Below are 56,264 nucleotides of genomic sequence, written 5' to 3'. Positions count from 1 at the left end.
CCCACCGTTGTGATGCATGCTGACGACGACCGGTCTGTTCGGTCGTCACGTACGCAACGATGAAGCGGCCCGGCCACCTCTTCAGGTGGCCGGGCGGACTCGCATCCGAACCAAATAAGGTCAGGAATCCTTCTTGACCTTGTAGCGGATCACGTCGTTCCGCAGCACGTCCCCTGGGACCTTCACGATCCAAAGTCCTCGACCGTTGTGGTCGGTTCCCTTGACAAGATCCTTGCCCTTGAGGCTGATCGAGGCCAGCTCACCGGGGTCGCGACTCGTGGGTCTCCGTCACGTAGTCGACGCCGGTCCCGACGAACGTGTACGAGAAGGCGTCATCGTTCTTCTCGCTGTAGTGCACGTCGTCCTGGAAGTCGCCCAGCCCACGGCCCGTGCTCGCGCTCCACGAACCGGAGTAGGCGATCTGCGGATCGTCGTTCACCGAAACCGTGCGTAGGCCGGAGGTCACGGACTTCTCGGCAGCCTTGGCGCCGGCTGCCGAGGAGTCCGTGACCTCGACCGTCAACGGCTCATTGACGGCCGCCCACAGGGTCGCCGCTGCGCCGCTCGTCGCGGGTGAGTCCGTCCATCGTGCCGTCGCCGACGTTCAGCGAGTCCAGGTCGTTCTATCCGCCCGGTCTGCCGTGACGCCACCAGTCGGCCACCTTGGGGACAGCCGCGCGACGTTCTGCCAGGTCGTCAGGGCCTCACCGTCTTAGTAGCACTCCACGTCCCAGTCGGTCCGCCAGCCGTTGGCGTACTTCTTCCAGTAGCCGGCGTACTTGATGTCGAGCGCCCAGGAGAACTCGAGCCAGATTCCATTGCTGGAGCAGCCGGTACGCATGCGTGTGTGCCCGAAGGAGCACCAGGCGATCACGGCGGCCATCCGCGAGCACGATCCCGACGCCGCGGAGAAGGCGATGCGTGCACACACCTCGAGGCGTCGCGGACCCGCCTACTTACCGCGTACGACGACTCCTGACGGATCCATCGCCGCAGGTTGGCCGGATCTCGCCTCTTGGACAGTTCGTACTACACCGGACGGTACCGCCGGGCATGATCATCACCCCGGGCTTCTCGCGAGCGGCCGCGGGGTGCTGGCATTCGCGGTGAAGGGGGCCACCGGTGGATGACGTGGTGGAACGGCGCGCCGCACCCGAGGCGGTGCTGGTTCGCGTCCTGGATGGCTTCGTCGTGTCTCGGCACGGGGGTCGCGTGGAGTTGCCCACGCGAGCGGCTCGGCTGGTCGCCTGCCTGGCGGTACGAGGCGGAACGATCGGCCGCGGAATCGTCGCGGGCCATCTGTGGCCGGACGTCACCGAGCGGCAGGCCGCGACGAGCCTGCGCTCGACGCTCCTGGCGATCCGGCGTCCGTGCCCGGAACTGCTCGACACCGGCCCCAACCACGTCGGACTCGCCGCGGGGGTGAAGGTGGACCTGGCCGACCTTGTCGGCTGGTGCCGGCGAGCGATGGATCCAGCGGACGACCCGGTCCCTCCCCCGTTCAGCCGATGTCCCCGGCTGCTCCCGGAGTTTGACGCCGACGACTGGATCACGACTGATCGGGAGAGCCTCCATCAACTCCTGATGCACGCACTGGAGTCGGTGACCGGACGGTTCATCGACAGGGGTCAGTACGCCGACGCGGCGCTCGCGGCGACCTGCGCTGTGGCCACCGACCCGTTGCGCGAGTCGGCCAGGCACGCCCTCATCCGAGTGCACCTGGCCGAAGGAAACCTCGCCGCGGCTCTGCACGAGTACGACCGGTTCCGCCGGCTACTCGACCAGGAGCTCGGGGTGGCTCCCACCCAGTCGCTCAGGAAGCTGCTCGCGGCGGCGACCTCCGCCGGTCAACACTGAGTCTTCCTGGGGCCGGCACCGAGACAGCACGGAGCGGCCCCCTCCTGCCCTCACCGGACCGTGGTGAACCCTGCCCGCGACGGCCCGGCCCGGGCTCGCACTCACGCGGCCATCACGCTCACGTCACGCAGACCATCGCTACTCGGCGTCTCGCGGGCGCGAGCGCGGTCACGCCCGACAAGTTGACTGTCTCCCACAGCTGGGGCCGGCCCCTCTCGAGCCGGCCCGCATCTGAACGGCTGTCCGGGGTGAACGAGCAGAACAGGAGTCAGGAGATGCCCGACGACTTCGACATCAGTGCTCTCGACAAGCTGGGCGGAACCGAACGGGCCCGCGTCGAGGGAGAGCTGAAGAAGACGCTGGACCGCGAGCTGGAGGTCATCAACCGGCCGATCCGGCCGACGCCGAGCCGCCGGAACTTCCAGGCGGTTCTGACCCGCCTGTCGACGGACAAGGACTACCGGGAGCAGGCGGCCACGGACCCGTCGCTGATCACGATGGACTACAAGCTGTCGCTGAAGGAACTGCAGGCGCTGCGCCAGGTCGCGATCCTGTCCGGTGCCGACACCAAGGTGGTCGACCGCCTCCGCGCCGACACGATCATCAACTCCGGGCCCGCGAGCCTGGACAGTGTCGACGTCAGCTGCTGCTCCTGCTGCTGCTGTTGCTGCGGGGACACAGCGGTGACGGTGACGGGCTGACCATCGCATGAAGATCGCCTGGTCCACAGGGGTCGGTCCCGGTCTGGCACCCGAAGACGCCACCGGGTCCGGCGCCCTGGCGTGGCCGGACTTCCACGAGGCGTCGAAACTGCCGGCGGCGGTGGCTCGGGCCCAGTCCACCGCGTACACGACGAGCCCGCAGGAGGCCTTTCTGGTCTCCCGCGCGTTCCGACAGGTTCCCGGACCCGACGGGGTGCCCTTCCGCCTCGACGGGGCGGGTGAGGACACCCTCCACGACGTTCTGGCCCGCCGCCGGTCGGCGACCGACCTCTCCAGCCCGCTGTCACTGGAGGGCCTGTCCGTCGTACTGGCCGACGGACTGGGGCCGACCCAGGTGCTGATCGACGAGCAGACCGGCGCGCCGACGGTGCGCCGGTCGTGGCCGTCCGCCGGTGGCCTTTATCCGCTCGACTTCTACCTGATCGCACGGTCGGTCGACGGTGTGCCGCCCGGCTGCTACAACGTCAACACGATCGCCGGCCGGCTCGAACCGCTGCGTGGTGAGCGGTGCGCCGACGTCGACGAGGTCCTTCGTGCCGGCTGGTTCTGGCAGGAGTTCATGGTCGAGGCGGCGGCCGTGATCGTGCTCGCCGCGGTGTTCGAGCGGACCGTTGCGAAGTACGGCGAACGCGGCTACCGCTTCGCGCTGCTCGACGCCGGCCACGCGGCCCAGAACCTCCTGCTGGTCGCGACCCAGCAGCGGCTGCCCTCCGTACCGGTCGGCGGCTTCGACGACGACGCCCTCGCCGCGGCACTCGGGCTCGACGGACTCCACGAGGCCGTCGTGCACTCGGTCGCCCTCGGAGGGCCCGCTCCCGGGGAGGAAACCCGATGACGACACCGACCTCCCGGCGGTACGAGAGCAAGGACAACGAGTTCATCGCGTGGTATCCCCCGGCACTCGAGCCCGACGACGGTACGCAGGTGTGGCGCAGGCGGCGGGCGGCGTTCTACGTCCACATCCCTTTCTGTACGGCGATCTGCGACTACTGCGGCTTCGCGGTCGAACGCGACCGGAACGCCGACCGCATCTCCTACCTGGACGGGCTGCACCGCGAGATCGACCGCTACGCCGAGGCCGGCCGCCTCGCCGGGTACGAGTTCACGTGCGGCCACTTCGGAGGCGGGACGCCGTCGGTCCTGCCGGCCGCCGACCTGCTGCGGATCCGCGACCACCTGGCCGAGGTGGCCGACGTACGCCGCGGCGGCGAGCTCACGGTCGAGGTCAACCCGATCAGCTTCGACGAGGAGCACGCCGAGGCGTACCTGGAAGGCGGCGTCAACCGGCTCAGCATCGGCATCCAGTCCTTCGACGAGCAGACACTGCGCACGATCGGGCGCCCGCACCGGCGGGCGGACGTGGAGCGCAGCCTGGAGATCAGCCGCCGGTCCGGGTACACCAACGTGTCGCTGGACCTGATTTACGGCGTACCGGGCCAGACCGAACGCTCGCTGCGGGACGACCTCGCCCGGGCACTCGACAGCGGCGCGACCCACCTGTCGTGCTTCCGGCTGGAGATCATCCCGTTCACCGTCCTCAAACTGCGTGAGGCCGCGGGCGACCTGCCCCCGCGACTCGACCAGTCCGAGCTGAACCGGATGGACGACCTGGTCAGCGAGGTGCTCCGCGAGGGTGGCATGCGCGAGTACGGCGTCTTCAACTTCGCCCGCCCGGGGGCGGAGAGCCTGCACAACGAGATCGCGTTCATGGCGCCGCAGTCTGACTACGTGGGCTTCGGCAACGGCGCGTACTCCTGGGCCGGTGGCCACATCTACACCAACCACGCACTGATCCCGAGCTACCTCGAGGCGATCGACGAGGGCCGTGACCCGATCGCCTTCAGCCGCCGCGCCACCGCGCTGGAAGAGATGTCGCGCTACTTCGTGCTCGGCCTGAAGTTCTTCCGGGTCCCGCGTCAGCCGTTCGTCGACAAGTTCGGGTTGACACCCGAGGACGTCTTCGGCCCGGTGCTCGCCAGGCTCGAGGACGACGGGATGGTCCTGCGTGAACGTGACGCGGAAGGCGCGGAGCACTACCAGCTCACCACGACCGGTCGCCACTACGTCAACAACGTGTGCAAGGAGTTCTACGTGGGAGACAACCGCGGACGGGGGCAGTACGTGCAGTTCGTCCCCACCCTCACCCCCGACCGGATCGACAGCTGGGCGCGGCGCGCCGGTCTCGACCTGCCCGATCCCACCATGCCCGATCGCACTCTGCCCGATCCCGCCCTGGGGGCCGAGCAGGTGGGATCGTGACCACCACCGACGCGGCTCTGGTGAGCCTGGTGCCGGGGGCCGTTCTGCTCGACAGCGGGCCCGACGAGACCCACGTGATGCTCCCCAACCACAACGTGACGTTCCTCAACGCGGAGGTGACGCGGGTCGTGCACGCGTACGCCGGCGTACTCCGGCGGCCCATCAGCCGAGCCGACGCCCGGCGAGCGGTCAGTGCCGACACCGGCGCGAGTGAGGAACTCTGCGACTACGTGTGGGACCTGCTCGACGGAAGCGGCTGCCTGGTGCCGGGCGCCGCGGCCTCTGCCGACGAGCCGCTGCTGGAGTTCTGGGCGTCCCAGGGGCGCGACCCCGTCGAGACCCAGGCTCGGCTCGCCACCACCCCGGTCGCGGTCGTCGCCCCCCAACCGGCGCGGGCGGTGCTTCTCCAGGCGCTCGCGGACTGCGGGATCGTGACCGTGCCCGTGGCCACCGAGGGCCCGAACCCCTCGGCGGAGCTGAAGGGCGCGATCGACGACGGTGTCGGACTGCTCGCCTGTTTCGGACTCGCGTACGGCACCTCACTCGGCCGGATCGTCAACGAGACGGGCCTGGAAGCCGGCCTGCCGATGTTGTTCGGCCACGTGTCGGGACTGGTCGCGCGGATCGGGCCGCTCGTGCTCCCCGGTGCGACCGCCTGCCTGGAGTGCGCCGTGCTGCGGATGCTGGCGCACGCAGGCGCCGCCGAGGCCAGGGTGCTCGAGGCGTTGCGGCGCAGCAGTGACGGGGTACCACCGCCCGCCCCGGTGCACCCGGCGTTCCTGCGCGTGGCGGCGTCTCTGTTCTCCCTCGAAGCCTCCACGGTCGCCCTCTCGCTTCCGTCCCAGACCGTGGGTGCGGTCGTCGAGCTCGTGCAGGGAGAGGCGCAGACGCGGCTGCGGTCGGTCCGGCGGGTGCCCACCTGTCCGGCATGCCATCCGGCCCGCCCTCGCCGCTTCGGCTGGGACGCCGCGTTCCGTTCCCGCGTCCTCGCAGGAGATGACGAATGAGCGGTACCGGCACGGCGGCGCTCAGGAGGGAGCTGACGCCGGCGCTGGGCGCGTTCGACGGACTGGTCGACGACGTGTTCGGGATCATCAGTCAGGTGACGCTGGTCCGGCCGGCGCCCGGCGCCCCGGAGGCCTTTGTCGCCCACGCCCTACCCTCCAGCACCCTTCCGCTGGCGGGCGTCGAGGCAGCCAACCAGGGCGCGGCGGCCTCGATGTCCGCCGAACGCGCGGTGGTCCGTGCGTGCGGGGAGTCCGTCGAGCGCTACTGCTCGGCCTTCTTCGACCGCGACGCGATGCCGCTGGTGACCGCGGCCGAGCTGGCCGGCGGGGGCGCGACGGTGCTTCCGGTCGGAACGATGTATCCGTTCGCCGCCGCGCAGTACGACGAGCCCGGCTTCCCGTTCGACCGCCCCGACGGCCGGCCGCAACGCTGGGTTGACGTACGCGACAACACCGGCCGCACGGCGTGGGCACCTGCCGGGTGTGTGTACGTTCCCTATCTGTTCGACAGGGACGAGGAACCCTTTACCCACATGCCGATCTCGACCGGTCTGGCTGCGGGTCCGACCTTCGCGTACGCGGCCGAGAAGGGAATCCTGGAGATCCTCGAACGCGACGCGCTGATGATCCGCTGGCACCATGTCCTGGCCGCGCCCGGCATCGACGTCGACAGCTGCCGAGGGGTCGATCCCCTCCTCGACGCCTCGCTGGAAGCGGCGGAGGGCACCGGGGACACAGGCACCGCGCGCTGGCACCTCAACCTCATCACCGTCGACGTACCCGTCCCGATCGTCACCGCCGCCCTGATCGACGACGAGGGCGCCCCGATGACGTCGATGGGCGTCTCGGCGCATCCCGATCCGGTGCGCGCACTCCTCCTCGCGGTCGAGGAGGCGCTGCTGACCCGTATCCTGCTCGGCCGGGCGAGCGAGCTCACCGAGGAGACCAAGCCCGTGCAGGCACGCACCCTTCGGGCGCACATGCTCGCCCATGCCCGTGATCCCGAGTTGCGCCGGGCGCTGGACGGGCTCATCGCCGGGGAGGAGGTGCTCACCCTGAACGACGTCATCCGGCGGTTCGCGCCGTACCGTACGAGGTCCCTGCATGACCTGCTCGCCGACGCGGGCTTCACCGCATGGTCTCGCGACATCACTACCGACGACATCCGCTGCGCGCGTCTCGCCGTCGTACGCACGCTCGTTCCCGGGTTGCAGCCGCTCGACAACGACCACCGGTTCAGGCATCTGGGCGGGTCCCGGCTCGTCGGCGCGCCGGCGGCTCTCGGGGTCAGGGGACGAGCCCTCGACGACCTCAACCCGCTCCCACATCCCTTCCCCTAGGCACCCTTCCCCTGCCACCGCCATCTCCCCCAGCCACACCATGAGGAGCGCATCGTGAACCTGACCGACCGCACCGTCATCGTCACCGGAGGCGCGAACGGCCTCGGCCGGGAGTACTCCGCGACCCTCGCCGCCCGCGGCGCCAACGTCGTCGTGGCCGACCTGGACGGTGCTGCGGCCGAGGTCGTCGCCGCCAAGCTCAACGCCGAACTCGGCGAAGGCCGATGCGTCGCCTGCCGGGTCGACACCACCAGCGAGGAGGACACGCAGCGGATGGCCGCTACGGCCCTCGACGCGTTCGGGCACATCGACGCGCTGGTCAACAACGTGGGGCTCTACCCCCACACGAACTTCGACGACATCACTCTCGAGCTGTGGCGCCGGGTCATCAGTGTGAACCTGGACAGCCCGTTCCTGTGCGCCAAGGCCGTGGTGCCGGCGATGCGCGAGGCGGGGTACGGGAAGATCATCAACGTCGCCACCAACCTGGTGTTCATGGGCCTTCCCGAGATGACCCACTACGTGGCGGCGAAGGCGGGCGTCGTCGGCTTCACCCGCTCGCTGGCCAGGGCGCTCGGCCCGGACGGCATCAGCGTCAACGCCCTCGCCCCCGGCGCCACCGCGGCCAGCCCGGAAGAGTTGAACGCCGTCGGGCTGAGCCGCCTGGAGGCGATCGTCGGTCACCAGTGCCTGCAGTGGGCCGAGCGACCGGAGGACCTCAGCGGGGTCGTCGCGTTCCTGGTCTCGCGCGACTCGGACTTCATCAGTGGTCAGGTGCTCACCGTCGACGGTGGGCTGACCATGCACTGAATCCATGCCCTGATACCAGGCACCGAAGGTGACGTGATGACTGCCACCCCTGCGAGGACCCTGGGCACCTCCATCGACGAACTCCTCGCGCCGGCAACGCCGGAGCTGTTCGCCGAGCGGTGGGGACGAAAACCGCTTCTGGTGCGGGGATCGCCACATCGGTACGCCCATCTGATCGACGAGGCCCGTTTCCGCGCGGCGCTGGCGACCGGCAGGCCTCGTACCGCGGTACTCGACCCGCCCGATCCCGATGAGCCGCTCACCGCGGGGTCCACACGACCAATCCCCCCTGGCGAGATCGACGGCGAGATCGACGCCGGGCGTACCGTGTGCGTCACCGACCTCTCTGCGGGCGACCACACCCTGGCCGAGCTCACCGTCACCTTCGCACGTGGGCTGGGGATTCCCGGTACGGTCCGTGTCAACGCGTTCTTGTCACCACCGGGGTCAGGGGCGGATCTGCACATCGACGCGCGGGTGACGATCAGCCTCCAGGTCTCCGGCCGCAAGGAGTGGTGGTACGGCACCGAGCCCGCGGTCGCCTGGCCGCGTTCCAACGCCCAGGTGCTACCCGACGGCGATCCGGTTTGGATGTACCCGTGGTGTGGTGCGGAGGACTGGGAGCAGCTCGAACCGGTCCGGCGCACCGATCTGGAGCACACCGTCCTCGAACCCGGCGACCTGCTCTGCCTGCCCGCCGGCACCTGGCACGCTGCCCGCGCCGTCGAGCGCTCGCTCGCGCTGAACGTCTCGATCTCCCCCGCGGATCCGGTGCGTGAACTCACCCACCTGCTCGACCCGCTGCTGTGCGGTGACCCACTGTGGCGAGGAGGGCTGTCGCTCGCGCCAGGTGGCGACGACGAGCAGCGCCGGGCCGAGCTCGACCGGCTCCGTGCCATGGTCGCTGCGGCACTGCAGGAGGGCGCACGATGAGCCTGTCCGCGCCCCGGGCGGCGTCCCGTACGGCCGCGATGGCCCTTCTGCGCGAGGCGGGCGCGGACCGGATACCGCACTCCGGGCGTACGCTGCTCGATCACCTCGTCGGCACCGCCGATCTGCTCACCTCTTGGGGCGCACCTTCGCGGGTGGAACTCGCCGGGCTAGTGCACTCCGTCTACGGAACGGGCTCGTTCGGTGAGGCGCCCCTCGCCTCGGCCGACCGCGACCGCGTCATCGCAGCGGTCGGCGCGGAGGCCGAACACCTTGCCGACCTGTTCTGCCACATGGACCGGCCGTTCCTCGAAGACGCCGTCTCGGGGCTGTCGCCCCTGCTCTCACGTGATGACTGGTCTGCGCTGCCGGCTTCCCCGCAGGACCTGGAGGACCTCACCGTGCTGGTACGGGCCAACCAGCTGGAACAGGAACCGCACCTACCTTCTACCGGCGGGCAGACGTCGCCTTCTCGGCCGTGAGATTCACCCGGATGCTTCCACCTCGTCGAAGGTGAGGGAAACCGAGTCCGGTATGTGCCCGACCAGCCAATCGGTAAGCGGCCAGTACTTTCCCCTGCCCTGCCCACCTCTGCGGGGATCCGGAGCAAGGTCGTCCTCCAGCCTGGTTGCTTCAGCCTGAAGAGTCGCCACCACCTCCGACGGGAGTCCGAAGCCGGAGGCCCGCTCGCCGTCAGCGATTCCCGCACACCCCGGACCACGTTACGAACAGTTAATCACGCTGACACCGGGCTGAGCGGATGTTGCACGACGGTGGTGCCACCACAGGGGCGCAGGGTCGCGCCGTTGGAGGTCCGTACGACAGTTCGCCGCACGCTCGAGGCGGCACATCCGAGAGGAACTTCGATGTCCTCCATCCCGGACCCGGCCGAGGCTGCCGAAGCGGCCGAGGAACTCTCGCCCGAACCGTTGGTACCGGTAGGCGCGCACGTCGGCCGGCAGCGGATCTACGGCAAGACAGCTGCCAACGAGTCGCTCGAGGACTACTCGTTGCGCTACGCCCCGGTGTCGTTCCGCACGTGGTCGCCGTTCGTCGTCGCCACCACCGCCATCGGCGGTATCGCCTACCTCGCCGACTTCGCCATCGGCGCGTCCATCGTGCTCACCAACGGCGCCGCGTCCGGCATCACCGCGATCCTCGCCGCGGCGGCCATCATCTTCGTCACCGGCGTGCCGATCGCACGCGCCTGCGCGAAGTACGGCGTGGACATGGACCTGCTGACCCGGGGAACCGGCTTCGGCTACCTCGGCTCGACGCTGACCTCGCTGATCTACGCGAGCTTCACGTTCATCTTCTTCGCCCTCGAAGGCTCGATCATGGCCCAGGGCTTCAAGTACGCCCTGGGAATTCCGCTTCCCGTCGGCTACCTGATCTCGTCGCTGCTGATCGTGCCGATCGTGGTCTTCGGGATGAAGGCCCTTGCCAAGCTGCACGTGTGGACACAGCCGTTGTGGCTCGCCCTTCTGGTGCTGCCGTTCGTCATCGTGGCGGTGAACCATCCGTCGGCCTTCGCGGAGCTGGGTTCCTTCGCCGGCCTGGACAGCGCGCACGGCGGATTCTCCTGGCACGCCTTCGGTTTGGGCATGGGCGTGGCGCTCAGCCTCATCGCACAGATCGGCGAACAGGCAGACTACCTGCGCTTCATGCCGAAGAAGACGGCGCAGAACCGGCGCGCCTGGAACATCGCCACGACCGTCGCGGGACCGGGCTGGGTCGTCCTCGGGGCGGCCAAGCAGCTCGGCGGGGCGCTGCTCGCGGTGGCGGCACTGAAGCTGGGCTCGAGTGCGGCGGACGCCGTCGAACCGATCCACCAGTACGCAGAGGCGATCAAGCCCTGGCTCGGCGGCGCCACCGTCGCGGTCGCGACCGTGTTCGTCATCATGAGCCAGATCAAGATCAACACCACCAACGCGTACTCGGGATCGCTGTCATGGTCGAACTTCTTCTCCCGCATCACCCACCGGCACCCGGGCCGCGTCTACTACGTCGGGCTCAACGTCGCCATCGCGCTGTTGCTGATGGAGCTGAACATGTTCAGCTTCCTCAACACGATCCTCGGCTTCTACTCCAACGTCGGTATCGCGTGGGTGGGCGCGGTGTGTGCGGACCTGCTGATCAACAAGCCGCTGGGCTGGAGCCCGAAGTACATCGAGTTCAAGCGCGCCTACCTGTACGCGATCAACCCGGTGGGCTTCGGGTCGATGGTCGTCGCCTCGATCATCTCCGTACTCGCGTTCTTCAAGGTCTTCGGCGACGGCTGGACGTACGCGTTCAGCCCGCTGATCGCCCTGGTCACCGCAGTGGTCCTGTCACCACTGCTGGCATGGGCCACCAAGGGCCGCTACTACCTCGCCAGGACCAACCTCGTCGTCGGCCCGGCGGCCGGGGAGGTCGACTCCACCGAGGCGCTCACCTGCGGTACCTGCGGACATGCCTACGAGCGGCCGGACGTGGCGGACTGCTCCTTCAACAGTTCGCTGGTGTGCAGCCTGTGCTGCAGCCTGGAGAAGGAGTGCCACGACGAGTGCAAGCGGTCCGAGAGCCCCTCGGCCGGCCCGGTCCTGCTCGGAACCCCCAAGGTGGGCAGCCCGACCTGACAGCTCTGCCTGCCAGCTCTGCCTGCCAGCTCTGCCTGCCAGCTCTGCCTGCCAGCTCTGCCTGACAGCCCGGCCGGAGCTTCTCACCCGAGAGGACAGTCATGCGTCACGGCGACATCGCCTCCAGTCCCGACACCGTTGGTGTCGGGGTCGCCAACTACAAGATGCCCCGCCTGCACACCACCGACGAGGTCCTCGACAACGCCGGCCGGATTGCCGACATGGTGGTCGGCATGAAGAAGGGCCTGCCCGGCATGGATCTCGTCGTCTTCCCCGAGTACTCGACCCAGGGGATCATGTACGACGAGGCGGAGATGTTCGCGACCGCGAGTGTCGTTCCCGGCCGCGAGACCGACATCTTCGGCGACGCGTGCCGGGCGGCCGGCACCTGGGGAGTCTTCTCGATCACCGGCGAACGGCACGAGGACCACCCCGCGAAGCCGCCGTACAACACGCTGGTCCTCATCGACGACCAGGGCCGGATCAGGCAGAAGTACCGCAAGATCCTGCCCTGGACGCCGATCGAGGGCTGGTACCCCGGCGACACCACCTACGTCACCGAGGGACCGAAGGGCTTGCGTGTCTCGCTCATCATCTGCGACGACGGGAACTACCCGGAGATCTGGCGGGACTGCGCGATGAAGGGCGCCGAGCTCATCGTCCGGCCGCAGGGATACATGTATCCCGCCAAGGAGCAGCAGGTGCTGATGGCCAAGGCGATGGCGTGGGCGAACAACTGCTACGTCGCGGTGGCCAACGCCAGCGGGTTCGACGGCGTGTACTCCTACTTCGGCCACTCGGCCATCATCGGCTTCGACGGCCGGACGCTCGGCGAGTGCGGCGAGGAGGACTACGGCATCCAGTACGCCCAGCTGTCGGTGTCCGCCATCCGTGACGCCCGCCGCAACGACCAGTCCCAGAACCATCTCTTCAAGCTGCTCCACCGCGGCTACACCGGCGTGCACGCGGCGGGTGACGGTGACGGCGGTGTGGCCGACTGTCCGTTCGACTTCTACCGCACCTGGGTCACCGATCCCGAGCTGGCCCGCAAGCAGGCGGAGGCGCTGACGAGGGACACCGTGGGCGTCGCGGACTGCCCGGTCGGCGACCTGCCGACGACGCGGCCGTAGCCGCCGCTGTCCGCGGTGAGAAGGGCCTGCCACACCGCGGACAGCGACACCGTGTGGGCCGCCCCGGCCAGGCCTCGCCACATCCTTCCTCCGTACGCCAGGTCGTACGCCTGCACGTCGGGAGGAGTCGGCACGTCAGCAGTGGCCGACGCGCCGGCCGCATCTATCGGCAGGAGGGCGAGAACCGTGTCGACGACGCGATGCGGTCCGAGTACGCCCACCGTGGCAGCGCCGGGGCCGAGCCGGAGGTCCTCGGCGAGTACCGGTGTGCACCCCCGCCGGACCCGGCAGCTGTTGACCAGGGCGCCGGGCGCCTCGCGGGTCCGTCCGAGCACCAGGGTCTCGCGCTGGACCAGCGTGGCGGTCTCGGCGAGGCGCACGTTGGTGGAGCGGCGTACGTCGGCTCCTTCGGCGACCACGAAGGGCTGTCCCTGCCACAGCAGGGTGCCGCCGGACTCCACCGCGACGTCGACACGCCAGGACGCCGAGCCGCCACGCATCGCGTAGGCGACGGTGCCGGAGGGTTCGACGAGTTCGAGCCGCATGCCCGGGCCCACCACGACCTCGATCTCCACCTCGTCACCGCGCAGCAGCAGGGCTCCGTCCTGGACGAGCGCGACCTGCGCGCCGGCTGTGCCGACGTCGAGGAGCCTCGCGCGTAAGGCGCCACCGCCACCGGACGACCTCGGGGAGAACAGCTCCAGCCGGGGCAAGCCGCCGTTGCGGTCGGCGGACAGCACGATCCGGGTCGGGCTCACGCCGCTCCAGACCGGTACTCGGGGTCGACGACGGACCCGAGGGGGTGAGCGTGAGTGTGGGTGTGCACGGTGAAGCCATGGCTGTGAGGCGCCATCGGGCCGGGATCGCTTGCCACGAAAAGTTCCGTACGAAACCGCGCGAGGGTCAGGCGTACCCACTCGCACAGGGCTCGCACCGAGTCGGGGTCGTGGCGGGACAGCGCCACCACCGGCCGGCCGTGGCGAGAGGCAGCGGCATCGGCCACCATCTGCTCGACGTCGACGCCCACATGCCGACCGAGGTCGGTCTTGTTCACCACCAGCAGGTCCGCGCCGGAGATGCCCGGTCCTCCCTTTCGGGCAACGTCGCCGCCTCCGGCCACGTCGAGGACGAAAATCTGCGCGTCCACCAGGGCGGGCGAGAACGTCGCGGTGAGGTTGTCGCCTCCGGACTCCACGAGTACGGCGTCCAGTGGCGAGAAGTCGTCTTCCAGGTCCTCGATCGCCAGCACGTTCGCGGTGATGTCGTCGCGGATGGCCGTGTGGGGGCACGCGCCGGTCTCCACCGCCCGGATCCGGTCCGGCGCCAGCACTCCCGCCGCGCGCAGGAAGCGGGCGTCCTCGTCGGTGTAGATGTCGTTGGTGACCACGGCCAGCGCGAGCTCACCGGCGAGTTCCCTGCACAACAAGGCGATGATCGAGCTCTTGCCGGTGCCGACGGGTCCGCACACGCCCAGCCGGAACGCGCGTTGGGTGGAAGAGGTGTCAGGCATGGAAGAGCCTCCTTGTCGTACGGGTGTGGTGTTCGGCCCAGGCCTCGATCAGTGGTGCGGAGCAGGCCGGGATGTCGTCGGGTTCGGTGATCGCGGCCACTCGCAGCGCCAGTTCCTCGATCTCCTCGTGCAGGGCGTACACCCACAGCGTTGCCACGGCCGGGTCGGACGGCGCGAGCTTCAGCCCGGCGGCGACGACGGTCTGGGTGTCGTCGTACGCCACCAGCCGTGCCAGCGCGTCGGCAGGGAGGTTCGTGACGGCGGCGATCACGCCCAGGACCGAGGGACGGCTGACGTCACGCCGCCCTGTCAGGTGCGGGTTGACAGCCGGCCACACCTGCTCTGCCAGCCGCCGGTATCCGCGGCCGAGCGCACAGGAGGCGCGGCGCAGAGCCTCGCTCGGTGTCCGCGCGGCCCACGCCAGCTCCGTCGCGTGCACGCCGTTGCCGGCGAGCACCTGGGCCCGCGCCACCACCGCGACGGCCGCCTCGACGAGTGTCACCGTGGCGAGCCTGCTGCGGCAGTAGTCCGGGATCTCGTTCGCGTGCAGGCCGTGCGCGAGCGCGGGCTCGAGACCACCGGACTGGGTGTGGCCGGAGGTGGGCAGCCTGCCGTCCGCCAGCAGCATGAGCAGCAGGTCGACGGATGCCGTTGGCCGGACGGCGGCCACCTCCGGCGGGCTTGCGTACGACCTCGGTGTGGTCATGGTCAGAAGAGGGAGTAGAGCTGACTCAGCGGCAGCCGGTCGGCAGGGGCGGGCTGGATCCGGTCGCCGTCCACGGTGACGTCGAAGGTCTCGGAGTCGATCTCGATGTGTGGCAGCACGTCGTTGTTGACCATGTCGGACTTGCCGATGTGCCGGGTGGGTTTCACCGGTGCCAGCCGTCGGCGCAACCCCAACCTGCCTTCGAGCCCGTCGTCGATGGCCGCGGGTGCCACGAAGCTGAGCGACAGGTCCGCGCCGGCGCGGTCGGCGAACGCGGGACGCATGAGTACCGGCTGCGGCGTCGGGATGGAGGCGTTGGGGTCGCCCAGTGCGCCCCACACGAGCGCACCGCCCTTGATGACCACGGACGGCCGTACCCCGAAGAACCGGGGGTCCCACAGCACCAGGTCGGCCAACTTGCCGGGCTCCACCGAGCCGACCTCGTGGTCGATGCCGTGGGCGATGGCGGGGTTGATCGTGTACTTCGCCACGTAGCGGCGGGCGCGCTCGTTGTCCGCCGGAAGGTCGCCGCCCAGCGCGCCGCGCCGGTGCTTCATCACGTGCGCCACCTGCCACGTGCGGCAGATCACTTCGCCGATTCGGCCCATCGCCTGGGCGTCGGAGGAGGTGACCGACATGGCGCCCAGGTCGTGGAGTACGTCCTCTGCGGCGATCGTGGTCGCCCGGATCCGGGACTCAGCGAAGGCCAGGTCCTCAGGCACCCGCGGGTTCAGGTGGTGGCAGACCATGAGCATGTCGAGGTGCTCGGCGACGGTGTTGACCGTGTGCGGCAGCGTGGGATTGGTCGACCCCGGGATGACGTTCGGCTCCCCGGCCACCTTCATGATGTCCGGCGCGTGCCCTCCGCCGGCGCCCTCGGCGTGGAAGGCGTGGATGGACCTGCCGCCGATCGCCGCAAGGGTCGACTGCAGGTAGCCGGCCTCGTTGAGGCTGTCCGCGTGCAGGGCGACCTGGAGGCCGTACTCCTCGGCAGCTCGAAGTGCGCCATCGATGGCGGCGGGGGTTGCGCCCCAGTCCTCGTGGACCTTGTAGGCCGCCGCGCCGGCGAGCGCCTGTTCCTTGAGCGCCTCGCCGCCGACGGTGTTGCCCTTGCCCATCAGCAGAACGTTCACTGGCAGGTCGTCCAGGCTGCGGTGCATGGTTTCCAGGTGCCATGCGCCGGGCGTGACCGTGGTCGCCTTGCTGCCTTCCGATGGTCCCGTACCGCCGCCGCCGACCGTGGTCGTGCCGGTGGCCAGCGCCTCCTCCAGTTGGGAACGGGACAGGAAGTGCACGTGCAGGTCGATCGCGCCGGCGGTGAGGATCCGGCCCTCGCCCGCGATCACGTCCGTGGACGGGCCGATCACCAACTGGCGATGGACACCGTCCATGACGTCGGGGTTCCCGGACTTGCCCAGCGCCACGATGCGGCCCGCGCGGATGCCCACGTCGGCGCGTACCACTCCCCAGTGGTCGAGCACGACCGCGTTGGTGATGACGGTGTCGACGACGCCGGACCGGCGGGTGCGCGCCGACTGGCCCATGGACTCGCGGATCGACTTGCCACCGCCGAAGACCATCTCGTCCCCGCCGAACGTGCGGTCCTCCTCGACCTCGATCCACAGGTCGGTGTCGCCGAGGCGCACCTGGTCGCCGGTCGTCGGGCCGTACATTGCCGCGTAGGCGGCGCGGGAGATCTCAGCCATCGAGGTCGGCACCGCCGTCCTTGACCTGGATGCCGGGAACCCGCCGGGTGCCCCTCAGCGCCACCACGTGCACCGTCCTGGTGGCGCCGGGCTCGAACCTTGCGGAGGTCCCGGCAGGTATGTCGAGCCGGAAGCCGTGAGCGGCGGCGCGGTCCATTTCCAAGCTGGCGTTGGCCTCCGCGAGGTGCAGGTGGGATCCGATTTGGATCGGGCGGTCGCCGGTGTTGAGGATGACGAGCGTGGCGCGTTCGTCTTCGTGGCGATCGCCGTTGAGGATGTGGTAGCCGGGCGGGGTTCGGATCGCTCCTGGTGCGGCTCCCGCTCCTGGTCCCGATCCCGCGGTCTGGGAGAACATGTCGCCACCTCCGCTCAGATCACCGGATGGTGCAGCGTGACGAGCTTGCGCCCGTCCGGGAAGGTCGCCTCCACCTGGACGTCCGTCAGCATCTCCGCCACCGCCGGCATGACCTGGTCACGGCTCAGCACGCGGCGGCCCTCCTCCATCAACTCCGGAACCGAGCGCCCTTCCCGGGCACGCTCGATGACCCAGGTGCTCAGCAGCGCCACCGTCTCGGGGTAGTTGAGGCGTACGCCCCTGCCGAGCCGGTCGCGGGCGACCATGCCGGCGGTCGCGAGCAGGAGCTTCTCCTGGTCTGACGGAGTCAGGTGCATCGGCGGCCACGCTTTCGCTGGGGTCAGTCTCCTGCCGGGATTCGAGGCGGCAGGCGACCGACGCTAGATACGCCGCGTTTCTCGCAAGATCCGACGGTGTTTCACCCGAGTAACGCGTGGCTGCACGCGCGCCTCCAGGTCGCGAAGGGCCTCCCTGGCGCGCCGGCCATCCGCCGAAGGAGCCCCCTCATGGTTGATCTCGTTGTAAGCCCATGCGCATCCGTGGGAGGACGGAAAAATGATCTTGCTGTCATCCAAGTCCGAACGACAGGCTCGACTGAACGCGCGGCTACGGGGCGCACCTGCTATGGCGAGCGCAGTGGACATCCGTCCTGCCGGACAATCCACAGCCGGCACGAGGCCGATAGCCGCGGCCGCGCATCCCTGAGTGTCAGGGTTGGGTGAGTCCAGTGGTTCAGAGCAAGTAGCCCTCCCGGGGCGAGGATGGATCTTCCTTCGATGACGATTCCCGGCACAGACATGCGTGTCAGGCACGAGGTGGTCATGGCGACGGAAGGACCTCGATCAGACCGGCTACGGCGGCGGTCGTTTCCTCCGGCGGAGAAGCTGCGGCTGGTCGCCGAGTACGAACAAGCCGTGGCCGACGGCGACGGGTATCTGCGCCGTGGCGGCTTGTACTCGTCGCTGATGAGTGAGTGGCGCCGCGCCCGTGACGCCGGGCTGTTGGAGGGGAAGAAGCCCGGTCAGAGCGTCCGGGTACGGTACGACGGTGGTCGACCGCACGTCGCCTGCGCCGATCCTCCCAACGGGCCCTGCGGCGCAATCACGCGGTATGGAAGGGCTTCGGATGCATAGCGCCCGTTTGGTCGTCGACTCGCACCGCAAGGTCGTCCTTCTACCTCTTCACCCTCACAGGACGTGATCTCCTTCGAGTAGACCTCCGCCCTTGAGGTAGATGGCCCGGCCGTCCGATGAACTGCGTCCAGCAAGGCAGGCGAAGCGCCGGGTGAACGGTGCGATCGTCCACGCGACGCTCCGCTGCCCAGGTCGACAGTGACCTCGCATCAGCCGGTCGACTGTGGCCGATAGGTGCCGCGAACGAACTCGTGAAGCCAGTCGTAAAGGACCCTCTGGCGCGGGTCTCTACTGTTCGCCGCCTGAAGAACCGCATCGTTGCCCTGGTAGTAAGCAAGGAACGCGCTCTTCATGTAACCGTAACCCGACTCCACCGTTCAGGTAGGTGATGTAGCGGTCGCGGAACACGTCGTCCGTAAGCATCCGCTCGTCGAACTCGACCTCGACGCCCATCCCGTAGCGCTTGGCGACGGCGGACGCGTCCTCGATGCGCTCGGCGCTCACGTCCTCGAAGAAGTAGTTCGGCTGAAATGCTGCTGCGTCGATGCCCACGTCGGACCACATCTTGTCCAGCAGTGTGTATCCGGCGTGGGGGTCGTCGGCTCGGCCCATATCGGAGATGATCACGTCGACTGGGTTCTGGTGCAGGTGGTCCAAAGCCTCCTCGGTCGATGTCGCGGCATCGAGCCTGATGCCGATGGCCTCGAGCGCCCTTCGTAGCGGTTGTTGTCCGGGCGGTCGTCGACCCATAGTGCTGCTGAGCCCTGCAGCGCACGTTGTGCGGGGCTCCCGGGTAGTGCGTCGGCGAGTTCGGCCGCGGCGCATGATGGGTCCACCAAACCAGCGGCTTGCCCTGGTTTCACAAAGAGGATCAGCGCTGGCCAAACCAGCGCGCCGACCCGAGCCGCGACCGCTGTCAGTAGGTCCGTCAGCGCCTTCATAGGCGTCCTCCCGACGGGGAATCGTAACCGCCAGGATCACCTTAGGTAGGCATTATTGACAGACCTGCTCCACGTCGCTGGCTGTACCTTCAGCGCCACAGGCCCTCACGGCCGTAGCCCGAAGTGTCTGTCCGGATCCAGATCGGCTAACTAGTCAGAGACCCAAGGCGATACACCACTCCACCAGAGTGGGCGAGTACCACTTGGCCCGCATGCCCGGCGCCACAGGCGAGTAAGTCGTTGCACGTCGGCATCACCTACTCCTGGCAGTTCGCGGCGTACGTCGCTGTCGAGCGTCGGTGGACCATCGCTCATCGTGGGATCGTCCCAGTCGATCGTATGGAGGGTGTGTTGCCCCCTGAAAGTAGAACCCGGGTTTGAGTCGTGGCATAACGAATCCTCGGACCCCAGATCCAGAGGTCTCGACTTCTTCAGGCCAAGAGTTCGACTCGCGTGGTTCCTAGTGCCTTCCGCACATTGATGCCGCGCATCATGACGTGCCGAAAGCCTGCCACTGCACCAGGGATCAGGGTCGAGAAGCGCTTCATCACGGCGTCCGGCCGCACGCGAGCTCGGCCCCACCTGCACGGTGCGACGACGGCGGGAGAGCTACGTTGAGGGAGCCGGCGCCTTTGTGACCGACCGGATCCCCCACCGCCGTCAACCCCAACCTGCAGTGGGACCCGGACTCGGAAACTCTGTTCGCGTGCGCACCAGCGCCCGCGCGTCCGATAGTGGAGAGAGCGGACCTTCTGGGAGGAGCGGTGGGCGCGGCGTACGCGAGCTCGCGCGAGGGTATCGGGACGACTGTACGGGAAGCAGAGACCGCGGAACCTACCCAGAAAACGAGGAACCAGCGGAAGTCGAGGACGTGCAGGAAATGGGGGGATCCGTGGGAAATCTCATGGGCAGGGCCGCATCAGTCGCGGCCGAGGTGAGTGACGGTGTGGGGCGGAAGTTCCATTCCATGGCGCGGCGCCGCGGCGTCCACAATGGTCACCAGCTGGGGGTGAGCCGCTGGGAGGTGATCACGATCAACCGGTCGCCGGAGGAGGTCGCTCCAGGAGGTCGGTTGCCCGGGCCGTTGGCGGAGTTCGGAGATGCGGTCGAGGTACGGATCAGCCCGGCTCCCGCGGACCGGGGAACGGAGATCGCGGGCCGGTGGCGCCAGTCGTCCCAGTTCGGAACCGCTGACGGCCCGAACGGGGAGGGCGACGCCCAGCCGTTGCGCTCGGCGCTGCGCGCGACGCGGCAGCTCGTCGAGGTGGGTGAGGTGCTGGTGCTCGAGCCGCAGCCAGCCGGTAAGCGGTCACCGCTGCCGACCACGACGACCTTGGAGGCGGCAGCGCGACGGGTCGGCAGGAAGGGACAACTGTGAAAGCACTGTGTTGGACCGGGGTGAACGAACTGGCCGTCGAGGACGTCAGCGAACCGGCGATCCTCAATAGCCACGACGCTATCGTCAAGGTCAACCTGACGACCACGTGCGGGTCGGACCTGCATCTGTTAGGCGGCTACATTCCGGCGATGCGATCAGGAGATGTGCTCGGCCACGAGTTCCTGGGCGAGGTCGTCGAGGTGGGCTCGTCGGTCAGCAAGCACCGCGTGGGTGACCGGGTGGTGGTCTGCTCGTTCATCAGCTGCGGAGAGTGCTGGTACTGCAAGCACGACATGTGGTCGCTGTGTGACAACGGAAACCCGAAGCCGGAGTTCGGGGAGGCGCTGTGGGGCGCCGGCATCGGCGGGTGCTACGGGTACTCCCATGCCATGGGCGGCTTCGCCGGGAGTCACGCCGAATACGTCCGGGTGCCTTTTGCCGACCGCGGCGCCTTCACGGTCCCGGACGGAGTGCACGACCGGACGGCGTTGTTCGCCTCCGACGCGGTGCCCACCGGGTGGATGGGCGCGGACCTCGGCGGTGTGCGGGCCGGGGACGTCGTTGCGGTCTGGGGTGCCGGCGGAGTGGGCCAGATGGCCGCGCGAGCGGCGATGTTGCTGGGCGCGGAACGTGTGATCGTCATCGATCGGCTCCCAGAACGCCTGCGTCAGGTCGAGTCACACATCGGTGCGGACACGCTCGACTACACCGAGACCGATGTCGAGGCCGAACTCCGCGAGCGTAGCGGTGGTCGTGGACCCGACGTGTGTATCGAGGCGGTCGGGCTCGAGGCGCACAGCCCTGGCGCGGCGTACGTGTACGACCAGATCAAGCAGCAGTTGCGGCTGCAGACCGATCGGCCGATCGCGGTCCGGGAGGCGATCCGCGCCTGCCGCAAGGGCGGGAGCATCTTCATCCTCGGCGTGTTCGCCGGCGTGGTGGACAAGTTTCCGCTCGGTGCCGTGATGAACAAGGGCCTGACGATACGGTCCGCCCAACAGCATGGGCACCGCTACATCCCAATGCTGTTGGAGCGGATGTCCAAAGGCGAACTCGACCCTTCCCACCTCGCCACTCACGTCATGCCGTTGAGTGAGGCGCCGCGGGGATACGAGATGTTCAAGGAGAAGATGGACGGGTGTGTGCGGGCGGTGTTCCAGCCAGGAGCCTGAGCGTAGAGCCCGCACGGCGTTCCGCAAACTACTGCGCCGGCGCGAGCCGGGTGCCGATCGTCTTCTCCATGTCGTCGTAGGGGCGACCGACGTTCGCGCAGTGGTCGGCCAGCACGCACAGCTTGGGTCGGACCGTCCTGCGGCTGTCGGGAATGTCGAAGACGTTGCACGCCTCGGCGTACTGCGCGACAACCGCAAGGTCTTCCGTTCACCCGTGCCGCCGACCAGGATCGGCGGCCGGTTGATCGGACGCGGGCTGTCGACCGGATGCGCGAGCCGGTAGTGCTTGCCATCGAAGAGCTCGCCAGGTCGCTCGCGGCCGCGTTGTTCGACACCGAGGACAACATGGTCCGGATCGACATGAGCGAGTACCAGGAACGCCACACCGTCAGCCGGCAGACATGAGGAGCGTCATGCCGGTGGCGTTGGTGGCCTGCAGCAGCACGAAGGCGGTAGTGATCAGCACGACCTGCGCGGCCGACGAGCGGTTCATCCCGCGTCGGCGGAGTCGCCGGGCCGCTGGCGTTCCAGATCGCGAGCACCCAGCCGACTCAACGGTGGGTGGCGCCGTAGAAGGGTGACCAGGTTCAGCGTCAGGGCGGGGCTGAGGAACGCGACCTGCAGTCCCCAACAGAGCCGATAGCACTAGCAGACGTCTCAGACGGGTCCTTCGGGTCGGCTTGGGCGTCGCTCGTCAGAGGAGTTGAGCGGTCGGCCGGATCAGGATCTCGTTGAGTGTCATCCGGCGGGGGCGGGTGACCGCGAACGCGATCACATCGGCGACGTCCTCGGCGGTAATGGCCAGCTGGGCGTAGAACTGCTCGGTGTTCTGCTTGGTGGAGGGATCGGTGATGTGATCGGTGAGTTCGGTAGCGACCGCGCCGGGCTCGATCACGATGACGCGGATGTCCGGCTGCAGCTCTTGCCGCAGTGCCTCCGACCAGCCGTTCATACCCCACTTGGTGGCGGAGTAGACAGCGTTGCCGGCGCGGGCGGTCCGGCCGGCGACGGAGGAGATGTTCACCAGGTCTCCACCGCCCTGGCGCAGCTGCGGCAGGAACACCTCGGTGGCGGTCATCGCGCCGAGCAGGTTGACCTCGACCATCCGCCGTGCCTCTTCGTGTTGCTCGGACCCGAAGGGGCCGAGCAACATCACGCCCGCGTTGTTGACCAGCATGTCGGCCCCGCCCAGTTCCCGCTGGACACGGTCTGCTGCCGCTAGCAGGGCATCGCGGTCGGTGACGTCGGCGGCGATCGCCAGGCTTCCGCTGCCGAGTTCGGTCGCCAGCCGCTCGAGGCGGTCGACGCGACGGGCCAGCAGCGCCAGCCGGTAGCCCTGAGCGGCGAGGGCACGAGCCGTCGCGGCGCCGATCCCGGAAGACGCACCGGTGATCACGGCGACCTGGCCGGTGCCTGGGCCGGCGGCGTGGTCGTCAACCATGAGAGGTTCCTTTCTGCTTGGAGGTGGCGAGTCCGACGAGCTGATCGGTGCTGCCGGAAGTGACCAGGCTGGCCACCATGACCAGACGGCGGTCCCGCTTCGACAGTTCGGCGCGTTCCCACACGTGGCCGAACAAGATGTCGTCGGTGAGCTCGGCCAGCTTCGGGGCGAAGTCCCCGCCCAGACGTTGGGTGGCTGTCGGGTTGTCGTCAGACACGTTGGTTTCCTTCCCTGGTGACGGCGGATGAGCACACCGGGTGGATCAGCAGTAGCTTTCGTGGCCGCTGCCGCGGGCGCCACTAACGGTCAGGGCCGCGGTCCGCCGGTCGATCTCGTCGATCTCGCCTGAGCTGAGACGAGCGTCGACGGCGGCGAGGTTCTCCTGGATCCGTTCGATCTGCCGGGAACCGGGAATGGGCGTCGCCGCGGTGCAGAACGGGGGCTTTGCAACGACGATTGCTTGGGCAAGTTGGATGTTGCCATCAGTGAAGCTGTCCGCCTCACCGCGAGGACGGAAGCGGTGCCAATGCTGGTGTCGCCGAGCGCCGGCGGCAATACCAGCGTCGCGCGAATCCCCAACTCGAGCGCACGTACGGAGAAGGCCACCCAGGCCGTCGAACCCACCACGCCGTACGAGCTTCGCGACCGCGCCTTCCGCGGTCCCGCCGGCGCACGTGTCTCAGGTTGTTGTCACCCGGTCATCTGCCTACCGTCTAATCCGTTGGACTGCCAGCCAAAACTTAAGGATCAGACACCTGGCGGCCGGAATGTGACGGGCTTCCCCGCGGCCGCATCGACCTCCTCAGGCGTCAACAGGACGACCGTCTTGGTCGTGACAGTGCCACTGGCCGCGACTGCCAGACTCAGGGCTGCGATCGAGGCGTTGTCCGGAGCCTCGATAATGCTGTAAACATCATCTGATCCGAAAGCGAAATACATGGCCTCGAGGGTGCAGCCCAGTTGTCTCGAAATATCCTCGACAGCCAACTTTCGCGCGCTGCCGCCCTTGTCGAGCAAGCCTTTCGCACCAGACTCCGTATAACTACCCTGCACCAGGAATTTCGGCATGGTATACCTCCCACGCTGGCAGCCTACGTCGTTCACTACCGCCGAAACCATGCCCCCAGTCACGTTGTGAGCGGTCGTTGGTCAGTCAGGCCACGATCTCCGCATCGCGGGTGTTGCATTGCGGAGCCTCCCTATCATCAGGGCAGGGCCTCGAACGCCGAATACTGCGACGTTCAACGATCCGCTGGAGCCACTCGGGGGCGCGCCACGACCGTGCCGCGTTGGGGGCATTAGCGAGGCCGCGACATTTCCGAAACCGACTCTACATTCTCCCGCGCATACGCTGATACTACTGACGGCGCAAGAGACGGACGTCCAGTGAGTGGACCGCCCGGGTGCACTCCCATTTGGGGATCGTCTGCCGCTGACGGCCGGGACCCGCACCCGCGGTGCGCGGACGCCATCCGAAGACTGGAAAAGTGAGCACCTCGATGTGGTCGGCGTCGGGTGTTCGACACGGCGTGGCCGGGCCTGAGCTTTCGCACCAACCAGCCCAGTCGCAGAAGGTCGTCGGCGTCCCGTTTTCGGTCGGAGATCCACGATCGTCTTTCGGCCCGTGCGGCGGTCGTGGTGGCCGCCGAGCCGGACGGCTCGGTCACCCGCCATTGTCTCCGTTGATCTCGTCGGGCTGGATGTCGCTACAACCGATCGCCTTCGCGAGGTGACGGGTTTGTTGCCAGACGCTTCAGGGCGGCCGGGCATACCTCGCACCGGCGCCATGCCGGGCAGAGCCGACATATGCGGGCGACTATCGAGGGCTAAGAAAGGTTTTTGAATCAAACGACGGTCAAAGTACCGTCAATAACCTCATGAGCGAACCAGTCGTGATTGGACATACCGGTTTCCGGGGAGTCCTCGTGGGGGCGCTCAAGATTGGTGCAATACGTGGGAGCCGCGATGCCCGGCCGCTTCCCACGGGCTTAGCTGGGGTTCATGGATGCCAATTGACGGTCGCTATCCGACTGCGGAACATCGCGTCCGGGACCTGCCGGTTCAGGATCTGCCGAACTGCATCAGGTTGATGGCCCGGCCGTCTGATGGGAGTGGTTCCCACATGCGAGCCAGAATCGGCTGTTAGGCCACGACGAGACGACCGTGTCGCGGGGCTGTCTACGACGCCGATGAAGACCGCGCCCTCGGCGCGAGCCCCGCCAAGCATGTCCGCATGGACGTTCGGCCGGATCTGAACCTCCGGCACAGTGGCTCGTCCAATCCACACTCCGAGTAGGAACGGGAGGTTGTCATGGATCGCGCGAACCCATTCCGTCACCTCGAAGCACGCTTCGAGAGGTGTATATCCTATGAGGATCTACAAGCTGAAGTGTGTCGCTCCACTCGGGAACTCACCGGTGCCGCAGGCGTATGCTTCGTCCTCAAAGACGAGGACCAATGCCGCCACGTAGCGGTGGACTCGGACATCCCATTGTGGCTTGGCCAGAGTTTCCCGATAGACGGATGCCTTAGCGGCTGGGCAATACTTCATGCGACAACAGCTGTGGCGCCTGACATTCACAAAGACAGCCGGGCCGCGAAGGTGGCGCACCTACCAACGCCGGTCCACAGCATGATGATGTGCCCAATCATCGATGGCGAGCCGGTGGGAGCGCTCGGTGCATACTGGCCGCAGTCGGGTGTTCCAAACGCACATTGCCTCGCGGTCCTGGAGAAGATCGCGTCGCTCAGCGGATCGGCCCTGCGCCGCTTCAACGTCACGCGGTCGGCGCCACACAGGTCCTGACGACACCGACGGTTGGCTGAGTCCCCCAGACGCTCTGGGTGGTACGAGGGTCGGAGAGTCATTGGATCGATGCCCTCATCGAGCGCGGCGCGCTCGACCGGATCAGCCTCGCCGAGGCGCATCCGTCGAGCCCCGGGGCTACGGGAGGAGTACGTGGCCGACGTAGCAGTCAAAGGCGTGGCCCAAAGGGCATCGACATCGACCCGACCTTCCAGGTCGCTGTCGTGATGCGCAGCCATCAGCGGTTGGGCTACGCATCCTGGCTGCGCCGCTCGGGCATGGCGACAGGTGGGAACAGCACCACTCTGCGCCCCGGCGGCAGGAAGCGGTCGACCCATCCATCCGTAGGCACGGACAGTGATGCGCTTCCCGACGACGGCGCGAACTGGCACTGCTCCTCAGACAGGAACGTCCGCCGCCCCTATGCCGAGGCGATCGCACACACCGCGGACGGTATCCCGTACCTGCGTCCGGAGCTGGTCCTTCTGTACAAGGGCATCAATGCTCGCCCCAAGGATGAGGCGGACTTCGCAGCGACGGCACCGCTATCGGCGGCTGAGGCCCGCGGCTGGCTGGCACACGCCCTCGCCGAGACGCGAGGCGAGAGCCACCCGCAGGGTCCTCTGCGATTCATGCGAGCACCGCCCCCACCTCCTCCTCCGTCGACGGATGACACGAGCACGGACATGAGAGTGGCGCACGACAGGAAGACGCTCGTCCTGGGCTGTCCCGGTAGGTGCCTGACGGTGGTGTGTCAGTAGGTGCCTGACGGTTCGCCGTGATGTCGGTGGTTCGGTCAACGATGTTTCGGTCGATGGCGTTCCGCGGGCGTCGTCGGGCGGGATGCTCATGGGGGCAAGGCGCTCCACACGGCGGGCAGGATTCCGCATTGGAGCCCGCTGGGGTTGAGAGGGGCAATACTCATGCGGAAAACCAAACGCAGCACGCGTACGACCAGGGCGCTCGCGCTGGTCGCGAGCTCGCTGATCACGGTGGCGGTGTCGGCCTCGCCGGGCTTCGCCAGCCAACAAGGCGCCGTCCAGGCTCACGACCACTCGCACAGTGTGGACGGACAACTCCGCCTCCTGCGGACGATGATCGCGGCCCGAACCCACGGACAGGAGTGGCGGTCGCAACTGAACGCGTCGAGCTACTCCGGCCATGTGAAGTGCAAGAACCAGGTTCTGGACGGTGTGAATGTCGACAGCATCACGGTGCCGCCAGGCAAGATGTGCATCCTGACCAACTCGGCCGTGGCCGCAAACGTCATCGTCAAGAAGAACGCGATTCTGGGCGCCGCCGACAACAGAATCGGGGGCGACCTGCTCAGTTACGCCCACGCGGTGCTGCAGGCAGAAGACAACCAGATCGGGGGCAGCGTGTGGATGAAGAAGGGCCGCCCTGCACCAGACGCCCTCATCGAGGACGCCCTTTGCGGCAACCGAGTCGGGGGGAACACCTCGCTGCGGCGCAACACCGGCTTCATCGCGATCGGAGACCCCAGTGTCGGGTGCGCGGGAACCGTCGTCGGGGGGAACCTCTCGGTGACCCACAGCTACACCAACGACGGGGACATGCTCGATGTCCTCAACAACCTCGTCGGCGGGAACATCCGGATCCGCGACAACGCCGGCGAAGGCTCCAAGACGGTACAGAACAACGTTGCCGGCGGGAAACTGTCCTGCTTCGGAAACCAGAATCCCTTCGTCGGCGCACCCAATACCGCCGCGAAGGTTCGAGGACAGTGCATGTAGTAACGAAGCTCAGCCTGGTGCACGCAGGCCTCACGTGACCTGACGGCGCCTGGGTGGCGGGGAAAGGATTCATCCCAGCGGTGGGCCCTTCCCCGCCACCGCGTGCCAGAGTTCGTGTTCGCAAAGGTGTTGGCAACTGACGTTCCGTCGCGAACGAATCCCAGGCCGGATGTTCTCCGGCCTGGGCTACTTGTCCCAGGCGCACCCGCTCTGACCGGCGAATGTGTCGCTGGCATCTCGACCGCGTGGGCATCCAGATCATGCCTGCGCGGGAAGCCCCCCTTGACCGGGCCGGCCAGCCCGCAGCCATCGGCCACGGTCGAAGCACAGTCTCTAACCCTGCGCCATCATGCGGCGAAGCGCCGCCGTCGATGCGACGGACTCCACGGCTGGCTGGTATACGAGGCCGAGCGGACCGCTGTAGCCGGACGCCTGGAGGTCGTTGAGCAGCTTCGCCCAGTCCAGCGTCCCTGTTCCGGGCTCGTGATGCCCGGCACGTCAGCGACTTGTACATGCCTGGCCTACCGCGTCGGCGAGCGTTGCCGGCCGCGTCCTGATGTACCTTTCATGCCCGAGGTGCACGACGCCGTGCAACCTCCTCTCCAGGCGTTTCGCGTTGGACTCTGCGAGCGCGGTTCTCGACGCCTCGGTGACTGAGCCCGAATCCACCGACGATCTGTGGTTGATCGTTTCCGGTGTGGGTTGGCGGTGTGGTCGTTGTGGGGCAGGGGCTGGCGCCTTGCGTGGTTGCCAGGGTGTCCACGTCCGAGGTTCCCGGGTTGCGCCGTTGCGGCTGGGTGGTCAGGTCGTTGCCGGGGTTGGCGGCCCGCACGTGTTGGTGAACAGGCGGCTCCATGCGGTTTCCCAGGGCAGGTGGTCGGCAGGTGCAGGGCGATCCGTCGGGCGGAGGATGCCAGGCGTGCGGGGACAGCAATCAGGCTTGCGGCGGATGGTGGCGGTGGTCGCCAGGGCCAACGCTGGTCCCGTGAGCGTGGCCGCGGCGCGGGTCAGGTTGAACGCCATCACGGCCAGGACGAGCCAGGCCGCGTTCACAGCGAACCTGGCTGAGGGATAGGTGCGCGAGTGCTGAGTCCTTCAACAGTTACGGTGTTCATCATGTCGTCGGGCACGGTGGTGAAGAAGGCGTGGAACCGCCAGATGTCGAACAGGCCGTCCTGCCCGGGTGCGGGTGTGGAGTTGATGTCGGGGATGCGGCGGACCACCAGCCGGCCAGGCTCCCGGTCGCCCTTCCTTTTCTTGCCGCTGAAGGCGGGGAACGGTACTTCGGCGACCTGCGCCAGGGAGATCCACTTGCCGGTGGACTCCTCGTAGACGGCATGCGGGTAGGCGATCGTGTGCCAGCCTTTGCGCAGCCGCTGCGCCACGATCACCGGCGCCACCGTCGAGGTCGAGACGGTGGCCAGCAGCGCATTCAGGCCGCGCACTCCCGAGTAGCCGAACCCCGCACCCTGCTTGGCATAACCATGCACCTCGACGATCGTGTCGTCGTTGTCGACGATCGCGTAGTCGTCAATGTCGTTGATCCCGGCCACCAGCGGCGTGACCGCGGCCAGGACGGTCAGCAGCCGGGAGGCGACCGCGTCGAGTTGGCGGACGTGGCCGAAGGATGCGGAAGGAAGGTCCGGACGGTGGCGTCGGATGGCAGACCTGCCTTGGGATCGGCCCCGATCACGAGCAGGCTCGTACGTTTCAGTCGCGCCCCCGACGTCCGTATCACGGACCCGCTGGCGTGCTACTGACCCACGCTCCTAGCGGCCCGCGCTGTCATGATCTGGTCGATTCGCAGACCGAGCTTGGCGAGCTTCTCCGTGAAGGGGACAGCGAAGACTCCCGGCGGGTTGGGCGGCTTGTGCGCGTCGGCGAACCGTAGTCCGAGGTTGGTGAAGACGGCGACGACATACCTTCGCACGGGCGCACTGGGTAGCGACGTCACGATCCCGGCGTCCGCGCCGGCCTGGCTGGTCCGGCCGGTCTTGTGCGCGAACTCGACCTCGGCGCGCCGGTTGCAAGGCCGCACGTCCTGCCCGTACACCCGATAGCCGACCGTGACAGTGCCGTCGACCGGATCGATCCATCGCTTCGGGACGCGCTGCGGTATCCCGCGGGCAGGATAGTCGCGTCCGCACCAGTTGGATGTCGACAAGGCCTGGTTGAGCCCCTGGGCGGCCAGCAGACGGGCGAAGTACGCGCGAGACGACTGCTTCAGCACGCTCGTGGTGACCCCTCTTCCTGACGACGTACGCCACAAAATCCCCGGCCCGCTGGGAGCGTTGCCACTGGCCTCTGCCGCGCCGGTCCTCGGTGCACTGGAACGCAACCCGCCACGTCCCGCGCTGTCGGCGACGATCAGCAGCAGCCGAGCGGTGTCCAGCGCCGTCATGCTCATCCCCACCCATTCGCCACCGGTCGCCGGGTTGGTACCGCGGATCTGCAACGTGTGCAGACCGAGATCCTGGAACGTCGCGTTGAGCCGCTTCACCTCTCCCAAGTCGTGCAGCTTCTTCACCAGCACACAGGTCGCGCGGTTGTCCGAGACCGTGATCATTCGATCCAGCCACGTGTGCAGCTGTGCCTGGCCGGGACCTCCGCACCCACTGGTGCTGTAGGCCGGTCGGTATCTCACCGTCTCGTCCAACTCGAGAACCCCGCGGTCGACCAGGCGGAGAATCCCAAACGCCACCATCAACTTGAGCACCGAGGCCGGATACGGTGACATCGCCTCCATCGAAGCATTCTCGCGACCAGGCACCACGTCGACCGATCCCGGCGAGCCGGCCTCCCACTCCTCTGTGTTCCACCGCCGCCAACGCATCTCGCTCGTCTCGAGGTGGTCGTCCACAGGCACCACGGAACCGCGCGGGTAGTCCTTGCTGAGTACGACATCCGCCACGGCGGTGGGCCGCCCATCCGGACCAAGCTCGATCACCGCCACGTCAACAACCGGCGTACGCCTGTTGCGAACGCCGTGGTCGACCAGACCGACGGCGAACCGCTCCTCCGCGACCGCCTTCCTCAGCGCGGCCGCAAGTCGCACCTTGTCGATACCCTCAGCGCCGGGCGCCTCGTTCCGAGCCGGCTGGGGCGCCGCGCCGGGCTCTCCCGCCACGTCACGGTCAAGCCGCGTCCCGCGGCCTCGCCCGCCCCGCATCGCTGAGAGCTTCACATCCCAAGGGCCCAAGTCACCGAGAAGCCCCAAGTCCCTGTCGCGATCCGCACTCGCGGCGCTCACTCGTACGGAATCAACTCCCCCGGCCGGCGCCGGCGGCCTACCGAGCCCGACCAGCACTGCGAGGAGCCCCGCGGCAAGCAACCACCTCCCGCACCGCCGAGTCACCGTGAACGACCTCCGTAGGACGTGCGGGGCCTCACCCCGGTAGCCGGCGAAACCTGGCGTTGACATGAATGGACAGTCAAGGCCAACCCGTCCAACCGTCTGTAAACGACGTGTTCTCCCATACCCACGCATGCAAACCTGCGGGCATTGAAGACATATGGTGCAGACCTTCGTGTTGGACGAGGCCGCCAGACGCTGTCTCGACACCGCGCAGACCACGGCCGTCACCGTCGAGGAGATCGACTGCGTCGACGGGGCCAACATGTACGCGCTGTGGGTCGGCGAGCGCCGCACCGGCTGGCTGCTGCGCCAGAAATCGCTAACGCAGTGCCCTCGTTCCGTCGCCCGGCGGGGTGCGATACGCCGAACGCCAGTGCTCGCCAACAGGCTGGTGCGGGTGATCGTGGCGGCAACTGCAGGTGAGGCGTTTGGACGTTGCGTGCGATCCTTCTAATCCGGCTCGTCGGAGGTTCGAACCCTCCCGGGCGCACTCCCGACACAGGACGTCGTGCTGATGCATGGCCTCACTGCGTTCGGTCAACCAGGTTCTCGACTACTGGCACCATCGCGTCCGGGGTTATCGGCAGGTCGCGGAAGCGCGTGCCGGTGGCATGGTAGGCGGCGTTGGCGATGGCGGCGGCGGCTCCGACGATGCCGATCTCGCCGATGCCTTTGGAGCCCATCGGGTTGACGTAGGGGTCGTCCTCGTCGATCCAGGTAGCATCGATATCTGCCACGTCGGCGTGGGCGGCGATGTGGTAGCTGGCGAAGTCATGGTTGACCACGTGGCCGAAGCGTGGATCCAACACGCTTGCCTCGTGGAGCGCCATGGACAGGCCCATCGTCATGGCGCCGATGAACTGCGACCGGGCGGTGGCCGGGTTGATGATACGGCCGGCGGCGAAGACCCCGAGCATTCGTGGGACCCGGATCTCGCCGGTGTCGGCGTGCACCCGCACCTCAGCGAACTGCGCACCGAACGCATGCATCGCGAACTTGCTCTCATTCGGGTTGTCCGGCATGTCGGCGCGGGCCTCGGCTCCGGCGGGCGGGTTCGCCCCATTGCGATCCCGGAGAGTGCGGGCAGCCGCGACAACCGCCGAACCCCAGCTGGCCATGCCGCTCGACCCACCCGCCACCGAGGCGGCGGGAAGCGCTGTGTCACCGATGCGCAGGTCGATCGCGTCGACAGGTACCTCGAGCGCGTCCGCGGCGATCTGCGCCAAGGTGGTCCAGGTGCCGGTGCCGATGTCCGCGGCGCCGATCGACACCTCGTACCGGCCTTCGCCACCGGCTCGGATCGAGGCGACGGAGCCCTGCAGCCGTTTGGCGGGGTAGGTGGAGCTGGCGACGCCTGTGCCGACCAGCCAGCCGTCGCGCCGGCGCGCACCTGGTGTGGGATCGCGCGAGTCCCATCCGAAACGTCGGGCGCCCTCACGAAGGCAGGCGACGAGGTTCCTGCTCGACCAGGGCAGACCCGTCTCCGGGTCGCGCTCGGGCTCGTTGCGGATCCGCAGCTCGATGGGGTCGAGGCCGCAGACGACCGCGAGCTCGTCCATCGCAACCTCGAGTGCGAACATCCCGGGCGTCTCGCCCGGCGCCCGCATCCAGGTGGGTACCGGAATGTCGAGGCGCGCTAGCCGGTGGCTGGTCCGCCGGTTCAGCGCCGCGTACATCATCCGGGTCGGGGTGGCGGTCTGCTCTGCGAACTCCTTGAACCTCGCCGTCTGCTCGACCACGTCGTGGGCGAGTGCGGTGAGGCGCCCATCGGCGTCGGCGCCGAGCCGGATGTGCTGGATGGTCGGCGTGCGGTGCCCGGCGGGACCGAACATCTGCTGCCGGGTCAGCGTGAGCTTGACAGGACGGCCGCCGGCCATTCGGGCGGCCAGGCCGGCGAGCACGTTGTGGGCGTGGGGCATGCCCTTGGACCCGAATCCGCCGCCCACGTATGGCGAGATGATCCGGAACGCATCGGCGTCGAGGCCGAACACTGGCAGCAGCGCGGCCTTGGCCGAGTGCACACCCTGGGACGAGTCGTACATGGTCAGCCCGTCGTGGTTCCATATCGCGACGGTCGTGTGCGGCTCCATCGGGTTGTGGTGCTCGGTGGGCGTGGTGTACGTCTGGTCGACCGTGGTCGCGGCGTCGGCAAACGCCGCATCGGCGTCACCGTCCGCGCTGTCCGTGGGATACCCCGGGTTCACATGGTCGGGCGCGTAGATGTCGTCGCGGTCCGCTCGCAGGACGACGTCGTGCGGCTCCACGGCATAGGTCACGTGGACCAGGGTCGCCGCATCGCGAGCGATCTCGAGGCTCTCTGCGACGACCGCGCCTATGAACTGGCCCCGATAGGCAACGTCATCAGACTGGAGCACCCAATACTCCAGGTCGGCGTCGGACGCGAGCGGTGGCGCGTTCTCGTGCGTGAGGACGAAGGCGACACCATCACAGGCCTCAGCGGCCGCCGTGTCGATCGCGGTGATCCGCCCGCGGGCGATCGTCGCCTGGACCGGATACAGGTAGAGCGGGTTGTCCACCTTCTGCTCATACGCATAGGGCGCCGTGCCGGTCACCTTGGCCAGGCCATCGACCCTGGTGAGTGGCCGGCCCATCTCGCGCGGCGGGAGCATGTCGGTCATGGGGCCTCCCTGCGCGGACTGTTGATCGGCGGCCGCCGTCGGGTGCAGGGGTTCATGCTGAGTCCTCACGCGCGAGGTCGCGCAGCGCCGCGACAATCGTGTTGCGGGCCAGCGGAACCTTGAACCCGTTGCCAGTGAGCGGCCGCGCAGCGGAGAGTTCGGCGTCGGCCGCCCGCCGGAAACTGTCCTCGGTGGCTGGGGCGCCCCGCAGCGTCTGCTCCGCTCGAGCCGCACGCCACGGCTTGTGCGCCACACCCCCGAGGGCGATTCGGACGTCGGAAACTGTGCCGTCGGTGATCTCGAGAGCCGCCGCGACAGACACCAGAGCGAAAGCGTACGACGCACGGTCGCGCACCTTGCGGTAGGTCGAACGGGCCGCCATCGGAACATCCGGCAGGTCGATCGCCGTGATCAACTCGCCGTGCGCGAGCACCGTGTCCCGGTGTGGCTCATCGCCGGGGAGCCGATGAAAGTCGGCCACCGGAACGCTCCGCTCACCGTCCACACCGAGAACGACGACAGCGGCGTCCAGCGCAGCCAGGGCAACCGCCATGTCCGACGGATGAGTCGCCACACAGTGCTCGGACGCACCGAGAATGGCGAGGTCGCGGTTGAAGCCGTCGACCGCCGAACAGCCGGCACCGGGCTCGCGCTTGTTGCACGGGGTGCTCACGTCCTGGAAGTAGACGCACCGGGTGCGCTGCATCACATTCCCCGCAGTTGTCGCCACGTTCCGCAGCTGAGCCGACGCGCCGGCGAGCAATGCCCGCGACAGCATCGGATAGCGGGACCGGACGACAGGGGCCACCGCCAGATCAGTGTTCGACACAGCGGCACCCACCCTGATCCCGCCGTCCGGCAGCGACACGATCCGGTCGTATGGGAGCCCCCTCACGTCGACAAGAAGATTGGGGTTCGCGACACCCAGCTTCATGTGATCGACGAGGTTCGTACCAGCACCCAGGAATGCGGCACCGGGTCGCTCCGACACGATGGCGACCGCCGTCGCCGCGTCGAGCGCCCGCGTGTACTCGAACGGCCTCAACGCTCAGCCACCTCCCGGATGGCGGCGACGATGTTGACGTACGCACCGCACCGGCACAGGTTTCCGCTCATTCGTTCCCGGATCTCCTCGGCGTCCAGGCCCACGTTGCCGGCGTTGAGATACCGCGTGACGTGGCTCGGATGGCCGGCTTCAACCTCGTCCAGCATCCCGACAGCCGAGCAGATCTGACCTGGCGTGCAGTACCCGCACTGGAACCCGTCGTGGTCGACGAACGCCTGCTGCATCTCGTGCAACGCGGCACCGTCGGCGAGTCCAGCCGCGGTCATGATCTCCGCGCCATCATGAGCCACCGCGAGCGCAAGACACGTGAGTGCCCGACGCCCGTTCACCAGGACCGTGCACGCACCACACTGACCGTGGTCACAACCCTTCTTCGGCGAGGTCACACCAAGCCGTTCCCGGAGGGCATCCAACAACGTCGTCCGCGTATCCACAATCAGCGATCGGGACTCGCCATCGACCCGCACAGTGATCTGGGCATCCACACTGATCTCCACCTGGCCGTACGGCATTTCATACGCTTATGCGACGTACCCAACCGGCGAACCGGCGACACCTCCCAAAGGGGGACATCCGCTGATGTTCGCTGCACACAGCCGGAACGGGGCAAATCGACAAAACGGGTCACAATGTCAAGGAAGTACCTGCGGCACTCCCCGGCCGAAGACTGCTTGACGCCGACATTCATGCCGCGGACCAGGACCTTCTCATTCCTCCATCCGGCGGTAGGCCCTCGAAGGCGCAGTGGTTTGGCCGGCGGGGCGGATTTCAGGCGCCCGCCACCGTCCGCCGCGAACTGATCGCCGTCCCCGCACGCCTGGCGTCCTCCGTGACCACCCAGCCGCAACGGCGCAACCCGGGAACCTCGAACGTGGACACCCTGGCAACCAGGCCAGGCACCAGCCCCTGCCCCACAACAACCACACCGCCAAGCCACACCGGAGACGATCAACCACAGATCATCGGTGGATTCGGCTAAGCGACAGCAACCGACAAGCGGCGGCCATCCGGGCCATGTCGCCGTGAAACTCGGCCAGCACGAGATTGTGGCGTCCCCTCGAACCGGCGACCCCAGCCAGCGGAGACTGACGGCTTCACGATGCTGTGGCGTCGTGCTGGTCGAGTTCAAGACCGGCACCCAGAACTCAGACTTCCGCGCGGTACCTCGCGAGCGGCATGGGCTGCGGCATGACGACCCGGGTCCGAGGGCCCGACGGTTCGCCGTTCACCGCAACACGACCAGCATCCCCGATGCGACTGCCCAGGAGGTCGTCGGCCGAGGAGTTCCCGGCACCGGGACTCACGTCGCGGCGTCCGCGTCGAACGGCTGTAGTCGCCCACCCTGGCAGATTGCCGAGACCGTTGCGTACGGCGGTTTGGGCACAGGCGTTGCGTACGATCGTGCCGCGTGTCACACTCACAACGAATTCGTCATTCTGCATGGTCGCAGTGGCTTGGTTCGCTCCGGTTGTGCTCAGTGCTCTCGGGTGCTTCAGTGCTTTCGTAGTGTTCTTTGTTGAAGGGTTCGAATCCCGGCGCATTCACGCAACACCACGTCGTTCGACGAACGCTCCCCGGCTCCGGCCGACGGGGGCGTTCGTCGTTGTGGAGCGGGTGTTGGAGCGCGCTGTCGAGTTGCCCGTACGGCCGACGGCGAAGATCGGCAACTCCCCCCTCTCGCGCTGCCCCGGACGTACTATGATCGTCTCTGCTGAGTTGCGACGTCGCGGGGGGCACGTGAGCGTCATCGTCCAAACCGCGCCGGAGCGGCCAGGTACCGGAACCACTACGTTGCAGGTCCAGGTGCTGCGGCACTTCCGGATCGTCTCGAACGGCTCGGTAGTCGAGGTCGGCCACGCCGGTGAACGACTGGTGGCCTACCTCGCGCTCGAGGACCACACCCGCACCCGCAACCAGGTGGCCGGCGCGCTGTGGCCTGAGGCCGCGCAGTACCAGGCCGCGGCCAGCCTGCGCCGAGCCCTGTCCATCGTCCGCCGGCTGGCTCCGGACCTCATCCGGCGGGAGGCGAACCGGCTGTCCCTGCAATCCTGGGTGAGCGTCGATGCCCAGGCGCAGCGGCACCTGATCGACGCCATCACCACCGGCCAGCGTGACAGCGCCGACGGCGTGGAACTGCGACTGCTCGGCGGCGACCTGCTGCCGGACTGGGACGAGTACTGGCTGGCGGCCGCGCGGGAAGAGCTGCGGCTGCTGCGACTGCTCAGCCTGGAGGCGGTCGCTGCCGCGCACGTCGCCGCCTGCCGCCACGCGGCCGGACTGAATGCCGCGCTGCTCGTGGCCCGGGAGGAACCGCTGCGGGAAAGTGCGCACCGGCTGGTGATCCAGGCCCACCTGGCTCAGGGCAACCAGGCCCAGGCAGCGCAGCAGTACCTGCGCTACCGCGGGCTGCTCTGGGACGACCTGCGCCTGCTGCCGAGCCCCGACCTGCAGGCGCTCGCCGAGCCGCTGGTACGCGAGGCCGCCAGGCGGACCCGCCCGAGCCGCGCGGGCGTTCCGCTCACCTCGCGCTGACGCAGCCTCCTTTCGTACGCCACCTCACGCGGACCCTGCCTCCTTCACGTACGCCATCACGCGAGCGGCGGTCTGCACGGCGCAATCACGCCAGCGTCACGTTCGCGTCATGCGGAACGTACGTCCGCTCGTCGCCGCCCTGCGAACATCACCGCATCCATCGACGTGGAGGGGCGTTGCGATGTCGGTGCAGACCACCTATCCCGGCGTGTACGTCGTCGAGAAGATGACCAGTTCGCACGCGATCGCCGGGGTCTCGACCTCGGTCACCGCGTTCGTCGGGTCGGCCCGCAAGGGCACTCCCGACACCCCGACTCCGGTCGGGAGCTTCACCGAGTTCGTCCGTGAGTTCGGGGACCCGGTCGACACCGGTGACAACCCTATGGGCTACGCGGTGGCGCACTTCTTCGCCAACGGGGGCAGCCAGGCGATCGTCGTCCGCGCGCTCGCCGCCGACGCGGACTACGCGAAGCGCGCGCTACCCGCGGCCAACGGGATCACCGTCACCCTGACCGCCCGCAGTCGCGGCGAGTGGGCCACGGGCACCGGCACCGGCGCCGCCCGCAACGGCGTCTTCGTCGAGGTCGTCGCCTCGACCCGCAACCCCGACGACCGGTTCACCTTGGTGGTGACCGAGTGGGCGGCCGGGGCCGGGTCGGCGGCTCTGCTCGCCCAGGAGACCTGGCCGGAGCTGTCCATGTCGCCGGGCAACCCGCAGTTCGTCGCCGATGTGCTGGCCGGCAGCGCCCTGGTCAGCGCCACCGTCACCGGTACGCAGACCACGGCTTCGGCCGGGCGCTCGGCGGGAGCGGCCGACATCTCCGCGGGGATCATCGGCCTGCCCGGGCGTACTCTGCGCATCTCCGTCGACCAAGGCGCCCCCACCGACCACGTGCTCTGGCCCGGCGGCGACCCTGGTGACTCCCACGACACCGCGGATCTGGTGGCGTTCGTCAACGACGCCGCCAACGGCTTCGGGGTCACTGCGTCCGACGACTCCGGCCGTCTCGTGCTGACCAGCCCGACCACCGGCCCGGACAGCGCCGTGGTGGTCGGGCTCAGCGGCACCGGCGACGCCGGCATTCCCCTCGGCCTCGGCGTCGCGCACGGCGGCACCGAGGTCTCCGGCAGCGCCGCCGACCGTCCCGCCGTCGCCGCGGCCGCCGGGCTGACCGGGGGCGACGACGGTTCGGCGGTGACCGCCGACGCCATCGTCAGCCCCGCCGCCGGGCAGGGGATGAACGCGCTGGAGGTGCTGAACTTCCCGCGCTTCAACCTGCTGTGCCTGCCGGGCGTCACAACGGCCAACGTCGACCAGGTGAGTGCCGCCCTGGCGTACTGCCGGGACCAGAACGCCTTCCTGCTGGTCGATCCCGCCCCGAGCGTCACCCGGGACAACGCGGTCGCGACGGCCGGGCTGTTCGCCGCCGAGGGGGCACACGGCGCGCTGTACTGGCCCCGGCTGGTCACCACCGGGTCGGGGGACGGCGGGCTGCCACCGTGTGGTGCGGTGGCCGGTGTGATGGCCAGGACCGACGCGGCCCGCGGCATCTGGAAGGCGCCCGCGGGCCTGACCGCCGGAGTGGCCGGCGCGATCGGCGTCACGTACCCCACCAGCGATCCGGTATCGGGCGCCCTCAACCCCTTCGGCGTCAACGTCCTGCGCAGCTTCCCCGGCGCGGGCCTGGTCGTGTGGGGCACGCGGACGCTCGCTGGTTCGGACGTGCGCCAGGACCCGTTCAAGTACGTGCCGGTACGACGGCTGACCGACTACATCGAGGCCAGCCTCTACCTCGGCACGCAGTTCGCGGTGTTCGAACCCAACGATCCGGTCCTGTGGGGTCAACTGCGCCTCGCCGTGGGTGGCTTCATGCGCGGGTTGTTCCGGCAGGGTGCGTTCCAGCAGTCGGAGAGCGGCGCCGAGTCCGACAGCTTCTTCGTCCTCTGCGACAGCACGGTGAACCCGCAGAACGAGATCGACCTCGGCCGGGTCAACGTCGTCGTCGGGTTCGCGCCGCTCAAGCCGGCCGAGTTCGTCGTCCTCACGATCACCCACCTCGTCAACGGAGAGGGCTGAGGTCCGATGGCCGAGTTCACCGTCAACCCCACGCGCTACGACCCGTACAAGACCCACATGTTCAGAATCAAGTGGGACAAGGAGTACGTCGCGGGGCTGTCGAAGATGGGGCCGCTGACCCGCACCACTGCTCCGGTGAGCCATCGGGTCGGCGGGGACCCCTCGCACGACCGGCGTAGCCCCGGGCTGACCACGTACACGTCGGTGCAGTTCGACCGGGGGGTGACGCACGACCCGGCGTTCGAGGCCTGGGCGAACAAGGTCGCGAGCTACACGGCCCCGGGCATCTCCCTGCCGGACTTCCGCAAGGACGTCACCGTCGACGTCTTCAACGAGGCCAACCAGTTGGTGCTGAGTTACCACCTCTACCGCTGCTGGGTCTCGGAGTACACCGCACTGCCCGCGCTGGACGCCGCCACCGCAGCGGTCGCCATCCAGTCGATCAAGATCGAGTTGGAGGGTTGGGAGCGCGACACGTCGGTGACCGAGCCCAAGGAACTCGTGGTCTAGGTCGACATGCCCGACCGCGACGACCTGCCGCAGCCGCCGGGAACGGCGACCGGCCTGCTGACCGGGCTACCACTCGGGCTGCCACACGCACTGGCCGCGCCGTCGCGAATGAGCCTGGCCCGGCTGTTCGGTGAGGCCGGCACCGAACTGGACGAGGTCCTCGTCCTGCTCGCCGAGTGCGGCGTCACCGACCCGGCCGCGCTGCCGGTTGGCCTGCTGGACCGCGTGCTGCTGCTGGCGCACCGTGCGGTGCTGGGCCACGACCTGGAGGTGGTGGCCCGCTGCACCGGATGCGGCGAGCTGAACGAACTCCCGCTCGGCGCGGACGACGTTCCGCCATACGAGCCGCGCTGGGCGTGGTGCGGTCCGGGGGCCGGCGTACGGGAACCGGTCGCGACCGACCTGGCTGGGCTGCCCGCCGACGCCGCCGAGGCGGGTGCCGAACTGCTGCGGCGCTGCGCGGTTGGACCGGCCGCGCACCGCGTACGGGACGAGACCGCCCTCGACGTGGCCGAACAGTCCCTGTGCGGGCAGGTGCAGGTCGCGTGCGTCCGGTGCTCCGGACCGGTCTCACTGGTGGTCGACGTACAGCACCTGGTGGTGAGTGCGGTGGCGCGCGCGGTCGCCGACGTGGACGTCGAGGTGCACCTGATCGCGTCGCGGTACGGCTGGGACCTGGCCACCATCGAGGCGTTGCCGGAGAGGCGGCGGGTGCGCCTGGCCGCCCTGGCCGGAGGAGGTGCGCCGTGAAACCCGGGCCGGAGCAGACGGAGGCAGGTGAGACGGAGGCAGGTGAGACGGAGGCAGGTCAGTCGAGGGCAGGCACGTCGGCTTCGGGGGCGTCGGCGGCGGTGCGCGCGCTGACCGGGCGGGCCCGGCGACCGGCCGCGAGTGCGCTGCCGGCCTCACTGAGCGAGACGGCGCTGACGGCGGACGTCGCCGAGCGGCCTGATCGGAGCGGGCCAGAGGAGACGCCAGGCGGCTGGGCGCTCGGCCCGGATCTGCCTGGCGCGCAGGAAGCGGTTCCTTCCGTGCGTACCGATGGCCGCTCCTCGCCGGCGACCCGACCGACCGCGCCGGCCCCCACCACGCCGACCGCATCAGCCGATCGGCCCGCTGCGGTCACGTCCGTACGCGTCGAACGGCCCGGCGAGTCCGGGCCGCGCTCCGAGCCGCGACCGGTGCCGCGTCCGGCGTCGGCTGACCAGGTGACGAGCCGGCCGGGCGGCAGGTTCGCGGCCCGGTTGCGGCAGCGCGAGTCCGCATCACCCGGATCGCCTGCGCCGGCCGTCACGTCCACACCGGACGACCCCGCCGCGACAACCGGCATGGTCTCGTCGCGCGCCGACGACTCCGCCCGTACGTCGGCGGCCGGTTGGCCCCCACCGGCCGGCTCGGCGTCCTCGACGGAACTCGCCGCGGTGGCAGCCCTGCTGGATCGGGCCCGGCGCGACCGGCCAACCCCGACAACCTCGACAACCCCGACGGAGGAGCCCGGCCAGACCCCGCACCGGCCGACCGGCCGGACGCTCGTCCCAGTGCGGGGCCACGACCCTGAGGCAGCGGCGCGGGACAGCGCCGCGCACCGCGCCGAACAAGCCGCCGCCCAGGCCGAACGCGCCGCCCAGCTCGCGCAGGCGCATGCGCGTTCGGTCCAGCCGCCGGTGACGATCGGCGAGATCCATGTCCACGAGGCGGGACCGGAGCGGGCGCCGGCCGATCCCCTCGCTCTGCTCGCTCCTTACGCGGCCGGGCTGACCGCCCGCCGTCCGGCCGGGCCGGGTGCACGATGAGCGTGCTACCCACCCCGGCCCCCGTCCTGTCCGGCGTGGACGACGTGCTGGTGGCGATGACCCGGGACGCCGTCGGCACTGGCATCGGGGTGAGCACCGGGCCGCTCGACCGGCCGAAGGACACCAGTGCCCGGCTCAACTGGTTCCTTTACCGGATCACGCCTGCACCGGCGCTGGCCAACATGGAACCGCCGCAGACGGGGTGGCGGTCCCGACGCGGCCGGCCACCGCTCGCGCTGACGCTGCACTACCTGCTGTCGGCCGACCCGGGCGAGCTCAACGCCACCGGCAACGAGGTGCCGCCCGCCCACGACGCGCTCACCGCGGTGATGATGCTGCTGAACGAACGCGCGCTGCTCGGCCCGGACACCCAGATCACCGCCAGCCCGGTGCGGACGGTACGCCAGGTCACCGGCACCGCTCTGGACGGCCTGGTCGAGCCGCTGCGGATCGTCATGGACGCGGTCCCGCTGGAGACCATCACCGGCCTGTGGGCCAGCGGCCTGAAGTCATTGCGGCTGTCGGTGGCGTACCAGGTGAGCCTGGTCATCGTGCCGTCCCCGGTGCCGTTCGCGCCGGGGCCGCCTGTGCAGGAGCGGCGGATCGCGGTCAGCCCGTCGCCCGGCCCACGGATCATCGGCGTCGCGCCGGCGACAGCGTCGTTCGGCGACCAGGTGTCGATCGCGGTCACCGGTGCGGGCCCGGACGTACGGGTCACGCTGTCGCGGCTGGCCGACGACCCGCCGGACCCGTCGGCCACCGGCAGCGGCGAACCCTGGACGCTGACCGCGCTCCCTACCAGCACCGGCCTGACCGTCACCCTGCCCGACCCGGAACTGGTGCCGGGCCGACGGGCGCTCGATGTCAGCAACGTCGCCTCCGGCCTGCCGGCAGGTACTGCGGGTGCCGCGCTCACCGTGGCCCCGGCGGTGCTCGGCGCATCAGGTCCACTGCTGCCGGGCCAACCGGCCACACTGACGGTCGCGCACGTGCGCCATGAGGGCCGGGTCACCTTCGGCGGGATCGCCGTTGCGTACACCTTCGTGGATCCCGCGACCGTGACCGTCACCGTGCCGGCGGCGGTGGCGGCTTTCGCCGGCGGCACCGTTGCGGTCAGCGTGGAGTCGGGCACGATCACCGGCCGCCCCCGTCCTCTGGCGGTGGCGCCATGAACGCCACCAACGGCACGAACGGGAGTTCGGTGAGCGCCATGAGGGCCTTGGCCCAGGTGGCCGACGACGGCGAGCCGACGATCGCCGAACCGGCCGGTGACCTCACCCCCGCGCAACGGTCGGTCGGCCACCTGAGGTTGCTGCGCGAGGCGTTCGTCCACCTGATGGGTCAGTACCGCGAGGCGTGGGACGGCGACGCCGACAGCGTTCCGGAGACGTACCCGCGTCGACCCGAGCAGGCCACCGCGGCCGGCATCGGGCTGCGACCGGCGGGGGTGACCGGGCCGGGCGACGATCCTCTGGACGGGGCGCTGCCGCTGTTCGGCGAACTCGGTCTGTCCCGCAGTGCCGAGACGGTGCTGGCGGCGGCGTGGTGGGCGGTGGCGGATCCGCAGTTGGCGTCCGCCTTCGGCTGGGTTCACGACGACCCGGCCCGGCGCTACCCGACCCTGGCGGCACTGCGGCTGCTGCTGGAGCCGTACGGCATGCAGGTGCCGTTGGCGCTGCCGGCCGACAGCGGGCCGGTCGCGCTCGGGTTGCTCGCGCCGATGGCCGACGCGGCCGCGCCGGCACGCCTGACCGCGACGGCCGGGCTGTTGATGGACGGTTGGCGGCCTCCACCGGAGATCTCCACGGCTCTGCCCGGCCGGCTGCGCCCCGCAGCCGATGAGGCCTGCGCCCTGATTCGGGCCGGGCACCGGGTCGGCCTGCGCTGTGCCGATCTCGACGACGGACCCGTGCTGGCGCGGGCGGTCGCCGCCCGACTCGGCCGCGCACTCGACGACGGCCGCACCCGACCGGCCGCCGAGACCAGGCTGCTGGAGCGGCTCGGGCTTGTACTCCCGTGGACGTCGGACTCGTCGCAGTCGACGTCCTCGGCGGCATCGGCGTCGGAAGGCGGAGAGGTCGCCGACACGGCGCTGCTTCGCGTGACCGGGCCCGGTGTGGGTTCCCCGCCCGGCTGGCAGGTGCTTGACGTCGCCGCGATCGACCCGGCCGGGGTGACCAGGGCCTGGCGCCTTGCTCTCGGCCAGTCCGGACTGGACACCTCCGCGGCCGGTCAACTGGCTGCCCGGATGAGGCTCACCGAGGCCACGGTCGCGCAGTTGCACGAGACCGCCCGAGCGGCGGCCAGGGTGCAGCGCCGCCACCTGACCGTTGCGGATCTGCACACCGCGGTACGCCGGCACCCCCAGCACCGGCTCGGCGACCTGACCCGGCTGGTACCGCCCGCGCACCGACTCGACGACCTGGTGCTGCCGCCGACCACCAGGGCCGGCCTGCTCGACGTACTCGCCCATGCCCGGCACAGCCACGAGGCCCTGGCCGCGCTGCCGAGTGGTGGGGTGCGCGGACGTGGCGTCGTGGCGCTCCTGCACGGGCCGAGTGGTACCGGCAAGACGGCGGCGACCGAGGCGCTCGCCGCCGAGCTGGACCGCGACCTGTGGCTGGTCGACCTGGCCCAGGTGGTGAGCAAGTGGCTGGGTGAGACCTCGCGCAACCTGGACCGGCTGCTGACCGAGGCCGGCCGGGCCGGCGCGGTGCTGTTGTTCGACGAGGCCGAGGGGCTGTTCGGGCGCCGGGCCGAGGTCAACGACGCCCGCGACCGGTACGCCAACCTCGAGATCGACCACCTGCTGCAGCGGATCGAACTCCACGAGGGCCTGGTCGTCCTGACCAGCAACCGGCCGGCCGCGCTGGACGACGGGTTCGGTCGCCGGCTGCGGCTGACCGTCCGGTTCGAGTTGCCCGACCACCTCGCCCGGGAGCAGGTCTGGGCGCGGCTGCTGCCGGACGGACGGCTGGCCGACCCGGACGCACGGCCGTTGACCCAGGTCGCAGCGGCCGAACTGTCACCGTCCTCGATCCGGTCGGCCGCGCTGGCGGCGTTGGTGTTCGCCGCCGACGACGGACGTGCGGCCGTCACCGAAGTCGACCTGCACCGGGCCGTGCGGCGCGAACTGGAGAAGAGCGGCCGCGGCTGGCCGGCGTACCGGGAGGCGTACCGCGAGACGAACCGAGACACCAATCGCGAGGCGTACCGAGGAGCAGCCCGATGAGCGAGCACATCGCCCGACTGGACGTGACGGTGCCGACGGCGCCCGTACCGGGCCTGATCCGACCCGGCATCGAGGCGGCGCTGGCCGGCCGGCCCGGACCCGAGCCCGCCCTCGGACAGGCGGTCGCCGACGCCGTCACCTCCGCGAAGTCCCTTACACAGAAGGGAGATCCGGCATGCTGATGCGCGGGATGCTGCTGTCGTTTTCCGACCCGGACATCGGGCTGGTGCCGACGATGGCGCCGTTCCAGTACAACCCCGCCGAGATCACCCGCACGCTCACCGTGGCGGCCGGGCAGCAGGGCGGGCCGGCGCTGCGGGTCGCGGGACCACCGGCCGAGGCGTACACCTTGAAGATCGAACTCGACGCGGTCGACGCCGTGGACAAACCGATCAGCGGCGTGATGGGCGTGCAGCCGCTGCTGGCCACGATCGAGGCGATGATGGAGCCGGCCGGGAAGCTGGGCGTCCTCGGCGCCGTCGGTGGTGCGCTGGCCGGAGCGGTCTCGGCGCTTCGCGGCGGCGGTGGGGGCGGCGGCCCTATCCCCGCGCCATCCCTCCCGCTCGTCGTCATGGCCTGGAGCCCCACCCGGATCGTGCCGGTCCGGATAACGTCGTTCTCCGCTCACGAGACCGGCTTCAACGCGGGTCTGCTCCCGGTGCAGGCGACGGTGGACCTCGGGCTGACCGTCCTCCGGCCCGCAGACCTCGACAGCAACCTCAAGCTGGCCGGCTTCATGGCGCAGGCGTACCAGGCGGTGCGCAGCACCCTCGCCGTCGCCGGCGTCGCCCAGGGTGTGGAGCTGATGTTGTGACCGCCTCCCGCTACGCCGGCCAGACGACGATCACGGTGCCGCAGGACCAGGGTCCGGCCCGTGCGATGGGCGTGCCACGGATCGCCGCCGCGGTTCCGGCCGCCCTCGTCTACACCGCCCGCGCAGGTGACCGGCTCGACCTGCTGGCCGCGACCGCGCTCGGCGACAGCACCGGCTGGTGGCGGATCGCCGACACCAACCCGTACGCCGACGCCCTGCGCGACTCCGAGCCGGGCACCACCATCGGGATCCCCGATGAGTGACACCTCGGTCGTCGTCTCGGTGGGCGGCAAGCCGCTGCCCTCGAACGCGCTCGACAGCGTGCAGAGCGTCGACGTGAGCGAGGCGATGGGCGCCCAGACCCAGGTGAGCGTGGTGGTCACCGCCCGGGTGAGCGATCGCAGCGACTGGACGAGTCCGCTGGACGCGCTGGTCGGTCCGTTCGCGCCGTTCCAGGTCGCGATCACCCGCGGTCAGGACGAACTCGTCGTACCGGCGCGGGCGACCAGTGCCGCCTGGTCGCTGCAGGCGGGAGCCCTGTCCTCGCTGACCATCGCGGGCCTGGACGCGAGCGCCGACCTGGACCGCGAGGAGCACGACAAGGCCTGGGGCGGGGTCAGCGACGCGAACATCGCGACCACCCTGCTCGGCACCATCTGTACGCCCCGCGTCGGCACCACCCCGCAGCCGGACGGCACGGACACCTTCACCCCGCACCAGCGCGCGACTGACTGGGCGTACCTGAAGACCCTCGCCGCACGCAACGACTTCGACGTCTACGTCACCAGCGAGCACGGCCGGCTGGTCGGGGTCTTCGATCGTACCGACCCCTTGGCCGCACCCCAGGCGACACTCGACCTGGGTTACGGCGCGCTCGGCGGCACCGCGTCCGTCAGCGTCCAACTGGTGTCCGGGCAGAAGGTCAACGTCACCCACAGCGCGGAGGGGCAGTCCCAGCAGCAGGTCGCCAGCAACGACGGCACCGGACACAAGATGGGGCCGATCTCGCTGGGCGGGGCCACCACCGTGCTGCGCGACGAACACGACCTGCCTGGACGGCTGCCGCCCGAACAAGCGGCGCAGGTGCTGGCCGAGTCGTCGGCGTTCGGGGCGACCTTGTCGGTGACCATCTCGGCCCCGTCGATGCCGCTGCTGCGGGCGCGCAGGACGGTGACCGTACGCGGGCTCGGGTCGATGGTGTCGGGGCTGTGGCTGGTCAAGTCCGTACGCCACACGATCAGCCCGGCCGGGCACACCCAGGCCCTCAGCCTCACCCGGAACGCGCTGGGCGACGGCAGTTCCGGCGCGGCGACCGGACTGGGGGCGCTCGCGGCGGCGGCCGGCCTTTCGGTGTCGCTGTGAGCGCGGGACGGGACGCCGGACGAGGAGGGAGAGCGGGAGATGACTGATCGCTACTGGGGGAAGTTCGAGGGTGTCGTCGTCGACAACGACGATCCGGCCGGGCTGTGCCGCCTCGACGTCGCCGTACCGACGCTGCTGCGTCATCCCACCGGCTGGTGCAGGCCTGCCCTGCCGTACGCCGGGAACGGTGTCGGCCTGGCCGCGGTGCCACCGGTCGGTGCGACCGTCTGGGTGGAGTGGCCCGGCGGCGACCTGGCCAAGAAGCCGGTGTGGTCGGGTGCGACCTGGACCTCGGGGAACGGGGTGAAGGGTGCAGGGCCGGGGACGATCCTGCTGGTCACCCCCGGCGGCCACCGGATCGAGGTCTCCGACGACGACTCCTCGATCACGCTCACCACCTCTGGCGGCGCCTCGCTGACCCTGAGCTCCGACGGCATCGTGCTCGACAACGGGCAGGGCGCGACCGTGGAACTCAGCGGCGCCAGCGTGTCCCTCAACGGCGACGCGCTGACGGTCGGCTGAGGGGGACGGCCATGGGCGACGCGGTGCTGACCAGTTCGGCGACCATCACCTGCCCGCACGGCGGTCAGGGCACGATCGCGCCGTCGCAGACAGCCGCGAGCGCGGGTGCCGCGATCTGCACCCAGGACGACCAGGTGACCATCGCGGGCTGCGCGTTCACCGTCGGGCCGAACCCCAGCCCGTGTGTGTCGGTGGAGTGGGAGACGTCGGCTTCGACCGCGGCGGCCGGAGGCACCGCGCTCCTCACCATCGGCAGCGTCGGCGTGTGCCAGAACGCGGCCAAGGCGCCGCAGGGCCCGGTGGTGCTCAGTCCGGCGCAGGTAGCGGTGAGGGCGTCATGATCCCCGGCGCGAACCCCGTCGCACCCGGCGGTCCGACCGACCGCCCGGGAGTGCCGGCCCGGGCGCCCTGGACCGTCGGCGCCGGTCGGAGGCTGGCGCCCGCGGGAGCTGTCGAGCACCTGGACGACCTGGTCCGTGCCGTACTGCTGACCGGGGCCGGCGAACGCCTGCACCGGCCGGGGTTCGGGGCGGGGCTGGGCGCCTCGGCGCTGTTCGAGCCGCTGTCGGACGCCGTCGGCGCCACCGTCTCCGCGCGCGCCCACGGCAGCCTCACCGACGCGCTCGGGGACCGCATCCAGGTGGTGGAGGTGACGGTCTCGGTGCGGGACAGCGTGCTGCGCGCCGACGTCACGTACCGCCCGCTGCCCGCGGGCGAAGGGCGCACCGTGAGCGTCGACCTGCCCGGGGGTGTTTCGTGAGTACGCCACCTTCCGACACCGAGCCGGTCCAGCCGATCCAGCCCGTCGCAACCCCGGTCAAGCGGCCCAGGGCGCTGTTCGCCGGCACCGGCGGGGTGGTCGGGCTGCGCGCGGCAACCTGCCGGCTGACCGGGGGTGCCCGCCTCCTCGACGTGTGGATGTACGGCGATCCGCCCGCCGTGCTGGCCGACCCGGGCCGATGGCTGCTGCGTCCGGCGCCCGGCGCGCCCCGCCCGACGGTGAGCGCTGCCGTGGCCGTCGCCGCCGGGACGGACGCCGACGGCTCCCCGATCCCGTCGCACCTCACCCTGACCCTGGACGGCGGACTCCCCGGTCGTGGGGTGTACCAACTGCGGTTCGACCCGACCGGCCTGGAGGTCGATCCGCTGCGCGCCCACCTGCCGGTGCGGCTGCGGCCGGAGTGCACCGACGTCGCCGACACCGTCACCGTGCCCGGGCCGCCCCGGCCGCTCACGCCACCGGACTACGACACGCTGGCCCGCGACTACCCAGCGCTTCGCGAGATGCTGCTCGAACGCCTGACCGCGCTCGACCCCGCCGCCGACCTGAGCGCGCCGGACTTCACCGTCACCGCGCTGGAGCTGATGGCGCACCTGGGTGATCTGCTGCACTACCGGCTCGACCGGGTGACCACGGAGGGCTGGCTGTCCACCGCGCGCCGCCGGGCCAACGTGGTCCGGCACGCCCGGGCGGTCGACTTTCCCGTACGGCCCTCGGTCAGTGCCGCCACCGCGGTCCAGGTCGTCGTAGCGGGCGGCGGAGGTGGCGGGGGCGATCCGAGCGTCACGGTCCGGCCCGGCGACCTGGCCACGGCCACCCCTGCGGGAACGACCAGGATCGACGATCCCGCCGCCTGCTTCACGCTGGAGCCGGCCACGCCCGCGAGCGTATGGGCCAGTCACGCCGAGGTGGCGTTGTACGACTGGACCGAGGACGACGCAATGCTCACCGCCGGCGCCACCAGCGCGGTGCTGGTCCGCCCAGCGGCGGCGTCCGGGAACGCGGACTGGCTCGCGCCCGGCGACCTGCTCGGCCTCGAAGTGGTCGCGGTGGACGACGTGACCCGGCAGCGGAACTGGGCCGCGACGACCGTACCGACGGCCGCCGACGTATGGCCGCGGGAACCGCTGGCGAGCCACCCCGCCAAGGTCGTCACCCTCACCGCGGTCGAGGACATCACCGACCCGCTGCGGCCCGGGCTGGAGCTGGTCCGCGTGTGGTGGGCCGCCGAGGACGCCCTGGTCGCGCCGGTGCCGTGCAGCATCGACCTCGGCGACGCCGGATCGGACGGGCCTCGCGTGGGAGTGGCCCGGCTCGGGGTGTTCGGTGCCCACCACGGGCTGCTGGTCGACGGGCCGGCCACCCTCGCGCCGGTCGACCGGCTCACCGGCCGCCGGGCCGACCCGGCGGTGGAGGAGGTAGCTGACTGGCTGCTGGTCGCGGCCGGTCCGGAAGCCGCGCCCGGTCTGGCCTGTGCCCCGGGCGGGCGTCCCTGGCAGCTCGACGTCACCGTGACCCTGCCCAACGGCGTCCGCGTCCGGGCCGAACGCGTGCACTCCATGCTGGCGGCCGGCACCGCGGGGTTCAGCGTCGTGGTGGACGCCGATGACGAGTTGCCCGCCACCCTGCGGTTCCGTACGGGCGCGCTGGGACTGGAACCCCCGGCGGGCAGCCAGGTCTCGGCGCGCTACCAGATCGGCGCCGGGCCGGCAGGGAACGTGGCCGCCGGCGTGACTCGCCGGCTGGTGCGCACCACTTCCGGTGCGGGGGTGCCGTGCGTGTGGCAGGACGTCCTGGACTCCGGTGCCGCCGCGGTGAGCGCGCGCAACCTCACGCCCGGCACCGGCGGGGCGCGCGCCACTCCTCTGGACGACGTACGCCGCGACGCGCCGCAGGCCTACTCCGCCGTGCCCCGCAGGGCCGTGCTGATCGGCGACCTTCCCGGCTTCGCCGCGCAGGTCGTGGGAGTACGCCGCGCCTCCGCGCGGCGGTCCTGGTCGGGCTCCTGGCCGGTCGGGGTGGTGGCGTACGAGCAGGCTCAGGCCGGGCAGGGCGGGGCCGACCCGGCTCCGGTTCTCGCGGCGCGGGTGCAGGCGGCGCTGGACGCGGTACGGATGGCCGGGACAGAGGTGGTCGCCGTCCCCGCCACTCCGGTCGGCATCCTGATCGCCTTCACCGTCTGCCTGTTCCCCGGCTCCGATCCCGGTGCCGGACGAGCCGCGATCCTCGCGGCGCTGCGGCCGGGCAGTCCCGACGCGCCGGGACTGTTCGCGCCCGGCAGTCACGCAATGGGCGCCGACGTCTACCTGTCCGCCGTGGTCGCCGCGGTGGCCGCGCTTCCCCACGTGGACGCGGTGGCGGTGACCGAGGCTCGGCGGCTGTCCGACCCGCCGGGCACCGTCGCCGCGGTATTGCCGATGGGCCCGGCGGAGGTGGCGGTCTGCGACGACGACCCGGACGCGCCCGACCGCGGCCGGATCATGCTCACCGTGGAGGGCGGCCGATGAACACGCCGACGAGTACACCGATGAGTACACCGCTCCCACCGCCGACCGATCCGCCGCCCGGCCTGGCCCGCCTGCGCCGCCGGCTGGGTGACCGGACCGCCCTGCGCGACGACCTGCTGGCCCGGATGGCCGCTGTCCGGATCCCGCCCGCAAACGGTGGGGGCAGTGGCGGCGACCCGATGCCGTTGGGCTCGTTGCTCGACGTCGCCGGCGACCCGACCGTCGTCACCCTCGCCGACCTGTGGTCCCGCGTGGCCGACGGTGTCTCCGCGTACGCCGAACTGGACGCCGGCGAGCTCTACCTCGGCACCGCCCAGGACTGGACCGACGTACGCCGGCTGGTGGACCTGATCGGCTACCGGCCGGCACAGCGCACCGCGGCGCAGGGGTTCGTCCGGGCCGAGATCGCGCCCGGGAGTTCACCACTGCTCCCGGCGGGGACGCGGGTGCAGGCGCCCGGCACTCCCGAGCACGACGCGCAGACGTACGAGGTGGCGGCGGACACTCAGTTGCATCCGGAGTGGCACGGCCTCACCGTCACGGGCGTACCGGCGCCCGCCGCGCCGGCCGGTCGGCAGATCCGCTTCCTCGCCGACCCGGGGTTCCGCCCGCCGGACCAGATGGTGCTGGTCTCCGAGAGCGGCACCCCGCCGGCGCCGAGCACCTGGGAGGAGTGGATCGCCTGGCTGGTCGCACTGATGACGGGTACGGCGTACTACGGCTCGACCGGAATGGCCGTCCGCGGGACCGTCCGGATCACCAAGCGGAGCGACGACCTCGGCGCCACCCTGTTCGACACCGACCGGTCGCTGGCACCGCTGCTGCCGCAGACGCCCGGGACGAGCTACGCGGCCTACCGGCTGCGGGCCGAACTCACCCTCGCGTACCGACTGGACACCATGGCGTACGTCAGCGGCAACACGGCCGCGACGGTGAGCGCGCCGTACCCGTCCGGTGAGCAGGGCGAACCCTGGGACGCCACGTCGGTACTGGTGCTGGAGGCCGGGCAGGTCAGCGTGGGGCAGACGCTGATCCTGTACGCCGGAAAGGCAGGCAACTGCCTGGTCACCACGGTTGCGTCGATCACCCCGCTGGACCGGCACGTCGCGCCCGGCACGGTCCGGCGGGTGGCCCGGCTGGAACTCGCGCACCCGTTGCCCAACGTGCTGCGTACGACCGGGCTGACGGTCCTGCTCGCCGACGAGCGGCACGTCGCCCAGCACTACGAACTCCCCGCCCTCGATGGCAACCGGGCCACCGCCCGGCTGCACCCGCGGATACCCGACCTGCCCGGGCTGCCCGAGAGGCTGGCCGTTCGCACAGTCGGCGCCGACGGCCGCCCCGGCTGGGAGCTGACCAGGTGCACCGCCAGCGCACTGGACGCACCCGGCGATCCCGGCGGCCGGCTGGTCAGCCTCGCCGACGCGCGGACGGGTCGTGTCGATCGCGGCGCCGCGACGGGCAACGTGGCCCCGATCCGGCACGGGGCCACCGGACAGGGGCCGCTGACCCTGATCCCGGCGGCCGGCGCCGGCGGGTCCACCGCGATCGTGACCGGGCCGGTCACCGGCGACGTCGGCCCCGACGGCACCGTCACCAACAGCCTGGTCATATACGTGGACGGGGTGCGGTTCGACGAGGTGCCGAGCCTGTACGGACGCGGCCCGACCGACCTCGTCTACGCCACCCGGCTGGCCGCCGACGGCCGGCTGGTGCTGGCGTTCGGGGACGGGGTCACCGGTGCTCTGCCGCGCGGAGAGGTGCGTGCGGTCTGGCGTACCGGCGGCGGGCTGGCCGGGGAGATCCCAAGCGCGGACATCGACACCCTGGTCACAGGCGTGAACGGCGTCCGCACGATCGCCGGGGTTGGTCCGCTCACCGGCGCGGCCGACCAGGAGGACCCTCCGCGGATGCGCCGCGGTGCCGGGGCCCGGATCCGCGCGCTCGACCGGGCGGTCGGGATGGGTGACCTGCGCGACCTCGCGCTGACCGTTCCGGGTACCACACACGCGGTGGCCTGGCGCGGGTCCGGTCCGTCCGGGTGCGCCTGCGGCGGTTCGGGCCTGCACGTCGCCGTCCTGCGCGGCCGGTCACACGGGGTCCGTGCGCCGGTCGCCGCCGAACTCGTCGCGCTGAGCGGCTACCTGGACGCCCGGCGAGACACCGCCGTACCGCTGTGCGTGTGTGCGGCGGTGGCCAGCGCGGTCACTGTCACCGCCGACGTCTTCGTCGGGGAGCGGCGGATCCCGGCGGTGGTGGAGTCGCAGGTACGGGCGGCGCTGGTCGACCCGGCCGGCGTGCTCGGGGCAGGGGCCCGCGACCTGGGGGTACCCCTGGACGGCAGCGATGTGGTCGCGGTGGTGCAGCCGGTACCCGGCGTCTCGGGGATCTCCGGCCTGCAGCTGACCGGTGGACTGACCACACCGGCGGCGGGCGACCTGTCCCTCGGCCGGCTGCCCGCCGAACCCTACGAACTCCTTCACGTCGTGGCTGCCGGGTTGGGGGTGCGTACGGCATGAGCGGAACGACCTCGCCAGGCCGAGGGCCTGGCCCTTCCGCGCGGTTCCTGGCCATGCTGCCACCGGCGTTGCTGGCGCCGGCCGATCCCGATGGCGTGCCCGTGCTGCTGGCGCTGCTGGAGGCGCTGGAGGGGCAGTGGCTCGAGTTGGCCGCCGACGCCGACCGGGTGCTCGATGACGCTTTCCCCGACAGCGCGGCCGACTGGGCACTGCCCTACCTGGCCCAGGTGCTGGGCCTGCCGCCCGACGCCGGGCGGGCCGAGATCGGTTCGGCCACGGCTCTACGCCGGCGCCGCGGTACGCCGGCCGCGATCGAGGACTTCGCCACCGTGGTCACCGGGTGGCAGGCGCGGGTCACCGAGGGCTGGCAGACCACGATCTGGGCCCAGCAACTGCGCCACCCGATCCGCCGTACGGCCAGCCTGTCGCTGCGCCGCCGCGAACACCTGATGGCCGGCACCGGGCTGGACCCTGCCCGGCGCAGCCTCACCCCGGGCGGGCCGCACCACCCGGCCGCGGTCACCGCCACCGTCTTCCCCTGGCAGGTACGGCGGTTCGAGTTGAGCGAGGCGTGCCCGCTGCCGGACGGCCGGTTCGCCGTTCATCCGCTCGGCCTGCCCGCACCGCTCTACCTGCGTCCGGACGCGGTGGTGGTCGGCGGAGACGCCGACGACGAACGCCCGCCGGGCAGCCCACCCGCGCTGCGCCCGCCCCGCGCAGCCGGTGACCTGCCGCTGCGCGCGACCTGGCGGCTGATCGAGGCACTCGCCCCCGACGAGGTCGGATACGGCCCGGTCTGGCAACTGGGGCCCGGCCACCCGCTGACCGCCGGGGCTGCGGATGACCCGGCGCTGCTGGCGATCACGGTCGACGGCGACCCGGTGCCCTGGACCGACATCGGCCTGACGAGCCTGCCGTCCGGCGGAGGTCCGACCCCGACGGCCGACCAGGTGCTGGTCGACCTGGCGCGCGGCGTACTCCTTCCCGGCGCCAACCGCACCGGCCCACTGCGGGTGATGGCGTACCGGCCCACGCCCGGCCGGATCGGCGCGCTGGCCAGTGACGCCGAAGGCGACGACCGGGCCGGGACGGTGATCGTGGTGGACCCCGCGCTCGGGCCGCACGCGCCCGGCCAGACCGTGGTGACAACGCTGGCCGACGCCGTCACCGCCGCCCTGGCGCTGCCCGGCTCGCGTACCGCGCCGGCCGGTCACCCCGACGTCGAGATCCGGCTGGCCACCAGCGATCGGCTCGCCGCGCCACCTCCGCTCACCGCCACTCCGGCGCTGACCCGGTGGCGGATCGTCGCACCCACCGGGCTCACCCCCGTGGTCACCGGCACCTGGGAGGTTCGCGCGCCCGGGCTGCACCTCGACCTCGCTGGGATGTTCCTCGAAGGCGACCTCGCCATCGGTGCCGACATGGCGTCGGTGACCCTGACCGGGGTCACGACGAACCCGGCCGCCGGGCGGACCGTGACCGTGGAGCCGGGGGCGTGGACGCTTCGGCTCCGCGCGGTCAACTGCCATCTCGGTCCGATACGCGCCGACCTCAGCGCTTTCCCCATCGACCTGGCCGACTGTGTCGTGGACGGCGCCGGGGCCACACTCAGCCCGTGTGGCGCGCCGCCACCCGCGCCGGCTCCAGTGCCCGCGGTCGCCGCCACCGACCGGTTCCCACCACAACTGCGGACCAACGGCTGCACGTTCGCGGGCCTGGTCGCGGTGGACACCATCACCGCGTCGGACTGCCTGTTCCTGGACGGTGTTCGGGCAGTGGTGACCTCAGCGGGAGGCCTGCGGTTCTGCCACCTCGGCGACGCCGATGACGCCCAGGCTCACCCCTCGCCGTTCTGCTGCCTGACCGGCCCGCTGCCCGCGCTCGCCTCCACCGGTGCGGAATCGGCCGGCTACTACGCACCCGTACTGACCGCGCCTACCGGACGCGGCGCCGACCCGGCGCTCAGCGGCGCCTCCGACGGCGGCGAGATCGGCGCCTACCACCACGCCCGGCGCGGTCCGCTCGCACTTCGGCTCGCCCAACGGCTGCCGGAGATGACCCCGCTCACAGTGCACCCTCACCTCGACATCATCGGCTCGGAGGAATGACGTGACCGGCGACCACACCTCAGTTCCCCTGCGCGCCGGCGACCGGTGGACCAGCGCGCGCATGCAGCAGGGCCGGATGCTCCTCGACGGCGACTACAACCTCGGGATGGACGGCGCCCGCCGGGAGACCGACCGGCTCGCCGCGGCGGTGGTCGGCCCAGCCGGGGTGGCCGAGGGCAGCACGGCGTTCGGCGTCACGTTCGCCGCGGACGGCACCCTGCAGGTCGGAGCCGGTGAGATGTGGGCGGGCGGGTTACGCGCTGTCAACCCGACCTTGCTTCCCTACGCCGCGCAGGAGTCGGTGCCCGCGCTGCCCGCCTCCGGGACCGCCGTCGTCTACCTCGATGTCTTCTCCGAGGAGGTGCAGGCCGCCGAGGACCCGGATGCCCTGCTGGACCCTGCCCTGGCCGGCACCGACACGATGACCCGTACGCGCACCGGATGGCGGGTGCGGGCGGCTGCGGTAAACGCCACGTCCTGCGCGGGCGCGGCGCCCGCGCTGCCGCAGCTGGAAGTGAGCACCGGCCGGCTGGATGTCGTCCGTACCTCACCACCTGTGCCGACGGATCCGTGCGCGCCGCCGGACGACCCACGCGGCAAACTGCCGGACGGGTTGCTGCGGATCGAGGTGCTCGACTCCGGGTCGGCCTCCACCGCGAGGTTCGGCTGGTCGTTCGAGAACGGCTCGGCCGCGGTGGCGGCGACCCTGGCCGGAACGCTCGCCACCCTCAAACCGTCCCCCGACATCAGCTTCTTCCCCGGTGACCTGGTCGAGGTCAGCACGCTGGTACGCCGTGCAGACCGGCTCGACCACGGACCGCTGTTCCAGGTGGACCACGTCGACCCCGGTGCCGGCGGGAGCGTGGTCACGC

General features: G+C 70.0%; 53 protein-coding genes and 2 pseudogenes (1 of these 55 running past the window's edge). 36 read left to right on the top strand and 19 right to left on the bottom strand.

Annotated elements, in window-relative coordinates; all coding sequences use genetic code 11:
- Positions 1 to 259 precede the first annotated feature (259 nt).
- Positions 260 to 523 (bottom strand): hypothetical protein, encoded by a 264-nt coding sequence (locus ABZV93_RS08290; RefSeq protein WP_354932338.1) that lies wholly within the window; start codon positions 521 to 523, stop codon positions 260 to 262.
- Between the two features lie 189 nt (positions 524 to 712).
- Positions 713 to 883, bottom strand: coding sequence for a hypothetical protein (locus ABZV93_RS08285; protein ID WP_354932593.1), 171 nt, complete (start codon positions 881 to 883; stop codon positions 713 to 715).
- Here ABZV93_RS08285 and ABZV93_RS08280 point away from each other — a divergent pair.
- From ABZV93_RS08280 to ABZV93_RS08225, 12 genes are all read left to right on the top strand, one after another.
- Positions 840 to 1,130, top strand: a complete 291-nt coding sequence (locus tag ABZV93_RS08280) for an FCD domain-containing protein (protein ID WP_354932336.1) — start codon at positions 840 to 842, stop codon at positions 1,128 to 1,130. The two genes, ABZV93_RS08285 and ABZV93_RS08280, sit on opposite strands and share 44 nt — an antisense overlap.
- Positions 1,123 to 1,857 carry a BTAD domain-containing putative transcriptional regulator gene (locus ABZV93_RS08275; protein ID WP_354932334.1) on the top strand — a complete coding sequence of 245 codons (735 nt, stop codon included), beginning with the start codon at positions 1,123 to 1,125 and terminating at the stop codon, positions 1,855 to 1,857. Before ABZV93_RS08280 ends, ABZV93_RS08275 begins: the two co-directional genes overlap by 8 nt.
- 275 nt (positions 1,858 to 2,132) lie before the next feature.
- On the top strand, positions 2,133 to 2,558 hold the full coding sequence (locus ABZV93_RS08270; protein WP_354932332.1) for a hypothetical protein: 426 nt from the start codon (positions 2,133 to 2,135) through the stop codon (positions 2,556 to 2,558).
- A gap of 7 nt (positions 2,559 to 2,565) precedes the next feature.
- Positions 2,566 to 3,414 carry a SagB/ThcOx family dehydrogenase gene (locus ABZV93_RS08265; protein ID WP_354932330.1) on the top strand — a complete coding sequence of 283 codons (849 nt, stop codon included), beginning with the start codon at positions 2,566 to 2,568 and terminating at the stop codon, positions 3,412 to 3,414.
- Positions 3,411 to 4,838 carry a radical SAM family heme chaperone HemW gene (hemW, locus tag ABZV93_RS08260; RefSeq protein ID WP_354932328.1) on the top strand — a complete coding sequence of 476 codons (1,428 nt, stop codon included), beginning with the start codon at positions 3,411 to 3,413 and terminating at the stop codon, positions 4,836 to 4,838. Before ABZV93_RS08265 ends, hemW begins: the two co-directional genes overlap by 4 nt.
- Positions 4,835 to 5,845, top strand: coding sequence for a TOMM precursor leader peptide-binding protein (locus ABZV93_RS08255; protein WP_354932326.1), 1,011 nt, complete (start codon positions 4,835 to 4,837; stop codon positions 5,843 to 5,845). Before hemW ends, ABZV93_RS08255 begins: the two co-directional genes overlap by 4 nt.
- The gene (locus ABZV93_RS08250; protein WP_354932324.1) at positions 5,842 to 7,185 is read left to right on the top strand and encodes a YcaO-like family protein; all 1,344 of its coding nucleotides are present in this window, start codon (positions 5,842 to 5,844) and stop codon (positions 7,183 to 7,185) included. Before ABZV93_RS08255 ends, ABZV93_RS08250 begins: the two co-directional genes overlap by 4 nt.
- A gap of 54 nt (positions 7,186 to 7,239) precedes the next feature.
- Positions 7,240 to 7,995: an SDR family oxidoreductase gene (locus ABZV93_RS08245; RefSeq protein WP_354932322.1), complete on the top strand. Its 756-nt coding sequence runs from the start codon at positions 7,240 to 7,242 to the stop codon at positions 7,993 to 7,995.
- A 36-nt stretch (positions 7,996 to 8,031) separates the two neighbouring features.
- Positions 8,032 to 8,928 (top strand): cupin domain-containing protein, encoded by an 897-nt coding sequence (locus ABZV93_RS08240; RefSeq protein WP_354932320.1) that lies wholly within the window; start codon positions 8,032 to 8,034, stop codon positions 8,926 to 8,928.
- Complete coding sequence (locus ABZV93_RS08235; RefSeq protein WP_354932318.1) at positions 8,925 to 9,407, top strand: DUF6817 domain-containing protein; 483 nt, start codon at positions 8,925 to 8,927, stop codon at positions 9,405 to 9,407. Before ABZV93_RS08240 ends, ABZV93_RS08235 begins: the two co-directional genes overlap by 4 nt.
- Before the next feature lie 384 nt (positions 9,408 to 9,791).
- Entirely contained in the window at positions 9,792 to 11,543 is a 1,752-nt protein-coding gene (locus ABZV93_RS08230) for a hypothetical protein (RefSeq protein WP_354932316.1), read from the top strand.
- 101 nt (positions 11,544 to 11,644) lie between these two features.
- Positions 11,645 to 12,673, top strand: coding sequence for an aliphatic amidase (locus ABZV93_RS08225; RefSeq protein ID WP_354932314.1), 1,029 nt, complete (start codon positions 11,645 to 11,647; stop codon positions 12,671 to 12,673).
- On the opposite strand, the gene ABZV93_RS08220 is transcribed toward ABZV93_RS08225, so the two are convergent.
- The 8 genes from ABZV93_RS08220 to ABZV93_RS08185 form a co-directional block, all read right to left on the bottom strand.
- A complete protein-coding gene (locus ABZV93_RS08220; RefSeq protein WP_354932312.1) occupies positions 12,556 to 13,431 on the bottom strand; it encodes an urease accessory protein UreD in 876 nt (291 codons plus the stop codon). The two genes, ABZV93_RS08225 and ABZV93_RS08220, sit on opposite strands and share 118 nt — an antisense overlap.
- Positions 13,428 to 14,183, bottom strand: a complete 756-nt coding sequence (gene ureG / locus ABZV93_RS08215) for an urease accessory protein UreG (RefSeq protein ID WP_354932310.1) — start codon at positions 14,181 to 14,183, stop codon at positions 13,428 to 13,430. The genes ABZV93_RS08220 and ureG overlap by 4 nt, the downstream gene beginning before the upstream one ends.
- Entirely contained in the window at positions 14,176 to 14,889 is a 714-nt protein-coding gene (locus ABZV93_RS08210) for an urease accessory UreF family protein (RefSeq protein WP_354932308.1), read from the bottom strand. The genes ureG and ABZV93_RS08210 overlap by 8 nt, the downstream gene beginning before the upstream one ends.
- 2 nt (positions 14,890 to 14,891) lie before the next feature.
- The gene (locus ABZV93_RS08205; RefSeq protein ID WP_354932306.1) at positions 14,892 to 16,595 is read right to left on the bottom strand and encodes an urease subunit alpha; all 1,704 of its coding nucleotides are present in this window, start codon (positions 16,593 to 16,595) and stop codon (positions 14,892 to 14,894) included.
- Positions 16,588 to 16,950 carry an urease subunit beta gene (ureB, locus tag ABZV93_RS08200; protein ID WP_354932305.1) on the bottom strand — a complete coding sequence of 121 codons (363 nt, stop codon included), beginning with the start codon at positions 16,948 to 16,950 and terminating at the stop codon, positions 16,588 to 16,590. The genes ABZV93_RS08205 and ureB overlap by 8 nt, the downstream gene beginning before the upstream one ends.
- Before the next feature lie 14 nt (positions 16,951 to 16,964).
- Positions 16,965 to 17,267, bottom strand: coding sequence for an urease subunit gamma (locus tag ABZV93_RS08195; RefSeq protein WP_354932303.1), 303 nt, complete (start codon positions 17,265 to 17,267; stop codon positions 16,965 to 16,967).
- A 1,025-nt stretch (positions 17,268 to 18,292) separates the two neighbouring features.
- Positions 18,293 to 18,436 carry a DUF4855 domain-containing protein gene (locus tag ABZV93_RS08190; protein ID WP_354932301.1) on the bottom strand — a complete coding sequence of 48 codons (144 nt, stop codon included), beginning with the start codon at positions 18,434 to 18,436 and terminating at the stop codon, positions 18,293 to 18,295.
- A complete protein-coding gene (locus ABZV93_RS08185) occupies positions 18,372 to 18,833 on the bottom strand; it encodes a DUF4855 domain-containing protein (protein ID WP_354932299.1) in 462 nt (153 codons plus the stop codon). The genes ABZV93_RS08190 and ABZV93_RS08185 overlap by 65 nt, the downstream gene beginning before the upstream one ends.
- A gap of 1,158 nt (positions 18,834 to 19,991) precedes the next feature.
- Here ABZV93_RS08185 and ABZV93_RS08180 point away from each other — a divergent pair.
- From ABZV93_RS08180 to ABZV93_RS08170, 3 genes are all read left to right on the top strand, one after another.
- A complete protein-coding gene (locus ABZV93_RS08180) occupies positions 19,992 to 20,402 on the top strand; it encodes a hypothetical protein (protein WP_354932297.1) in 411 nt (136 codons plus the stop codon).
- A complete protein-coding gene (locus tag ABZV93_RS08175; protein ID WP_354932295.1) occupies positions 20,399 to 21,574 on the top strand; it encodes a zinc-dependent alcohol dehydrogenase in 1,176 nt (391 codons plus the stop codon). Before ABZV93_RS08180 ends, ABZV93_RS08175 begins: the two co-directional genes overlap by 4 nt.
- A 267-nt stretch (positions 21,575 to 21,841) precedes the next feature.
- Positions 21,842 to 21,979 carry an AAA family ATPase gene (locus ABZV93_RS08170; protein ID WP_354932293.1) on the top strand — a complete coding sequence of 46 codons (138 nt, stop codon included), beginning with the start codon at positions 21,842 to 21,844 and terminating at the stop codon, positions 21,977 to 21,979.
- 289 nt (positions 21,980 to 22,268) lie between these two features.
- Here the strand turns inward: ABZV93_RS08170 and ABZV93_RS08165 are convergent, their stop codons facing one another.
- The 3 genes from ABZV93_RS08165 to ABZV93_RS08155 form a co-directional block, all read right to left on the bottom strand.
- The gene (locus ABZV93_RS08165) at positions 22,269 to 23,015 is read right to left on the bottom strand and encodes an SDR family NAD(P)-dependent oxidoreductase (RefSeq protein ID WP_354932291.1); all 747 of its coding nucleotides are present in this window, start codon (positions 23,013 to 23,015) and stop codon (positions 22,269 to 22,271) included.
- Complete coding sequence (locus ABZV93_RS08160; protein WP_354932289.1) at positions 23,008 to 23,232, bottom strand: hypothetical protein; 225 nt, start codon at positions 23,230 to 23,232, stop codon at positions 23,008 to 23,010. Before ABZV93_RS08160 ends, ABZV93_RS08165 begins: the two co-directional genes overlap by 8 nt.
- A 530-nt stretch (positions 23,233 to 23,762) precedes the next feature.
- Positions 23,763 to 24,083, bottom strand: a complete 321-nt coding sequence (locus tag ABZV93_RS08155; protein WP_354932287.1) for a GYD domain-containing protein — start codon at positions 24,081 to 24,083, stop codon at positions 23,763 to 23,765.
- A gap of 1,243 nt (positions 24,084 to 25,326) precedes the next feature.
- Between ABZV93_RS08155 and ABZV93_RS08150 the strand changes: the two genes are divergently transcribed.
- Together ABZV93_RS08150 and ABZV93_RS08145 are read left to right on the top strand one after the other, a co-directional pair.
- Entirely contained in the window at positions 25,327 to 25,821 is a 495-nt protein-coding gene (locus ABZV93_RS08150; RefSeq protein ID WP_354932285.1) for a GAF domain-containing protein, read from the top strand.
- A 923-nt stretch (positions 25,822 to 26,744) separates the two neighbouring features.
- Positions 26,745 to 27,575, top strand: a complete 831-nt coding sequence (locus tag ABZV93_RS08145) for a hypothetical protein (RefSeq protein WP_354932283.1) — start codon at positions 26,745 to 26,747, stop codon at positions 27,573 to 27,575.
- Positions 27,576 to 28,376: 801 nt separating this feature from the next.
- Here the strand turns inward: ABZV93_RS08145 and ABZV93_RS08140 are convergent.
- Positions 28,377 to 29,203: pseudogene (locus ABZV93_RS08140) on the bottom strand (transposase); the annotation flags it as partial.
- 125 nt (positions 29,204 to 29,328) lie between these two features.
- On the bottom strand, positions 29,329 to 30,630 hold the full coding sequence (locus tag ABZV93_RS08135) for a serine hydrolase (protein ID WP_354932281.1): 1,302 nt from the start codon (positions 30,628 to 30,630) through the stop codon (positions 29,329 to 29,331).
- 457 nt (positions 30,631 to 31,087) lie between these two features.
- On the opposite strand from ABZV93_RS08135, the gene ABZV93_RS08130 reads away from it, so the two are divergent.
- A complete protein-coding gene (locus tag ABZV93_RS08130) occupies positions 31,088 to 31,384 on the top strand; it encodes a hypothetical protein (RefSeq protein ID WP_354932279.1) in 297 nt (98 codons plus the stop codon).
- A 70-nt stretch (positions 31,385 to 31,454) separates the two neighbouring features.
- On the opposite strand, the gene ABZV93_RS08125 is transcribed toward ABZV93_RS08130, so the two are convergent.
- The 4 genes and pseudogenes from ABZV93_RS08125 to ABZV93_RS08110 form a co-directional block, all read right to left on the bottom strand.
- Positions 31,455 to 33,542 carry a xanthine dehydrogenase family protein molybdopterin-binding subunit gene (locus tag ABZV93_RS08125; protein WP_354932581.1) on the bottom strand — a complete coding sequence of 696 codons (2,088 nt, stop codon included), beginning with the start codon at positions 33,540 to 33,542 and terminating at the stop codon, positions 31,455 to 31,457.
- A gap of 79 nt (positions 33,543 to 33,621) precedes the next feature.
- Positions 33,622 to 34,614 carry a xanthine dehydrogenase family protein subunit M gene (locus tag ABZV93_RS08120; RefSeq protein WP_354932277.1) on the bottom strand — a complete coding sequence of 331 codons (993 nt, stop codon included), beginning with the start codon at positions 34,612 to 34,614 and terminating at the stop codon, positions 33,622 to 33,624.
- Positions 34,611 to 34,901, bottom strand: coding sequence for a 2Fe-2S iron-sulfur cluster-binding protein (locus ABZV93_RS08115; RefSeq protein ID WP_354932579.1), 291 nt, complete (start codon positions 34,899 to 34,901; stop codon positions 34,611 to 34,613). Before ABZV93_RS08115 ends, ABZV93_RS08120 begins: the two co-directional genes overlap by 4 nt.
- A gap of 66 nt (positions 34,902 to 34,967) precedes the next feature.
- Positions 34,968 to 35,147 (bottom strand): annotated as a pseudogene (locus ABZV93_RS08110) (2Fe-2S iron-sulfur cluster-binding protein); the annotation flags it as partial.
- A 1,279-nt stretch (positions 35,148 to 36,426) separates the two neighbouring features.
- Between ABZV93_RS08110 and ABZV93_RS08105 the strand changes: the two are divergent.
- The 18 genes from ABZV93_RS08105 to ABZV93_RS08020 all read left to right on the top strand — a co-directional run.
- Positions 36,427 to 37,167 (top strand): BTAD domain-containing putative transcriptional regulator, encoded by a 741-nt coding sequence (locus ABZV93_RS08105; RefSeq protein WP_354932275.1) that lies wholly within the window; start codon positions 36,427 to 36,429, stop codon positions 37,165 to 37,167.
- 181 nt (positions 37,168 to 37,348) lie between these two features.
- Positions 37,349 to 39,244 carry a phage tail sheath subtilisin-like domain-containing protein gene (locus ABZV93_RS08100; RefSeq protein ID WP_354932273.1) on the top strand — a complete coding sequence of 632 codons (1,896 nt, stop codon included), beginning with the start codon at positions 37,349 to 37,351 and terminating at the stop codon, positions 39,242 to 39,244.
- A gap of 6 nt (positions 39,245 to 39,250) precedes the next feature.
- Positions 39,251 to 39,754 carry a phage tail protein gene (locus ABZV93_RS08095; protein WP_354932271.1) on the top strand — a complete coding sequence of 168 codons (504 nt, stop codon included), beginning with the start codon at positions 39,251 to 39,253 and terminating at the stop codon, positions 39,752 to 39,754.
- 6 nt (positions 39,755 to 39,760) lie between these two features.
- Entirely contained in the window at positions 39,761 to 40,504 is a 744-nt protein-coding gene (locus ABZV93_RS08090; protein ID WP_354932269.1) for a hypothetical protein, read from the top strand.
- Positions 40,505 to 40,962: 458 nt separating this feature from the next.
- Positions 40,963 to 41,547: a hypothetical protein gene (locus tag ABZV93_RS08085; protein ID WP_354932267.1), complete on the top strand. Its 585-nt coding sequence runs from the start codon at positions 40,963 to 40,965 to the stop codon at positions 41,545 to 41,547.
- Positions 41,544 to 42,719: a DUF4255 domain-containing protein gene (locus ABZV93_RS08080; RefSeq protein WP_354932265.1), complete on the top strand. Its 1,176-nt coding sequence runs from the start codon at positions 41,544 to 41,546 to the stop codon at positions 42,717 to 42,719. The genes ABZV93_RS08085 and ABZV93_RS08080 overlap by 4 nt, the downstream gene beginning before the upstream one ends.
- The gene (locus ABZV93_RS08075) at positions 42,716 to 44,779 is read left to right on the top strand and encodes an ATP-binding protein (protein WP_354932263.1); all 2,064 of its coding nucleotides are present in this window, start codon (positions 42,716 to 42,718) and stop codon (positions 44,777 to 44,779) included. Before ABZV93_RS08080 ends, ABZV93_RS08075 begins: the two co-directional genes overlap by 4 nt.
- Entirely contained in the window at positions 44,776 to 44,961 is a 186-nt protein-coding gene (locus tag ABZV93_RS08070) for a hypothetical protein (RefSeq protein WP_354932262.1), read from the top strand. The genes ABZV93_RS08075 and ABZV93_RS08070 overlap by 4 nt, the downstream gene beginning before the upstream one ends.
- Entirely contained in the window at positions 44,955 to 45,593 is a 639-nt protein-coding gene (locus tag ABZV93_RS08065; RefSeq protein WP_354932260.1) for a hypothetical protein, read from the top strand. Before ABZV93_RS08070 ends, ABZV93_RS08065 begins: the two co-directional genes overlap by 7 nt.
- On the top strand, positions 45,590 to 45,856 hold the full coding sequence (locus ABZV93_RS08060) for a hypothetical protein (protein WP_354932258.1): 267 nt from the start codon (positions 45,590 to 45,592) through the stop codon (positions 45,854 to 45,856). The genes ABZV93_RS08065 and ABZV93_RS08060 overlap by 4 nt, the downstream gene beginning before the upstream one ends.
- Positions 45,849 to 46,955, top strand: a complete 1,107-nt coding sequence (locus ABZV93_RS08055) for a hypothetical protein (protein ID WP_354932256.1) — start codon at positions 45,849 to 45,851, stop codon at positions 46,953 to 46,955. Before ABZV93_RS08060 ends, ABZV93_RS08055 begins: the two co-directional genes overlap by 8 nt.
- 39 nt (positions 46,956 to 46,994) lie before the next feature.
- Positions 46,995 to 47,477 (top strand): phage baseplate assembly protein V, encoded by a 483-nt coding sequence (locus tag ABZV93_RS08050; RefSeq protein ID WP_354932254.1) that lies wholly within the window; start codon positions 46,995 to 46,997, stop codon positions 47,475 to 47,477.
- Between the two features lie 11 nt (positions 47,478 to 47,488).
- The gene (locus ABZV93_RS08045; protein ID WP_354932252.1) at positions 47,489 to 47,818 is read left to right on the top strand and encodes a hypothetical protein; all 330 of its coding nucleotides are present in this window, start codon (positions 47,489 to 47,491) and stop codon (positions 47,816 to 47,818) included.
- Entirely contained in the window at positions 47,815 to 48,237 is a 423-nt protein-coding gene (locus ABZV93_RS08040; protein WP_354932250.1) for a hypothetical protein, read from the top strand. The genes ABZV93_RS08045 and ABZV93_RS08040 overlap by 4 nt, the downstream gene beginning before the upstream one ends.
- Positions 48,234 to 50,765 (top strand): hypothetical protein, encoded by a 2,532-nt coding sequence (locus tag ABZV93_RS08035; protein WP_354932248.1) that lies wholly within the window; start codon positions 48,234 to 48,236, stop codon positions 50,763 to 50,765. The genes ABZV93_RS08040 and ABZV93_RS08035 overlap by 4 nt, the downstream gene beginning before the upstream one ends.
- A gap of 20 nt (positions 50,766 to 50,785) precedes the next feature.
- Positions 50,786 to 53,284, top strand: a complete 2,499-nt coding sequence (locus ABZV93_RS08030) for a hypothetical protein (RefSeq protein WP_354932246.1) — start codon at positions 50,786 to 50,788, stop codon at positions 53,282 to 53,284.
- 53 nt (positions 53,285 to 53,337) lie between these two features.
- On the top strand, positions 53,338 to 55,392 hold the full coding sequence (locus ABZV93_RS08025; RefSeq protein ID WP_354932244.1) for a phage tail protein: 2,055 nt from the start codon (positions 53,338 to 53,340) through the stop codon (positions 55,390 to 55,392).
- 1 nt (position 55,393) lies between these two features.
- A protein-coding gene (locus tag ABZV93_RS08020) for a hypothetical protein (RefSeq protein WP_354932242.1) crosses the window boundary here: on the top strand, positions 55,394 to 56,264 show its beginning. 1,730 nt of this gene lie beyond the right edge of the window; only the first 871 of its 2,601 coding nucleotides appear in the window; the start codon lies at positions 55,394 to 55,396; the stop codon falls past the right edge of the window.

The organism is Actinopolymorpha sp. NPDC004070 (assembly GCF_040610475.1).
Taxonomy (GTDB): domain Bacteria; phylum Actinomycetota; class Actinomycetes; order Propionibacteriales; family Actinopolymorphaceae; genus Actinopolymorpha.
The sequence above is the reverse complement of the archived record's forward strand: the minus strand, read 5'-3'. Positions and strand labels throughout refer to the sequence as shown.

Excerpts from the sequence above, each read along its gene's own strand:
- ABZV93_RS08125 (WP_354932581.1), bottom strand. The coding sequence starts at position 33,542 with ATGGGCCGGCCACTCACCAGGGTCGATGGCCTGGCCAAGGTGACCGGC.
- ABZV93_RS08150 (WP_354932285.1), top strand. The coding sequence starts at position 25,327 with ATGGATCGCGCGAACCCATTCCGTCACCTCGAAGCACGCTTCGAGAGG.
- ABZV93_RS08250 (WP_354932324.1), top strand. The coding sequence starts at position 5,842 with ATGAGCGGTACCGGCACGGCGGCGCTCAGGAGGGAGCTGACGCCGGCG.
- ABZV93_RS08025 (WP_354932244.1), top strand. The coding sequence starts at position 53,338 with ATGCTGCCACCGGCGTTGCTGGCGCCGGCCGATCCCGATGGCGTGCCC.
- ABZV93_RS08070 (WP_354932262.1), top strand. The coding sequence starts at position 44,776 with ATGAGCGAGCACATCGCCCGACTGGACGTGACGGTGCCGACGGCGCCC.
- ABZV93_RS08285 (WP_354932593.1), bottom strand. The coding sequence starts at position 883 with ATGGCCGCCGTGATCGCCTGGTGCTCCTTCGGGCACACACGCATGCGT.
- ABZV93_RS08155 (WP_354932287.1), bottom strand. The coding sequence starts at position 24,083 with ATGCCGAAATTCCTGGTGCAGGGTAGTTATACGGAGTCTGGTGCGAAA.
- ABZV93_RS08045 (WP_354932252.1), top strand. The coding sequence starts at position 47,489 with ATGGGCGACGCGGTGCTGACCAGTTCGGCGACCATCACCTGCCCGCAC.
- ABZV93_RS08190 (WP_354932301.1), bottom strand. The coding sequence starts at position 18,436 with ATGAAGAGCGCGTTCCTTGCTTACTACCAGGGCAACGATGCGGTTCTT.
- ureG (WP_354932310.1), bottom strand. The coding sequence starts at position 14,183 with ATGCCTGACACCTCTTCCACCCAACGCGCGTTCCGGCTGGGCGTGTGC.
- ABZV93_RS08130 (WP_354932279.1), top strand. The coding sequence starts at position 31,088 with ATGGTGCAGACCTTCGTGTTGGACGAGGCCGCCAGACGCTGTCTCGAC.
- ABZV93_RS08030 (WP_354932246.1), top strand. The coding sequence starts at position 50,786 with ATGAGTACACCGCTCCCACCGCCGACCGATCCGCCGCCCGGCCTGGCC.
- ureB (WP_354932305.1), bottom strand. The coding sequence starts at position 16,950 with ATGTTCTCCCAGACCGCGGGATCGGGACCAGGAGCGGGAGCCGCACCA.
- ABZV93_RS08100 (WP_354932273.1), top strand. The coding sequence starts at position 37,349 with ATGTCGGTGCAGACCACCTATCCCGGCGTGTACGTCGTCGAGAAGATG.
- ABZV93_RS08050 (WP_354932254.1), top strand. The coding sequence starts at position 46,995 with ATGACTGATCGCTACTGGGGGAAGTTCGAGGGTGTCGTCGTCGACAAC.
- ABZV93_RS08280 (WP_354932336.1), top strand. The coding sequence starts at position 840 with ATGCGTGTGTGCCCGAAGGAGCACCAGGCGATCACGGCGGCCATCCGC.
- ABZV93_RS08145 (WP_354932283.1), top strand. The coding sequence starts at position 26,745 with ATGCGGAAAACCAAACGCAGCACGCGTACGACCAGGGCGCTCGCGCTG.
- ABZV93_RS08170 (WP_354932293.1), top strand. The coding sequence starts at position 21,842 with ATGCGCGAGCCGGTAGTGCTTGCCATCGAAGAGCTCGCCAGGTCGCTC.
- ABZV93_RS08230 (WP_354932316.1), top strand. The coding sequence starts at position 9,792 with ATGTCCTCCATCCCGGACCCGGCCGAGGCTGCCGAAGCGGCCGAGGAA.
- ABZV93_RS08235 (WP_354932318.1), top strand. The coding sequence starts at position 8,925 with ATGAGCCTGTCCGCGCCCCGGGCGGCGTCCCGTACGGCCGCGATGGCC.
- ABZV93_RS08270 (WP_354932332.1), top strand. The coding sequence starts at position 2,133 with ATGCCCGACGACTTCGACATCAGTGCTCTCGACAAGCTGGGCGGAACC.
- ABZV93_RS08165 (WP_354932291.1), bottom strand. The coding sequence starts at position 23,015 with ATGGTTGACGACCACGCCGCCGGCCCAGGCACCGGCCAGGTCGCCGTG.
- ABZV93_RS08090 (WP_354932269.1), top strand. The coding sequence starts at position 39,761 with ATGCCCGACCGCGACGACCTGCCGCAGCCGCCGGGAACGGCGACCGGC.
- ABZV93_RS08195 (WP_354932303.1), bottom strand. The coding sequence starts at position 17,267 with ATGCACCTGACTCCGTCAGACCAGGAGAAGCTCCTGCTCGCGACCGCC.
- ABZV93_RS08180 (WP_354932297.1), top strand. The coding sequence starts at position 19,992 with ATGGCGCGGCGCCGCGGCGTCCACAATGGTCACCAGCTGGGGGTGAGC.
- ABZV93_RS08205 (WP_354932306.1), bottom strand. The coding sequence starts at position 16,595 with ATGGCTGAGATCTCCCGCGCCGCCTACGCGGCAATGTACGGCCCGACG.
- ABZV93_RS08115 (WP_354932579.1), bottom strand. The coding sequence starts at position 34,901 with ATGACCGCGGCTGGACTCGCCGACGGTGCCGCGTTGCACGAGATGCAG.
- ABZV93_RS08240 (WP_354932320.1), top strand. The coding sequence starts at position 8,032 with ATGACTGCCACCCCTGCGAGGACCCTGGGCACCTCCATCGACGAACTC.
- ABZV93_RS08040 (WP_354932250.1), top strand. The coding sequence starts at position 47,815 with ATGATCCCCGGCGCGAACCCCGTCGCACCCGGCGGTCCGACCGACCGC.
- ABZV93_RS08265 (WP_354932330.1), top strand. The coding sequence starts at position 2,566 with ATGAAGATCGCCTGGTCCACAGGGGTCGGTCCCGGTCTGGCACCCGAA.
- ABZV93_RS08055 (WP_354932256.1), top strand. The coding sequence starts at position 45,849 with ATGAGTGACACCTCGGTCGTCGTCTCGGTGGGCGGCAAGCCGCTGCCC.
- ABZV93_RS08225 (WP_354932314.1), top strand. The coding sequence starts at position 11,645 with ATGCGTCACGGCGACATCGCCTCCAGTCCCGACACCGTTGGTGTCGGG.
- ABZV93_RS08095 (WP_354932271.1), top strand. The coding sequence starts at position 39,251 with ATGGCCGAGTTCACCGTCAACCCCACGCGCTACGACCCGTACAAGACC.
- ABZV93_RS08065 (WP_354932260.1), top strand. The coding sequence starts at position 44,955 with ATGCTGATGCGCGGGATGCTGCTGTCGTTTTCCGACCCGGACATCGGG.
- ABZV93_RS08185 (WP_354932299.1), bottom strand. The coding sequence starts at position 18,833 with ATGGGTCGACGACCGCCCGGACAACAACCGCTACGAAGGGCGCTCGAG.
- ABZV93_RS08080 (WP_354932265.1), top strand. The coding sequence starts at position 41,544 with ATGAGCGTGCTACCCACCCCGGCCCCCGTCCTGTCCGGCGTGGACGAC.
- ABZV93_RS08075 (WP_354932263.1), top strand. The coding sequence starts at position 42,716 with ATGAACGCCACCAACGGCACGAACGGGAGTTCGGTGAGCGCCATGAGG.
- ABZV93_RS08210 (WP_354932308.1), bottom strand. The coding sequence starts at position 14,889 with ATGACCACACCGAGGTCGTACGCAAGCCCGCCGGAGGTGGCCGCCGTC.
- hemW (WP_354932328.1), top strand. The coding sequence starts at position 3,411 with ATGACGACACCGACCTCCCGGCGGTACGAGAGCAAGGACAACGAGTTC.